This is a genomic window from Nonomuraea sp. GTA35 (genome assembly GCF_041950525.1).
Classification (GTDB): Bacteria; Actinomycetota; Actinomycetes; order Streptosporangiales; family Streptosporangiaceae; genus Nonomuraea.
Map to the genome: position 1 here is coordinate 54919 of NZ_JBGNUV010000020.1, position 55551 is coordinate 110469.

The following is a 55551-nucleotide window of genomic DNA, read 5'->3' on the forward strand; positions in this document are numbered from 1 at the left end:
CGCACGGCAGGCGGCTCGTCATCGGGGAGCGCGGCGGCGGTGGCGGCGGGCATGGTGCCGATCGCGCTCGGCAACGACGGCATGGGCTCGCTGCGCATCCCGGCGGCGTGCTGCGGCGTGCTCGCGATCAAGCCGGGCGCGGGCCTGGTGCCCCCGCCCGCGAACGACTGGGACCGGCTCACCGAGAACGGCCCGCTGGCCCGCACCGCCTCGGACCTGGCGCTGGTGCTGTCGGTGCTGGCGGCGGACCCGGCGCTGGCGGAGTCGTGGCGCGGCGGGCAGCGGGTGGAGCCGCCGCCGCGCATGCTGCGCTCGGTCTGGGCGGACGACGACGAGGTGTGGGAGCCGCAGCCGCCACCTGCCGGCCCGGAGCCGTTCGACCTGCGGGTGGCGTACGCGCCCCAGCCGCTGCCGGCCGGCATGCGGATGGACAAGGAGTTCCAGGCGGCGGTGCGCGGGGCGGCCGAGACGTTGCGCGTGGCCGGGCACACGGTGGTGGAGCACGGGCGCAGGCTGCCCGTGTGGCTCGGCCCGGCCACCGTCGCGACCTGGCTGGTCAGGGCCGCCGAGTCCGCCGAGGCCCCCGACCGGCTCGAACGCCGCACCAGGGCGCTGGCCCGCGCGGGCCGGGTGCTGCGCGCGCTGGGGCTCGACGGCGTGCGCGGCCGGGAGCGCTGGCGCGGATACGGCGCCGACCAGTGGTTCGGCGAGGCCGACGCGCTCATCACGCCCGCCCTGGCCGCCGTCCCGCCGAAGGCCGAGCGCTGGGGCGAGCGCGGCTTCCTGCGCAACGCGTGGACGAACGTCACCTACGCCCCCACCGCCGGCCCCTGGAACATGTGCGGCTGGCCCGCCATCAGCGTCCCCGTGGCGACGCACTCCAGCGCGATGCCCATCGGCGTCCAGATCGTCGCCCCTCCCGGCGGCGAGCCGCACCTGCTGGGCCTGGCCGCCCAGCTCCAGAACGCGCATCCCCCGCTCAGGCCACCTGGTTTCTCCTGAAAACGTCGCTTCTGCCCCGTAGGGTCTCGGGTCATGATCCAACCTTCAGACCTGACCGCCCTGCGCGCCAAGCTGGCGACAGCGTCCCCGGACAACGCCTGGAAGGCCGTCCGGCGGCTCGCGCTGGGCAGCCGGGATCGTGACGCGCTCGCCCTGGCCGCCGACTACGCCGAGATCGCGAAGCCGTCCACGGACAAGCTCCTCAGGCTCTGGCCCGACGCCCTCGACCCCGACGGCTTCGCGGAGCACGTACTGGCCCCGGCCTTCGACGCCGAGGGGCGTACCGAGCTGGTGCTGCGCAGGCAGGGCTCGCTCACGGGGCTGCGTCACCTGACGATGCTGGAGAGCCTGACCCTCGACCACTGCAAGTCGCTGACGGACCTGTCGGAGCTGTCAGCGCTGACCGGCCTGCGCGTGCTGGATCTGGACGGCTGCGCCGCCCTCAGCGACCTGAAGCCGCTGTCCGCGCTCGCCGGGCTGACGACGCTGCTGCTGCCCAACTGCCGCCAGGTGAGCGACGTCACCCCCCTGTTCGCCCTGCACCGCCTGCGCCGGCTCGACCTGCGCGGCACCGCCGTGGCGAGCGTCGAGGGGTTCGGCGACGCCTTCCCCGGCCTCGAAGAGCTCGACCTGGACGGCTGCCGGTTCCTCGACGACGTGCGCGGCCTGTCGGGCCTGAGCCGCCTGAGAACGCTCGACCTGAGCCGCACCAAGATCACGTCGATCGACGGACTGCGCGACCTCGGCTCCGTCACCCAGCTCACCATGCACTGCGCCCGCCTGACGAGCCTCGACGGCATCGCCGCCATGCCGGCGCTGGAAACCCTGTGGGCCACCGGCTGCACGAACCTGAAGAGCCTCGACGGCTTCGGCCACCACCCCCGGCTCACCAAGCTCGGCCTGCCCGACTCCAGGCTGCCCGACCTGCGCCCGCTGTCGCGGCTGCCCGCGCTGACCGGCCTGGTCATCGGCCGGCACCAGCGGCTCACCTCGCTCGACGGGCTCGAAGGGCACCCGTCGATCGAGGAGGTCGAGCTGGTCTACGCGGAGGACCTGCGCGACTTCTCCGCGCTCGCCCGCATGCCGGCCCTGCGCGTGCTGACCCTCCAGGGGCTGGAACAGCTCGCCGACCTCACCCCGTTCTCGGGGCTGCTCCACCTGGAGGAGATCCATGTGGCCTGCACCGAGGACCTGCGGACCCTCGGCGAGGTCGACCGCCTGCCCGCCCTGCGCACGCTCGACCTCTTCAAATGCCCCAGGCTGAGCGACCTCGGCGCGATCACCGGCCTCCCGTCGCTCAAGGAGGTCCGCGTGCACGGCTGCCGGGCGCTGCCGCCCGACCTCGTCGAGGACCTGGAGGCCCGGGGCCTGCTCATCGACTGAGAGGCCCCGGACGGGTCAGATGCCGACCGGATGCCAGACGGTCTTGGTCTCCAGGAAGCGCGTCATGCGGCCGATCCCCGGATCGGCCGCCCAGTCCTCCCGAACGGGCCGCGACACCCGCTTGAGGTTCTCCGCCGCCGCCTGCTCGCAGGTCAACGCCAGGTCGGCGTCCGCGACCCCGGTCAGGTCGAGGCCGTTGACGTCCATGTGCGCCGCCAGCCAGGGCGCCAGCTCGGCCTGCTTGCCGGTGAGCAGGTTGACCACCCCGCCCGGCAGGTCGGACGTGGCCAGCACCTCGGCCAGGGTGATCGCCGCCAGCGGCGCGGGCTCGGAGGCGATCACGACGCTGGTGTTGCCGGTCACGATCACCGGCGCGACCACGGACACGAGTCCGAGCAGCGGGTCGGCGGGCGCCACCACGGCCACCACGCCGGTCGGCTCCGGCGTGGACAGGTTGAAGTAGGGCCCGGCCACCGGGTTCGCCGCCCCGTGCACCGAGGCGATCTTGTCGGACCAGCCCGCGTACCAGACGAGCCGGTCGACGGCCGCGTCCACCTGCTCCAGCGCGGCGCGCTTGCCGCCGCCGAGCTCCTCGGCGAACTGCGCGCGCCGCCCCTCCAGCATCTCGGCGACCCGGTAGAGGATCTGCCCCCTGTTGTACGGGGTCGCCCCCGACCAGCCGGGGAACGCCTTGCGCGCGGCCACCACCGCGTCGCGGGCGTCCTTGCGCGAGGCCCGCGAGGCGTTGGCGAGGAACTCGCCCTTGGCCGAGGTCACGGGGTAGGACCTTCCACTCTCAGAGCGCGGGAACGCCCCTCCGATGTACAGCTTGTAGGTCTTCTTGACGGACAACCTACTCATCGCCCCGCCCCCTCCACGTGGACTCCTGCGACATCTGGACCGGGACGAAGACCTGCCCGCACCGGCTCACGCCGCAGCGGTGGGCGTACCAGCCGGTGCGTACGGGCCGGCCGGCCCTGGCGAAGGCGTGCCCCCTGGTGGCCTCGGCGCGCCGCTGACGGCGGCGGGCCCGGCGGTGCTCACACATCAAGGTAGGCCTCCAGCCCGGCGAGCCCGCCCTCGCGCCCGTAACCCGATTCCTTGTAGCCGCCGAAGGGCGAGGCCGGGTCGAACTTGTTGAACGTGTTGGCCCACACCACCCCGGCCCTGAGCCTGTCGGCCATCCACAGGATGCGCGAACCCTTCTCGGTCCACACCCCCGCCGACAGCCCGTACGGCGTGTTGTTGGCCTTCTCGACTGCCTCGGCGGGGGTGCGGAAGGTCAGCACCGACAGCACGGGGCCGAAGATCTCCTCCCTGGCGATGCTGTGCGACTGCGCCACCCCGGTGAACAGCGTCGGCGGGAACCAGAACCCCTTGCCGGGCAGCTCGCACGCGGGCGACCAGCGCTCGGCCCCCTCGGACTCGCCCAGGTCGCTCAGCTGCCGGATCTTGGCGAGCTGCTCGGCCGAGTTGATCGCGCCGATGTCGGTGTTCTTGTCCAGCGGGTCGCCCAGCCGCAGCGTGCCCAGCCGCCGCTTGAGCGCGGCCAGCAGCTCCTCCTGGATCGACTCCTGGACCAGCAGCCGCGAGCCGGCGCAGCACACGTGACCCTGGTTGAAGAAGATCCCGTTGACGATCCCCTCCACGGCCTGGTCGATGGCGGCGTCGTCGAACACGATGTTCGCGGCCTTGCCGCCCAGCTCCAGGGTGAGCTTCTTGTTCGTGCCGGCCACCGACCTGGCGATGATCCGGCCGACCTCGGTGGAGCCGGTGAAGGCCACCTTGTTCACGTCGGGGTGGGCCACCACGGCGGCGCCGGTCTCGCCCGCGCCGGTGACGATGTTCACCACGCCGGGCGGCAGGTCGGCCTGCCGGCAGATCTCGGCGAACAGCAGCGCGGTCAGCGGGGTCGTCTCGGCCGGCTTGAGCACCACGGTGTTGCCGCAGGCCAGCGCGGGAGCGATCTTCCAGGCCAGCATGAGCAGCGGGAAGTTCCACGGGATGACCTGCCCGGCCACCCCGAGCGGCCTGGTGCCGCCCTGCCCGTCTGCCGTCCTCCGGCCGAACCCGGCGTACTGCAGCTTGTCGGCCCAGCCCGCGTAGTAGAAGAAGTGCGCCGCGACCAGTGGCAGGTCCACGTCGCGCGACTCGCGGATCGGCTTGCCGTTGTCGAGCGACTCCAGCACGGCCAGCTCCCTGGCCCGCTCCTGGATCAGCCGCGCGATGCGGAACAGGTACTTGGCGCGCTCGGCGCCGGGCAGCGCGCTCCAGACGCCGAACGCCTTGCGCGCCGCCTGCACGGCGCGGTCGACGTCGTCGGAGGTGGCGGTGGCCACCTCGGCCAGCGTCTCCTCGGTGGCGGGGTTGACGGTCTTGAACGAGGTGCCGGAGCCCTCGACGAACTCGCCGTTGATGAACAACCCGTAGGACGACCTCAGATCGACGATGTCGCGCGACTCGGGTGCCGGTGCATATTCGAACATCGTCTAGTCCAGGGTGAAGTAGTCGGGACCCGCGTACCGGCCGGTGGCCAGCTTCTGGCGCTGCATCAGCAGGTCGTTCAGCAGCGAGGAGGCGCCGAGCCGGAACCAGTCGGGGGTCAGCCAGTCGTCGCCGGCCGTCTCGTTGACCAGCACGAGGTTCTTGATGGCGTCCTTGGTGGTGCGGATGCCGCCCGCCGGCTTCACGCCGACCTGGCGGCCCGTCGCGTCGCGGAAGTCGCGCACGGCCTCCAGCATGATCAGGGTGACCGGCGGAGTGGCGGCCGGTGACACCTTGCCGGTGGAGGTCTTGATGAAGTCGGCGCCGGCCAGCATCGCCAGCCAGGACGCGCGCCGCACGTTGTCGTAGGTCGACAGCTCGCCGGTCTCCAGGATCACCTTCAGGTGGGCCGCCCCGCAGGCCGCCTTCACCGCGACGATCTCCTCGTAGACCTTCATGTACTGCCCGGACAGGAACGCGCCCCGATCGATCACCATGTCGATCTCGTCGGCCCCGGCCGACACCGCCAGCGCGGTGTCGCTCACCTTGACCTCCAGCGAGGTGCGTCCGCTGGGGAACGCGGTGGCCACCGAGGCGACCTTGATCCCCGTGCCCCCGAGCGCCTCGACGGCGACGGGGACGAGGTCGGGATAGACGCAGACGGCCGCCACGGAGGGCGCGCCGCCGCCGGGCCGCACGGCCTTGGCGCACATCGCGCGCACCTTGCCGGCCGTGTCGGCTCCCTCCAGCGTGGTCAGGTCGACCATCGAGATGGCCAGGTCAATGGCCTGCGCCTTGGCCGTGGTCTTGATCGAACGGGTGCCCAGCATCGCCGCCCGCTGGTCCGCGCCGACCCGGTCGACCCCGGGCAGGCCCTGCAGGAATGCTCGCAACGCCGCGTCGGACGAGGCGACGTCCGCGAGCGAGGTAGTCACAGTTGACACCTAGACAGCATCGCCGACCAGGGCCACTACCTCCAAACCGGACCACCTTAGGGCACCCGGGGCCCGGTCCTAGGTATGCCGGAGCCCTACGCACACCAGAGATAAGGCATCCACCCGATGTGGCGGGGTGGGCCTTAGACCGAGCATTAAAGGTGTCAGGAAGACGCACGAAACATCAGGAGAAACACCATGAACCCCGAGATCGAATTCGAGCTCATGAAGAGTCAGGCCAGCGAGCTGCGCCGGGCGGCCGCACACCACCGCCGCGTACTCGAGGCGGAGCGCGGCAACAAGAGCGAGCGCCGCTCGTTCTTCGGCAAGCGCCGTTCCTCATGATCACCCCACGAGAGCCCGGCCGCATCCTCGCTCGCGGCCGGGCCTCACAACCGCCATAAAACCGTCGAAAGCACCGGAAGTGGCATGACATGCTGGACGACATGCGGGGACGATCTGTCAGTCCCGTCTTCGTCGGGCGGGCAGAGGAGCTGGCGGCTCTGTCGGAGAGCTTCCTCGAGGCCAAACGCGGCACCGTGACGGCCGTCCTGCTGGGAGGCGAGGCCGGTGTCGGCAAGACCAGGCTCGTCCAGCGGTTCGCCGAGCAGCGCGCCGCCGGCGGCGCCCACGTGCTCTTCGGGGGCTGCGTGGAGCTGTCCACCGAGGGTCTGGCGTACGCGCCGTTCACCGCCGCGCTGCGGCAGCTCGTCCGCGAGCAGGGCCCGGCGGCTGTGGCGGGGCTGCTGCCCGACGGCGCCGAGCGCGACCTGGCCAGGCTGCTGCCCGAGTTCGGGGAGCCCAACGGCGACGGCGAGACCGACACGGGCCGCGCGCGCCTGTTCGAGCAGTTCCTCACCCTCCTCGAACGCCTGGCCGACAGCCGCCCCACCATCCTCGTCATCGAGGACATCCACTGGGCCGACCGCTCCAGCCGCGACCTCATCGCCTTCCTCAGCCGCAACCTGCACGCGCCGCAGGTGCTGATGGTCATGACGTACCGGTCCGACGACCTGCACCGCCAGCACCCGCTCAGGCCGGTCCTGGCCGAGCTGGGCCGCGTCAACGGCGTGCACCGGCTCGACCTGCCCCGCCTGTCGCGCGACGAGGTCGCGCAGCAGATGACCGCGATCCTCGGCAAGGTCTCCGAGTACGGCGCGGTCGATCAGGTCTACGAGCGCAGCGAGGGCATCCCGCTGTTCGTCGAGGCCCTGCTGGAGTGCGGCGTCGACTGCACGTTCCCCGAGTCCATGCAGGACCTCATCCTCGGCACCGTCGAGCGGCTGCCCGAGGAGACCCAGCGCGTGCTGCGCGTGGCCGCAGCCGGTGGCAACCGCGTCGGCCACGCGCTGCTGGCGGCCGTGAGCGGCCTGTCCGACGTCGAGCTGGAGAGCGCGCTGCGCCCGGCCATCGCCCGCAACGTGCTGCAGATCGCCGACAACCGCGCCTACGTCTTCCGCCACTCCCTCATCCGCGAGGCCGTCCACGACGAGCTGCTGCCGGGCGAGCACCAGCGCCTGCACGCCAGGTTCGCCGAGGAGATCTCCAAGGACCGCAGGCTCGTCCCGCCCGGCCGCGCCGCCGTCGAGCTGGCACACCACTGGTACGGCGCCCGCGACGACCGCGGGGCCCTGATCTCGGCCTGGGAGGCGGCGCAGAAGTCGTTCAAGGCGTACGCGTACACCGAGGCCGTCCAGCTGCTGGAGCGCGTGCTCATGCTCTGGGTCCGGGTGCCCGACGCCGCCGACCTCATCGGCGCCGACCACACCGCCGTGCTGGAGCGCGCCTCCGAGGCCGCCAGCGCCGGCGGCGACGTGGACAGGGGCCTGAAGTTCGTGAAGGCGGCGCTGTCGCAGCTCGACGAGGCCACGGAGCCGGAGCGGGTGGCCCAGGTCATCAAGCGCAGGGCCGCGTTCAAGAACTCCAAGAACCAGACCGGCGTCATCGACGACCTCAGGCACGCGCTCCAGCTCGTCCCCGAGGACAGCCCCGACCGGGCCGAGGTCGTCATGAACCTGAGCCGCCACCTGATGCTGCGCGGCCAGGTCGAGGAGGCCCGCGGGCTCGTCGCCGAGGGCCTGCGCCTGGCCAGGCAGTACGGCGACCGCTGCCTCGAAGGCGACCTGCTGATGAACCAGGCGCTCGGCCACTCGCTCAACGGCGAGACGGAGAAGACGATCGCGCTCAACGAGCAGGCGCTGCGGATCGGCCGCGAGGAGCGCTCGCCGCGCCTGATCACCCGGGCGCTCGGCAACAACGTCGACGCGCTGCTCGACATGGGCCGCGAGGAAGAGGCGCTGCGCCTGGCCGAGGACGGCTACGGCATCGCCAAGAAGTACGGCCGGCTGCGCGGCAGCGGCCTGTTCATCGCCAACAACTGGGCCGAGGCGATGGAGGTGCTCGGCCGCTGGGACGAGGCCATCGAGATCGTCGAGAGCGCGCTCAGCCACGGCCCCGTCCTGCGCCACCGGCTCGCCCTGCTGCGCGTGCGCGCCGACATCGCCATGGCCAGGGGCGAGGTGCAGCTCGTCGAGGCCCTGCTGGCGGAGATCGGCGTGTTCAAGGACCACCAGGAGGAGTTCGTCCAGGACCTGGTCAACAACGCCCGCCTGCGCATCCGCTGGCGGCTGGCCACGGGCGATCCCGCCGCCGCGCTGGACGAGGCGGAGCGGGTGCTCGCCCGCCCCCGGCAGCCGAGCAAGGCCATGCTCGGCTGGCGGCTGCTCGCCCTGCTCCGCCTCGTCTGCGACGCCGCCCAGGACACCGAGCCCGCGCGGACCGAGGCGGTACGCAAGCACGCCGCCGAGGTGGCCGCCGAGCTGACCGTCATCGGGCCGGTCGTGGAGGCCTACCGGCTGTCGTACTCCGGCGACTTCGACGCCGCGGCGGCGGCCTGGGAGCGGCTCAGGCGCCCGCACAACCAGGCCAAGGCCCTGCTGCGGGCGGCCGGCAGCGCCGCGGCCGGGGGCGACAGGGAGGGCGCGGCCACCCGGCTCAAGACGGCGCTCCCGCTGGCCCAGGCGCTGCGCGCGACCCCGCTCGTGGCCGACATCGAGGCGCTGTCGCGCCGGGTGGGCGGGCTCCAGCCGGCGCAGGAGCCGTCCGAGCTGCTCACGCCGCGCGAGCTGGAGGTGCTGCGCCTGGTGACCCAGGGGCGGACCAACCGCGACATCGCGGCCGAGCTGTTCATCTCGGCGAAGACGGTGAGCGTGCACGTGTCGAACATCCTGGCCAAGCTCGGCGTCACCACGCGCGGCGAGGCGGCCGCGGCCGCCCACCGGCTCTCGCTGCTGTCCTAGAAGATCGCCTCGGCGATCAGGATCACGCCGAAGACGGCGAACGCGGCGGCGGCGCCGTACTTGATGGCCTTCTCCGGCAGGTGCTTGCCCAGCAGGCGTCCCACGAGGATCGCCAGCGCGTCGGCCGCCACCATGCCCACCGTCGAGCCGATCCACGTGCCGACCCAGTCGTCGTAGCGCGTCGCCAGCGTGATGGTGGCCAGCATGGTCTTGTCGCCCAGCTCGCTCAGGAAGAACGCCACGGTCACCGCGATCAGGGCGTTCCTGGTGGTGCGCTGGGCCTTCTTGGACTCCTCCTCGGTCAGCTCGTCACCGCGCAGTGTCCACAGGGCGAAGCCGAGGAAGGCCAGGCCGGCCACGATCGAGATCGCCGTGGTCGGCAGCCAGTCGCCGACCAGCCCGCCCAGCGCCACGCTGAGCAGGTGCACCACGGCCGTGGCGACGGTGATGCCGAGGATCACGGTCCAGGCCTTGAAACGGGTGGCGAACGTCATCGCCATGAGCTGGCTCTTGTCACCGAGCTCGGCCACGAAGATGGCGACGGTGCTGATCCAGAACGCTTCCAACGGTCCTCTTCCGCGCGACCAGGCCGGAAGCAGGCACCCGGGGAGAGGTTTTCGGGCACGACTTCGGCCCGGCAGCGTCTTTGTCATGACTGCCAGGCCGAAGGTCTCGTCCGCCCGTCTGAGGCCCGCGCGACCGGGCGCCCGGAGGCGCCAGTATGTCGATCACGCGATTGGGACTACTCCCCTTCGGTAATTCCAACCCACCATAACAGCCCCGGCAGGCCGCCTATTCCCCCAGGCCGCAGCCCACCAGCACCGGCTCGTTGACCAGCGTGACCCCGAACTTCTCGCGCACCCCGTCGCGCACCTCCCTGGCCAGGGCCAGCAGGTCGGCCGCGGTGGCGTTCCCTGTCGGGTTGGTGAGGGCCAGCGTGTGCTTGGTGGAGATGCGCACGAGGCCGCGCTCGTACCCCTTCGGGTAGCCCGCCTGCTCGATCAGCCACGCCGCCGGCACCTTGATCAGCCCGCCGGGCAGCTCCCAGTGCGGATGCCCCGGCGCGCGCACGGCCAGCTCCGCCGCCTGCTCCGGCGTGAGCACCGGGTTGGTGAAGAACGAGCCCGCGCTGCGCGTGTCGGGATCGGCGGGGTCGAGCACCATGCCCTTGCCCCTGCGCAGCTCCAGGACGGCCGCACGGGCCCGGTCGAGCGGCACCCGGCCGCCCGCCTCGGCGCCCAGCCTGCGGGCCAGCTCCTCGTACGCGAGCGGGCCGGACAGCTCCGACAGGTCCAGCGCGTACGTCACCGCCAGCACCACGTACCGGCTCAGGTCACGCTTGAAGAGGCTGTCGCGGTAGGAGAACCCGCACTGCCGCGCCTCCAGGTCCACCACCTGCCGGGTACGCCGGTCGTAGGCCCGCACGCACCTGATGGTCTGGGCGACCTCCTGCCCATACGCCCCGACGTTCTGGATGGGCGTCGAGCCCACCAGGCCGGGCACGCCGGACATGCACTCGATGCCCGACCAGCCCTCGGCCACCGCGCGGGACACCAGCCGGTCCCAGTCCTCGCCCGCCTCGACCACCAGCACGACCTGCTCGCCGTCACGCGAGACGGCCACGCCCTCGGTGGCGACCTTGACGACCAGCCCGTCGAAGCCCTCGTCGGACACCACGACGTTGCTGCCCCCGCCGAGCAGCAGCGTGGGGACGCCGTTCATGTCGGCCTCGGCGATCAGGGACACGAGCTGCTCCGCCGAGGTCGCCTCGGCGAAGTCACGGGCGGGCCCGCCCATGCGCAGCGTGGTGTACGGCGCGAGCATCTCCATGAGCACCTAGCTTAGGAGGCGCTCGGCATGCGCAGGCACCCCGTCGTGCCTCAGGAGAGCCTCAGGAGGCGCTCAGCATGCGCAGCACCCCGTCGTAGTTGCGCCGGGACTCCCGGTCGAGGTAGTCGGGCGGCACGTCGTGCCGGCCCAGCCGCTCCACCGGCGGCGGCTCGACGGGGACGACCAGGTCGCCGGGCAGGGCCAGCGAGAGCTCCAGATCGGCGTACGCGCCGTAGCAGGCTTCCTCGGGCAGCGCGCCGATCGCCTGCGCCCTGCGCACGGCCAGGAGCCCTCCGGTGAGCGCCCGCACCTTCCCCGGCCCGGCCTCCCGCCACTCGGGCCCCTCGCCGCCCGGCCCCTGCCGCCACTGCGGCACGACGCCGATGCTCGTCCGGGTGGTGGCGCCGTCCGACGGCTCCAGGCCGCGCCAGCCCGCCGCCACCGCGCCCGTCACGACCGCCGCGACCAGCGGGGTGAGCGCGTCGCCCCGCAGCACCACGTCCGTGTCCATCAGCACGTGCACCTCGGACTCGTCCAACTGCAGCAGCTTCGCCCGGCCCTCGCCCCAGGTCGCGGTGCCGCCGCGCCAGTGCGGCCGCTCGGCCACGTGCCAGGCGGCGATCCGCTCCGGGTGCAGCTCGGCCAGCTCGCGCAGCACGTCGCCGGCGCCGTCCACGTTCCCCAGGTCGAGGGCGAGCACGCGGGCGTCGGTGTGGTCCACGACCGACTGCAGGCACCTGCGTACGTCCTCGGGCCAGCCGTCCACGAGCAGCCCCACGCCGACCGTCACGTCCTTGGTCTCCATGCGCTGCCGCTCGCTGTTGACGCCCTGGTCGTCGAGGCGGTTGGTGGCCAGCGTGCCGTCCCAGACGCGCTGGGCGTGCAACATCTCGTCGCCCGGATCGCCGTGCTGCCCCGGATCCCCGGAGAAGCCCAGCTCGGCGGCGGGGTTCAGCCTGGCGTGCTCCCCCCTGGCCCGGGTGCCCGCCGTGCCGACCCCGGGCGCCCGCCCGCCACCGCCGAGGGTCGCGCCGCCTGCCGTGTCGCGGCCGGTGCCGGTGCCGCCCGCCACCTCTTCGAGCCGCGCGGGCCGCAGGTGGCCGGGCGGCTTGGCATCGGTCACCGCGGACACGGGGATGGATCGAACCGTCGGCCAGACCTGTCGCGCAGCATCATTCATACGGACACGCGCTACCCGGAAGCCGCCCGCCCTATCACGAGAGCTGGACCACGGCCCGCGCCTTCGACAGGACCTTCGCGTCCCCCGATCTGGCGGTGAGCCCGACGACCACCCTCTTGTCCTCGAGCTTCTCCTCCACCACCCCGCTCACCGAGATCGTCGCCCCCCGATCGTCGTCGGGCACGACCACCATCGACGAGAACCGCACCCCGAAGTCCACCACCGCCCCCGGGTCCCCCACCCAGTCCGTGACGAACCGCCCGGCCTGCGCCATCGTGTACATGCCGTGCGCGATCACGTCGGGCAGCCCGACCATCCTGGCGAAGCGCTCGTTCCAGTGGATCTGGTTGAAGTCCCCCGACGCGCCCGCGTACATCACCAGGTTGACCCGCCGCACGTGGTACTCCGCCGCCGGCAGCTCCTGCCCGACCTCGACCTCGTCGTACCTCACCGTGGCAGTCATCTCAGCCCGCCCCTCCGCGCTCGACGATCGTGTTGTACGTCACACACACCGGCTCGCCCTGCACCGTCCGGATGTCGCTCCTGACCGTCAGCACCTCGTTGCGGCCGGCGGTGCGGATGTCGGTGATCGTGGAGGTCATGACCAGCTCGTCGCCGGCGTGGACGGGCCGCACGTACTCGAAACGCTGCTCGCCGTGGACCACCATGGCCAGGTTCAGCCCCAGGTCGGGATCCACCAGCGCCTCTCCGCCGCTCTGCAGGCTGAAGACGATGGGGAACGTGGGCGGCGCGATCACGTCGGGGTACCCGGCGGCCTGGGCGGCCTGCCTGTCGCGGTAGAGCGGGTTGTTGTCGCCGATCGCGGCCGCGAACTCCTTGATCTTCACCCTGCTGACCTCGTACGGGGCACTCGGCGGATAGGTCCTGCCCACGAAGTCACGATTCAAGGCCATCGCTGCTCCCTCGCATGTCTCCGTCGTCCCAGCGCTGATGGGGCCGACGCTAACAGAACAAGGTTCGGCTGTCGCTGGGGATGGGCTGCTTTTTGCCCGGGACATGCACGGGGGCACCCGCGGGGCCGAGAACCCCGGAAAACACGACAAACCGGCGCCCTGCTAGGGGACGCCGGCTGTGCGATATGTCAGGAGGAGGACAGAAGCCCTGCCCGGAGGCCCTATCGGGTCTCGCGGTGCGCGCGATGGCAGCGGCAGTTGGGGCAGTACTTCTTCAGCTCAAGCCGATCCGGGTCGTTGCGCCGGTTCTTCCGCGTGATGTAGTTGCGGTGCTTGCACTCCTGGCAGGCCAGCGTGATCTTCGGCCTAACGTCGGTGGCAGCCACTTGGGAGTGCCTTTCTACGTTCGGGACATGGACACGCCCGTACCCAGGCCTGGCGACCTGGGCTGGGGCAGTAGCGGAGGCCGGACTTGAACCGGCGACACAACGATTATGAGCCGTTTGCTCTGCCTGACTGAGCTACTCCGCCTTTGAGCCGGAAAGACCCGGCCCGTAGAGGATACCCGACACGGCGAGCACATTCGTAACTCACCCGGTCAGGTGGGGTGCTCCCAGTATGCCTCAGGAACCCCCGACAACCGAAATCAAATACCCGGCAGCCCCGTCTGCCGTCCCACCCCGAGGGGTGATCAGCGTAGCAGCGGACGCGAACTCCCGCACACCGGCCGCCGCCCGCCCGCTCAGGTCGTGGCGCCGAGCCGCGCGCGGACCTTGGCCAGGAGGTCGTCGGGAAGCATGGCGTAGCCGTACAGGGGGAGGTAGGTCTGGCCGGCGTCGCTGGCGGTGTAGTTCAGGAAGGTACGCACCAGCGGGTCGTTCCGGTTCGCGCAGATGATCTCGTAGGTGGCGAGGATGAGCGGGTAGGCGCCGGGAACCTCGGTCAGGTAGTCGAGCCGCACCACGAGATCGTCCTTGCGGCCGGCGCTCCTGGCGCCCTTCAACGCCTTGCTGGCGCTCTCGGGCGTGAGCGCGACGAACTGCCCCGCGGCGTTGCGGATCTGCGCGACCTCCAGCCGGGCGCTGCTGGCGAAGGCGTACTCCACGTACCCGATCGAATGCCGGCGGTGCTCGACGGCCTGCGCCATGCCGCTGGAGCTCACCACGCCCTCCCCGGAGCCGTTCCACCTCCTGGACGGCTGGTGCGGCCAGTTGCCGGCCGCCTTGAGGTAGGACAGGAAGTTGTGGGTGGTGCCGGAGTCGTCGGAGCGGTGGAAGACGCGGATCCGGGTGGGCGGCAGGCGGCTGCCACGGTTGTCGGCGGCGATCTGCGGCGCGTCCCACCTGGTGATGCGCCCGCTGAAGATGCCGGTCAGCGTGGCGGGCGAGAGCTTCAGGTCCGGCACGGTCGGCAGGTTGTAGGCCAGCGCGATGGCACCGACCACCATGGGCAGATGCATGGCGCGGCCCCCGCAGCGCTGATCGGCCAGCGCCTGCTCCTGCGGGTTCATCGGGACGTCCGAGCCGGCGAACGCGCTGCGGCCGGCGATGAAGTCCCTGATGCCCGCTCCCGACCCGGTGGCCTCGTAGATCACGCGCAGCCCCGGGTGCGTGCGCTCGAAGTCGGCGCGCCAGGCGTCCATCGCGCCCTTCTGCGCCGTCGAGCCGGAGCCGCGGATGGACGCGGCGATCTGCGGGCTCTGACGCCCGTGCCGAGTGGTCAGCAACAGGATCCCGATCGCCAGCGCGGCGCCGGCCGTCACGGCGATGGCGACGATCACGGCCACTGCAGCGATCCAGGTTGACCTTGCCATTTCTCCAAGGCTATGGATCCGACGCGACGCGGCCCATCAGCCACATCCCAAATCTCGGACTTGAACGCACAAGCTGCTCCATACGTCGCGGCGCTCTTCCGGTGGTGGAGGAGCCGGAGGAAGAGCCAGCCGCCGCCCGGGTAGCGGGTGGGCGCACCCCGTACAACGCGAAACGCCCGACCCCGTGAACTCCCGGGTCGGGCGTGAAGTGCGAGCCCCCAAACGGAATCGAACCGTTGACCTTCTCCTTACCATGGAGACGCTCTGCCGACTGAGCTATAGGGGCCTGTCCGGCGCTGCGGACAGGTGTAACCATACACGGCACTCAGCGATGATGCGAACTCGTTCCGGCCGCCGCCGGGGTCCGCGCCCGCCGCCGCACGGGAAGTTCGATCACCTCGCACAGATCCGCCAGATCGACGTGCCTGGCCACCTCCGCCACGGAGGTGCAGTCAGCGACCAGCCAACCGTTCTTGCGCACCCGGAGCACCTGCCGCCCCGCCCGCACCGCGCCGACCACCTCGTAGCCGTCGAGCCCGACCCATCGCCTGTCCATAGCGGCACAGATTAGCCGTGGGGTCTCTCATTTTTGCCCTGTCCCACGCGTTACCAGGCATACCGAATCGGTACGAATCCCAACTCAGTACCGGTAGAACCCGGCGAAGTCCTTCTTCCGCCTGATCTCGTCGACCCGCACCACGGCCCCGGTCTCCGGCGCGTTCATCATCTTCCCGCCGCCCAGGTAGACGCCCACGTGGTGGGTCCTGACCGACCGCTTGCCGACCTTCCCGAAGAACACGAGGTCCCCCGGCCGGGGAGAGGACACCCGGCGCATCTTGCGCACGTGGTCGTCGGTGTTCCCCGGCCCCAGCACGTCCTCGCCGTGCGCCAGCGCGTACACCCACCGCGCGAACCCCGAGCAGTCGAGCCCGCGCGTCCTGGCCGCCGGGCAGGGTCTGATGCGGCCCTGGTAACCCCTGCAGGTGCCCTTGGAGGGCCCGGGGGACGCCGCGTGGCCGCCGCCCCAGGAGTACACGATCCCGCGCTGCTCGATCTCGTACGCGATGCGCACGATCAGCGGCGGCATGGACAGCCCCAGCGGCACGGAGGCCGTGGCGGTCAGCAGGAGCAGCGCCGCTGCCACGACTAACCGCCGCCTCATCCCCGAAACCTCCCAAAAGTCACGCTCTTGGGATTGATACTGCCTCTTATCGGGCCCTGAGGGTGAGCTTCACCGAGCCGACCGTCACGTACATGCCCACGGTGCCCTTCGACTTCCTGGGCCTGGTGGTGAACGTGAACGTCTTCTTCTGCCCGCGCGGCAGCTCGGCGAGGGTGCAGCGCACCGCCGTGCCGCTGAAGTCGCATCCGGGCGCCTTGACCACGGTCTGCCCGCCGAACGCCCTCCCCGACAGCTTGACGTCCTTGACCGGGTGCGGCCCGGTGTTCTTGATCGTGACCGTGTAGGTCTTCCTGTTCCTGGCCTGGCCCGACACCGTCACCGAGGCCGGCGGGTTGGCCAGCGTGGCGAGCTGCGACTCCGAGCCGTTGAACGTGTTCCCGCCGCCGACCAGCGGCCCCTTGTCCGACGACTGCCAGAACGTGTGCTTCTTCCAGCTCTTCGGCAGCTCGCCCGGATCGCTGCCCCAGCGGGCCAGCCAGAGGGGGTTCGACCGGAACTTGTCGGAGTTCCCCGTGCACGTCTGCCACCAGCTCGTGGTGGTGTAGATGATCGCGTGCCGGCCGGTGGCCTCGTGGTACTTCTTCGTGAACGCCTTGAGCCAGGCGACCATGTCCTCTACGGACAGGTCGTAACAGTTGTTCTTGCCGTTCGTGTCCTTGTACGGATTGTCCTCGATATCGAGCACTCCCGGCAGGGTCCGGCCGTCACTGACCCAGTTGCCGCCGTGCTGCAGGAAATAGTCGGCCTGAGCCGTCCCGTCGGTTTCGTGCGGCTGCGCAAAGTGATAGGCGCCGCGGATGAGCCCGGCCGCCGCGGCTCCGTCGTACTGGGCGGCGAAACGCGGATTGGTGTAGTCAGTCCCCTCGGTGGCCTGCACGAACGCAAATTTCCCGCCTCCGGCGGCAACGCTTGCCCAGTCGATGTCGCCCGTCCAGTTGCTGACGTCCACACCGGGCACTCCGTCGGCCGCCTGCGCGACGCCGGTCATGCCGACCGTTGCAATTACCGCGAATAACAAGAGACGTTTCACGCCGGAGATCATTGCGGAGCCGTACACAATTCCGCAAGTCCGGGAATATCAATTTCCTGCGACGTCGCGACCCGAAAGACGGGGCCGAGCCCCAGGGGTCGCGCCCCGGCCGCCCACTCCCGCCACCGCTCGTCGCCGACCTCGCCGTCGAGGTGGATCTCGTGCCGTACGCGCCGCTCGTACCGGCGCCTGGCCAGCTCGGGCGGCACGTCGCACCAGACCTCGCGCACGCGCGGGCCCGCCTCGACGCCCGCCCGCCGCAGCCCGGCGAGCACCACCGGCCGCAGCGGCGCCAGCCAGGGGCTTTCCAGCACCGCGCCGCGAGCGGCAGGGTCCACATGCTCTCCCGCGGCGGCCACCGTGGTCTTGCCGGACCCGGGCAGGCCGTTGACGAGCACGACGAGATCGCACATGCGCGAGATGTTCGCAGAAATCGGTCCGGCAACGGGGAGAAACCGCACTTCGGAGGGCCTGAATTGATGACGTCACCGGTGCCGCTCCTGACGGTGTTTCCGCAGGTAGGAGCCCGATATGAACGTGACATTCGCGTTTGCCAAACCTCCCGGAAGCTGCACAGACTGGGACTCGATCCCGATCCTGCAAACGCCCCCGACCAGGGGTTTCTTCGCCATGCCCGGAGGAGGGCGACCATGATCCGTGCCCGGGGACTTACCCGAGTGTTCAAGATGAAGAAACAGAGCGTGGAGGCCGTCCGCGGCATCGACCTCGACGTGGAGGCCGGCCAGCTCGTCGCGTTCCTGGGGCCGAACGGCGCCGGCAAGTCCACGACCCTGCGCATGCTCACCACCCTCCTGCCACCCACCTCGGGCGCCGCCACGGTGGCCGGCCACGACGTGGCCGCCGACCCGGCGGGGGTGCGGGCCCGCATCGGGTACGTGGGCCAGCGCAACAGCGCGGGCGAGGACTTCCTCGTCCGGGACGAGCTCGTCACCCAGGGCCGCTGCTACGGCCTGCGCCCGAGGGAGGCCGCCGCCCGCGCCGGCGAGCTGCTCGACCTGCTCGACCTGGCGCCGCTCGCCAAGCGCGTGCCCGGCACCCTGTCAGGCGGCCAGCGCCGCCGCCTCGACATCGCCCTGGGCCTCATCCACCGCCCGGCCCTGCTGTTCCTCGACGAGCCCTCGACCGGTCTCGACCCCAAGAGCCGCGCGGAGATCTGGGAGCACATCCTGCGCCTGCGCGAGACGTACGGGACCACGCTGTTCCTGACCACCCACTACCTGGAGGAGGCCGACAGCATGGCCGAGCGGGTGGTGATCATCGACGGCGGCCGGATCATCGCGGACGGCACCGCGGAGCAGCTCAAGAACGACCTGGCAGGCGACCACATCGTCATCACCACCAGCACCGAGCGCGAGGCGGAGACGGCCGCGCGGATCGGCGGCGGCACCGCCGACGGCCTCACGGTGCGCCGGCGGATCGCCAAGGCCACCGCCGCGCTGCCCGGCTACCTGCGGACGCTGGACGCCGCCGGCATCAAGGTCGCCACCGCCGAGACCATCCGCCCGACCCTCGACGACGTGTTCCTCACCCTGACCGGGAGAAGCCTCACCGATGACGACATTCCTGCGTGACACCACCACCGTCTTCTCCCGCGAGATCAAGCCCAGCCTGCGTAACCCGGTCGGGCTGCTGTTCGACATGGGGCAGCCGCTGCTGTTCCTGTTCCTGTTCGGGTCGCTGCTGGACGGGGCGGTCGGCTCGTCGTGGCAGTGGTTCGTGCCCGGCATCCTGGTCATGATGTGCCTGACCGGGCCCATGAGCGCCGGCTACACGCTGCTGGTCGAGCTGATCGGGGGCGCGATGGAGCGCCTGATGGTCACGCCGCTGAACCGGACGGCGATGCTGGTCGGCAAGAGCGTGAAGGCCGTGCTGACGCTGCTCGTGCAGGCGGTGCTGATCATCGCCCTGGCCCTGCCGCTGGGCTTCGAGCTGCACCTGGCAGGCGTCCTGGGGGCGCTGCTGCAGCTCGTGGTCTTCAGCGTGGGGCTGGGGGCGCTCTCGTTCGTCCTGGCGATCAAGTCCGCGCCTGGCGGCACCCTGTTCTACGTCGTCAGCCAGTCGATCACGTTCCCGCTGCTGCTGCTCTCGGGGGTGCTGCTCCCGCTGGAGACCGCTCCCGGCTGGTTGCGGGCGCTCGGCCAGGTCAACCCGGTCACCTACATCGTGGACGCCCAGCGGGCCCTGTTCGCGGGCGACCTGGCCCACCCCTCGGTCCTGTACGGCACCGCCACCGCCTGCGCCATCGCCGCGATCGGCCTCTACCTGGGCAACCGGGCACTGCGCCAAGGCGTATGAGCCGTTTTGACATCCGTTTCCCGCCGCCACCAAAGTGAGCTGATGACTCTTGTGCTGGCGACGCGGACGGTGCCCTGGATCCCGGTGGCGCACCGCCTCGACGTGATCCTGTCCCAGACCCTCCCACCGGTCGAGCGGACCACGTCGGCGTTCGCGTTCGTGTCCGACACCGCCGGCCGGACGCTGATGACCTGCGTGGACCGCGTGGGCCGGGGCTGGGACATCCCGGGCGGCCACGTGGAGCCGGGCGAGAGCCTGGCCGGGGCGGCGGCCAGGGAGCTGCACGAGGAGACCGGCCTGCGCCTGCCGCCCTCCGCCCTGTCGATCTTCGCCTGGCAGCGCATCGAGCTGCTGGAGCCGCCGCCCGCGGACTACCGTTACCCGGCGCTGGCGTACATGGCGATGTTCCGCGCCGTGCTGCCCGGGCCCGGCGCGCCGACGCGGCCGCCCGCGGGCTCCGAGAGCACCCGTGCCGATTGGCTCTCCCGCGCGGAGATCGAGCGGGTCTGCCCGGACCACACCTGGCTGGCGCTGCTGGAGGCCTGATGGAGCCATGGCCTGGCGCTCGCCGGAGATCTCGCGGCTCAACGGCCAGCTGACCTGCGTCGAGCCGTCGGACCTGTCGCTGCTCGGGCTGCTGCGCCACATGGCCGAGGTGGAGCGCGACCGGTGATCCAGGAGTACGCCCGCCACAACGGCCACGCCGACCTGCTCCGCGAACGCCTCGACGGCGCCACCGGCCACTGACACCGCTCCCTTTCGACGGCCGGACCGATCACCTGCATCATGGCCATCGGCCGGATTTGATCTACGTCGCGAGGAGTGTGCGGTGCTGAACCCCAGGGAGCCCGACTGGGCGCACGTGGCCAGGTCCCTAGGCAAGGTGCTCGCGGTCACCGTGGTGCTCCATCTGGCCCTGGGCGCCGCCGATCGGCTGCTGTGGTTGTTCTCCCCTCCGGCGGCCAGCGCATGGCCACGGTGCACGCCACTGCCGCCCGCGTCGCCAACCCGGACAAGCGCCTGTTCGACGGTTTCGACTCCGGCGAGCGGTTACTGCAGTCGGCCTACACGCTGTGGGGAGAGCCTCGCCTGGCCGGCCGCAGCGAGCCCGAGCGGTACGAGATCGTGGAGAGCCTGTTCGGCACCATCGAGGCCCCCTCGCTCGACGGACCGTCGGGCAGCCTGGCCGACGCGATCAACGGCGTGGAGACGGGCCCTGACGAGGGACAGAAGGAAACTGCCAGGAAGACCATGGACGGGCTGCCCCAGACGCTCGTCGCCACCGCGGTCGTGGAGTTCACGCAGCCGATGACCACCGAGCAGCTCATCGCCTTCAACCGGAGGCACATCCTGCGCGGCGGACCTGACGTCTCCTACATCTACTCCCCGCCCACCCCCTACGACGACTCCGACCCGAATCCGCCCCTCAACGCGGTCGTGTGGAACCGCGACATGATCGAGGAGAACACCGGATCGGATTTCATCTACCAGCACGAGACCGAACCCGAGACGGCGCTGCGGGAGTTCCGCAACTGGGTCGGGCTGCTCGACGAGGGGGACGATCTCAGCGAGTTCGGCCTGAGCTACCCCTGGCTCGCCCAGGCCGCCGAGGAGGGCGCCGTGCACGGGCTCGTCATCGACCGCTGGAAACTGGCCGACCTGCGTGAGCTGCTGCCCGACCAGGACGTGAAGACGATCCGGCTCGCCGACGTCGCCTTCGACCTCGGCTGACCATGGGCAAGGAGGACGACACACCCCCTGCCACTCTCAACGTATAGCGCAACAGGGGGCTTGCGGCAAGACCCCGGTCGTGCCGCACAATCGACGACCTACCCCCCGCCGCAAGCAACGGATCGGAGCCGACCACCCGTGACCCCGCTGACCACCAGCGCGTTCGACCTCCCCGACCGCCTCGTCTCCAAGGCCGACCCGGCGCTGATCGCCCGCGACGAGCAGCACTTCGCGGCCATCGCGCGGAGCCTCGAAGAGGCGATCGCCGAGCTGTCGGCCCGGCTCGACGCCGAGCGCAAGGCGCCCGGCGGCGCGGGCCGGCAGGCGCTGGACCGGGACCTGGAGATCCACCGGCTGACCGCTCGCCTGCGCGCGCTGCGCCGCTTCGGGCTGGACCTGTGCCTCGGCCACATGGTCGGCGCGGACGACCCCGAGCCCGTCTACATCGGACGCCTCGGCCTCACCGACAGCGAGGGCCGCCGCCTGCTGCTCGACTGGCGCTCCCCCGCGGCCGAGCCGTTCTTCGGAGCCACCCACGGCAACCCCATGGGCCTGGCCAGCCGCCGCAGGTACCGCTGGACCCGCGGCCGGATCAGCGACTACTGGGACGAAATCTTCACCGCGGACGCGGCCGAGGGGCACGCCGCCCTCGACGACCAGTCCGCCTTCATCGCCAGCCTGGGCAGCAGCCGCTCGCCCCGGATGCGCGACGTGCTCGCCACCATCCAGGCCGACCAGGACGCCATCATCCGCGCGGGGTCCCGCGGCGCCCTCGTCGTCGACGGCGGCCCCGGCACGGGCAAGACCGTCGTCGCCCTGCACCGCTCCGCCTACCTCCTCTACTCCGACCCACGCCTCGGCCACCGCCAGGGCGGCGTGCTGTTCGTCGGCCCGCACCAGCCCTACCTGGCCTACGTCGCCGACGTCCTGCCCAGCCTCGGCGAGGAGGGCGTGCAGACCTGCACCCTGCGGGACCTCGTCGCCGAGGGAGCCGCGGCGGCGATCGAGAGCGACCCGGAGGTGGCGCGCCTCAAGGCGTCCGCGGACCTGGTCAAGGCGATCGAGCCGGCCGTCAGGTTCTACGAGAACCCGCCCACCAAGGGGATGACGGTCACGACCCACTGGTCCGACATCTGGCTGGGCGCCGACGACTGGGCCGAGGCGTTCGCGGCGCCGGATCCCGGCACCCCGCACAACGAGGCGCGCGACCAGATCTGGGAGGAGCTGCTCACGATCCTCACGGACAAGCACGACGACGAGGACATCTCGCCCGTCCTGCTCCGCAAGTCCCTGCTGCAGAACAGGGAGCTCCTCCAGACGTTCAACCGCGCGTGGCCACTGATCGAGGCGGCCGACCTCGTCGGCGACCTCTGGTCCGTACCCGCCTACCTGCGGATGTGCGCACCCTGGCTCAGCCCCGACGACATCCGCCGGCTCCAGCGCGCGGACGCCCACGCCTGGACGGTCTCCGACCTGCCGCTCCTGGACGCCGCCCGCCAGCGGCTCGGCGACCCTGAGGCGTCCCGGCGCAGGCGCCGGCAGGAGGCCGCCCTCGCCGCCGAACGCGAGCGCATGTCGCACGTCGTCGACAACCTGCTCGAGGCCGACGACGACGGCGAGGGCCTGGTGACGATGCTGCGCGGCGAGGACCTGCGCAGCAGCCTGGTCGACGAGAGCGCCCTGCCCGCCGCCGACCCGGACCTGCTCGCCGGCCCGTTCGCGCACGTCGTCGTGGACGAGGCCCAGGAGCTCACCGACGCGGAGTGGCAGATGCTGCTGCAGCGCTGCCCGTCCAGGAGCTTCACCATCGTCGGCGACCGCGCGCAGGCCAGGCACGGGTTCACCGAGTCGTGGCAGGAACGGCTGGAGCGGATCGGGCTCGACCGGATCACCCTGGCCTCGCTCAGCGTCAACTACCGCACGCCGGAAGAGATCATGACGGAGGCCGAGCCGGTCATCCGGGCCGCGCTCCCCGACGCCAACGTCCCGACCTCCATCCGCGGCACCGGCGTCCCCGTCACCCACGGATCCACCTCGGACCTGAGCTCGATCCTCGACACCTGGCTCGCCGCACACGCCGACGGGACCGCCTGCGTCATCGGCGATCCCGCGTTCGAGGAGACGGCCCGCGTGCGGTCGCTGACGCCGGAGCTGTCCAAGGGCCTCGAGTTCGACCTGGTCGTCCTCATCGACCCGGACTCCTTCGGCGAAGGCATCGAGGGGGCGGTGGACCGGTACGTCGCGATGACGCGAGCGACCCAGCAGCTCGTCATCCTCACGAGCTGACGATCAGCCGTACACTCGGCCTTCCCCGCGACCGAGAGGAGCGTGGCCGGGCTCAGTGGCTGCCGGACAGCTCTCCGGACAGGGCTCCGTGCATGCGGGCGCTGGCTTGGTTGAGCCCGACGATCCGGACGGTCTTGCCGCGGGCGGCGTACTTGGCCTCGACGGCGTCCAGGGCGGCGACGGAGGAGGCGTCCCAGATGTGGGCGCCGGTCAGGTCGATGACCACGTCGCCGGGGTCTCCCGCGTAGTCGAACCGGGAGACCAGGTCGTTGCTGGAGGCGAAGAAGAGCTCGCCGGTGACCGCGTAGACGACCTGCTTGCCGTCCGGATCGAGGCAGGAGGTCACCTGGGCGAGGTGGGCGACGCGGCGGGCGAAGACGACCAGGCCGGTCAGGGAGCCGACGACGACGCCGATGGCCAAATTGTGCGTGGCGACCACCACGGCGACGGTGATCACCATGACGCCGATCTCGCCGGCGGGCATGCGCCTGAGCGTGGCCGGCGCGACGGAGTGCCGGTCGAAGGTCCCGAACGACACCAGGATCATGACGGCGACCAGGGCGGCCATCGGGATCTGGGACACCAGCGGGCCGAAGACGATGCACAGCACCATGAGCAGCACGCCGGCGGTGAAGGTGGACAGGCGGGTGCGGCCCCGTCCATCAGCCCCACCAGGGCGAAGCCGAACGCGTACGGGGCGATGAGGGTGAGGGTGCCGAGCGTGAAGGGCACGTCCGGCAGCCCTGGCACGGGCAGCGAGGAGGGCAGCACGCCGCGGTCGCCGACGGTCGGCACGGCCAGGTGAGCTCCGATGGTCAGCGCGGTGAGCGCGACGATGGAGCGCGGGCCTCGCCGGGCCGGGCCACCGTTTCTGTCGGCGGACGCTGCCAAACTGGCCGGCGATGCCGACAGAACGAGGACCGAACATGGTGGACGCGACCGTACGACCGATCGTCGAGGCCATCGTCGCGAAGGCGCCGCCCGGCTGGACGCGGGCGGTGCTGAACAGCGTGGCGGGCGCGGGCGGCGCCTTGGTGGCAGGCGGTTACGCCGTTCGCGGCGCGTCCCGGTTGAGCGGCCACGTGCCCGCGCCCTTCACCGAGCTCATGAGGCTGGCGGAGGCGGTGCGTGAGCTGCGCGGCTGGAGGCGCACCAACCTGGAGATCGAGTGCCTGCCCACCGGGGAGTACGAGCTCGTCGCGTTCGCCGACACGGTGACGAGCCTGCGCGGGAGAGCCGGCGGGTTCCAGGTCGTCCTCGACCACGGCTATCGGCTGCCCCAGCCCGGCTTCACGCAGGAGGAGGGCACGGCGGCCCCGGCCGGGGATCCGGACCTGGCGGTGGCGCGATTTCGCGCGTACCTGGAGCGGCGGGCGGCGATCCTCGGGCGGCCCGAGCCGCTCCCGCCGCCCGCCTCGGCCGCCGCCCTGGAGGAGGCCGAACGCCGCCTCGGCCGTCCCCTGCCCGCCGACCTCCGGGCCCTGTACGAGCTCGCGAACCCCCGCGGCTTCCACGATGACCTCTGCCTGTTCGGCAACGCCGTCTGGCTGGGGCTGGACAGCCTGGTCGCCGTGCACGAGGACGTGCGCGAGCCGATGCCACCCTTCTGGGAGCTGGGCTGGAACTGGGTCGTCTTCGACACCGACCCGCCCGGCGCCGTCCGGCGCTGCGGCGGCCACCCCGCCTGGCTGCCGTTCGCCACCAGCGAGGACGGCAACTTCCTGGCGGTGGACATGTCACCCGCCCCGAACGGCCGGCCGGGCCAGGTCATCCGCGTCGGCCGCGACCACGACGACGGCCCCGCCTACCTCGCCGACTCGGTGACCTCGCTCCTCGGCCACTATCTGGACCTGCTGGAACGCGGCGCGTACGAGCCCGAGGACGAGGAGGAGGACGGCATCTACCTCCCGCAGCCCGACTACCGCCTCGGCCCCGAGGAGATCATCGGCGAGCTGCCCCACGACCTCCCGCCCGGCCTCCAGGCCGTGCACATCAACGACGCCCCGAGTCCCGTCGACCTGACCCCGCTCACCGCCGCCCCGCAGGTCAGGCAGCTGAACCTGAACCGCTGCGCCACCCGCGACCTGACGCCTGTCCGTGCCCTGCCGATCGAGTCGCTGCGCGTCACCCTGGCGGGCGGCGACCTGACCCCGCTGGCAGGCCACCACCACCTCGCCGCCCTGGACCTGGGAACCGCCACGGATCATCACGCACCGGTCGACCTCGCACCGCTGCGTTCCCTCCCCAACCTGCGGTGCCTGGACCTCTCCCGCGCCGAGGTGGCCGATCTCACCGTCCTGGCGGACCTGCCTGACCTGCGCTACCTGGCGCTCACCACGCGGCAGTGGAACGTCCTGCTGGAGAAGGGCGGGGCGCCCGCCACGCTCGCGGCCGCCCGGCTGGCGGACGACACCGCCACCCTCCACGACGCCCTGGCCTGGGCGTCCCGCCTCGGCGTGGACACCGGCGACAGCGTCCGCGTGACCGGCGGCTGACGGCGCCATGGGGGTGTGGGTCCACGTCCGAGGGTGGCTGGAGTTCCAGGATCGCGGCCAGAGGAGCTCGTTCGAGCGCATCATCGGCGACGCGCCGGACCCCGGCTGGGCCTTCCCCCAGGGCGGCTGGCTCGACGCCGTCTGCTACGCGCGTGCGGTCCGTGAGCAGCACGTCCACGAGTTGCTCGACGTGATCCGGCAGGCCGCCGCGCTGCCGGCCGCCGACGCGGACGGCGACCGCGTGGTCGGGCTCTTCCTCGTGTCCCACGAAGTGGACGGCCGGGCCGAGTGGCAGGTGCGCGACGGCCGGGTGCACCTCGGCCCCGCCGACGAGCGCCACGACTACCTCGACCGATGAGCCGTCCATCAGCGAGGGCCGGCCCTTCCTCAGCGGCGCGCGAACAGCACTGCGGCGTGGAGGCGGCCGGCGACATGCCACCCCTCGACCCGCTCTCTCGAACTGCCGCGCGCCGCCTCCACAGAAAAGGAGGGGTCCTACCAGTTACGGGTCCAGCCGACCCACACGTTGCGTGCCTGGAAGGTGGTGTTGCCGGAAGGACCGGGCTGCTGGCTCCAGAGCGGGTCGTTCTTGTCGATCTGTGAAGCCCAGGAGCCCATCTGCAAGTTGATGATCAGGTACTGCGGGCACGCCGGCGATCCCCTCGGCCGGCGAGATCATCGGCCGTCCGGTGTCCTGGCCGTGGCGTTCTCGTGAGGGAACGGCTCGTCGGGGATCGGGAGGCCGAGCGCGGCGCACAGCGGCTGCCAGCCGTCGGCCGGCTGCCATTCCAGCAGCCGGTGCGCCGGCACGGTGGCGCGGACCTCGGCGAGGTGCCGTTCGTAGGCCGCGATGACCCTGTCACGGTCATGGGGGTCGCCGAACGCGCCGCCGAACAAGGCCCGCATCATCTCCTCCAAGGCACCGCCCTGCTCGGGACCGGCAGTGGCGAGCAACGGCGGCCGCCTGCCCGCGGGACCCCCGCCCATCAGGTGGCGCGCCCCGTCCAGCACCGTCCGGTCCACGCTCTGATACCAGCGCTCGGCGCTTTCCCGCCGGGACAGCACCACCAGCGCGTCCGGGAACGCGGCGGACAGTTCCCGCCAGAACCACGACACCGGCCAGTCGACGCCGGCGGCGTACCCTGCGAGAAACCGGCGCCAGTCCGGCACCGCTCCCGCGCAGGCGTCACGCCAGACCGCGGCGTCGTCCGGCCGCCCGAACAATTCCTCCATGTGGTAGCAGGGCTTCCCGAGCAGCCGCTCCAGCGCCACCTTCAGCGACGTCGTCCCCGTACGCGGAAACCCCGCCCCCACAACGCGCCAACCCATACCGGCCCACCCTCTCCCGATCACGACGATCCGAGCCGCCGACCCGCATGCCCGACAGGCTGCGCATCGAGAACACCGATCCCGGCCCCAGCTACCGAACTGTGCAGGCATGTGTGGCAGACGGTGCGAACGTTGGGACACGTGTAACGCACGCCTCACCACCACGGCATATCACTACGAGTAATTGAAAAGCTACGGTCGGCTAGCAACACGGTGGTGATCACCGCGCCGCCCGGGCCACCCGTTCCGGACGCACCGGCAAGGAGATCATCTCTCGGCCGAACAGCGGACGGCGATGTGGTCGCAGGCCGGTCATGCCGGGCGATCCGCGTCGTCGGCAGGCCTCCGGGGATGACACCTCGGGGCAGAGCGAAGGCGAGGTGGCGGGGTGCATCTGACTCCGCATGAACAAGAGCGCCTGCTGATCCATGTGGCTGCGGACGTGGCTCGCAGGCGCAAGGAGCGGGGAGTCCTGCTCAACCACCCGGAGGCGGTCGCGCTGATCACGGCGCACGTGCTGGAGGCCGCCCGGGACGGCAAGTCGGTCCACGAACTCATGTCCGCCGAAGAGAAGATCCTCTCCCGTGACGACGTCATGGCGGGCGTACCTGAGATGATCTCCGACATTCAGATCGAGGCCACCTTCCCCGACGGCACCAAGCTGGTCACCATTCGCGACCCCTTCGCCGAACCGGAAGCCGAAACAGAAGTGGAGGTGGAAGCGGACCTGCTGGTTCATCCGGGGAAGATCGACCATCCCGAGGGCGCCACGCACGTGGCCTTCAACGAGGGCCGCGAGATCTCCATCGTGACGGTCACCAACAGTGATGACCGTCCCATCCAGGTGGGCTCGCACTACCACTTCTACGAGGCCAATCCTCGCCTCGACTTCGACCGCGCCGCCGCCTACGGCAAGCGCCTGCACATTCCCGCCGGCAGTTCCATCCGGTTCGAGCCCCGATGCACCCGGACGGTGACGCTCGTGCCCATCGAGGGCAGGCGCATCGTCGCCGGCCTGCGCGGCGAGGTCGGGGGGCAGCTCGATGGATGAGTCCCTGGCAGACGCATCGACGGACGCCTCCGCCGAGCCGGCGATCGCCCCGCCCGCTGAGCCCGCGGCAGGAACATCAGGGCAGGAGGGTGTGCCAGGTCCGGAGATCCTGCCGATCGAGCAGCCCCTGACCCGCGTGGAGTACGCCGACAGGTACGGCCCGACGCTCGGCGACCGCATTCGGCTGGCCGACACGAACCTGCGGATCGAGATCACCGAGGACTGGGCCGGCGGGCCGGGACGCAGCGGCAACGAGGTCATCTTCGGCGGCGGCAAGGTGATCCGCGAGTCGATGGGCCAGTCCTGCGCACCGCGCGACCCGGCCAGGTTCGGCGCCCCGCAGCCGCCCGACACGGTCATCACCGGCGTGGTGATCCTGGACCATTGGGGCGTGGTCAAGGCGGACGTGGGCATCCGTGACGGCCGGATCGTCGCGCTGGGCAAGGCCTACAACGACGAGACCATGGACCGGCTGCACGACGGCCACGAGAGGGCCACCGACTTCCTGATCGGCCCGGAGACCGAGGTCATCGCGGGCAACGGCAAGATCATGACCGCCGGCGGCATCGACACGCACGTGCACTTCATCTGCCCCGAGCAGGTGCACGAGGCGCTCGCCGCCGGGGTGACCACCCTGATCGGCGGCGGCACCGGCCCCGCCGAAGGCAGCACCGCCACCACCGTCACGCCCGGCGCCTGGCATCTGACCCGGCTGTTCGAGGCGCTGGACGCCTTCCCGGTCAACATCGGGCTGCTCGGCAAGGGCAGCACCATGTCCACCGAATCCCTCTACAACCAGGTGGAGGCGGGCGTTCTCGGTTTCAAGATCCACGAGGACTGGGGGGCCACCCCGGCCGTACTGCGGCGCTGCCTGGAGGTGTGCCGCGCGACCGGCGTGCAGCTGGCCCTGCACGCCGACTCACTCAACGAGGCGGGCACGGTCGCCGACACCATCGAGGCCATCGGCGACCACCCGATCCACGTCTTCCACGTGGAAGGCGCCGGCGGCGGCCACGCCCCCGACATGCTCACCATGGCGGGCCTGCCGAACGTGCTGCCCGCCTCCACCAACCCCACCCGGCCCTTCACCGTCAACACGGTCAAGGAGCACATCGACATGGTGATGGTCTGCCACCACCTCAACCCTCTGGTGGCCGAGGACCTGGCCTTCGCCGAGTCGCGAATCCGGCCCTCCACGATGGCCGCCGAGGACGTCCTGCACGACCTCGGCGCCATCTCGATCATGTCGTCGGACGCCCAGGCCATGGGACGCATCGGTGAGATGATCATACGGACGTGGCAGACCGCGCACGTGATGAAGGCCCGGCGCGGCCCGCTGGAGGGTGACCAGGCCGGCGACCGCAACGGCGATGGCGGGGCCGACAACCATCGCGCCCGCCGCTACGTCGCCAAGTACACCATCAACCCGGCCATCGCGCACGGCATCGATCACGAGGTCGGCTCGGTCGAGGTGGGCAAGCTGGCGGACCTGGTGCTGTGGGAGCCGAAGTTCTTCGGCGTCAAGCCGCACCGGGTGATCAAGGGCGGCCAGATCGCCTACGCGCAGGTCGGCGACGCCAACGCCTCCATCACCACCCCGCAGCCGGTCCTGCCCCGGCCGGTATGGGGAGCGACCGGCAGGGCGCCGGGCGCCAACTCGGTCAACTTCGTCACCGAACACGCCATCCAGGCCGGCTTGGCCGATCGGGTCACGGTGCGCAAGCAGTTCCGGGCCATCCGCGACACCCGCAAGGTGTTCAAGGCCGACATGCGCGAGAACGACGCCTGCCCCGACATCCGCATCGACCCCGACACCTTCGAGGTGGAGATCGGCGGCGCGAAGGCCAGGGACGTCAAGACGGACATCGACGACCAGCTCGTCGACGGCAGCCAGTACGCCGACACCCTGCCCATGGCCCAGCGCTACTTCCTGTTCTGACCGCCGGATTCCGAGCGCATGAGAGGTGAGCCGCCCGCGATGACCCGTGCCACCCCCGCGATGACCCGCGCCGCCCTGCTGATCCTGGCCGACGGCCGATTCCCCGCCGGAGGGCACGCCCACTCCGGCGGGGCCGAGGAGGCCGTCACCGCGGGCCGCGTACGGGACGTGGCGGACCTGGAGGAGTTCTGCCGCGGCCGGCTGCACACCGCCGGCCTGGCCGCGGCCGGGCTCGCGGCCGCGGCCGCCGCCGGGTACGACCCGCTGATGCTGGAGGAGGCCGCCGACGCCCGTACCGCCAGCCCCGCCCTGCGCCGCACCTCACGCAGGCTCGGCCGGCAACTGCTGCGCGCCGCCCGGGCCACCTGGCCCTGCACCGACCTCGACGCCTTGGCCGCGGCCCTGCCGCGCGGCGCCCATCAGAGCGTGGTGCTCGGCCTGACCGCCCGCTGCGCAGGACTGACCCCACTGGACGCCGCCTACGCGGCGGCGTACGAGAGCATCGGCGGCCCGGTCACCGCGACCGTCCGCCTGCTCAGGCTCGACCCCTTCGCCGCCACCGCCGTCCTGGCCCGCCTGGCCGCCGACATCGACCGCATCGCAGCCACCGCGGCCGAGGCCGCGCAACGCGTCCACACCGACGGACCCACCGCGCTGCCGGCCGCCTCGGCGCCGCTGCTCGACATCGCCGCCGAACAGCACGCCACCCGCCCGGCCCGCCTGTTCGCCTCCTGACCACCCCGTCGAACCCTCCCGGGAGCAACCATGCACCTCCATCACAGCGATGCCTTCCCCGACGGCACCCCTCACGGCTCCGGCGGCTCTTCCGGTGGACGTCCGCGCGCCCTGCGCATCGGCCTGGGCGGGCCGGTCGGCTCGGGCAAGACCGCCACCGTCGCCGCCCTGTGCCGGGCGCTGCGCGAAGAACTGTCCATCGCCGTCGTCACCAACGACATCTACACCCGCGAAGACGCCGAGTTCCTGCTGCGCGAGGCCGTTCTGCCCGCCGAACGCATCACCGCCGTACAGACCGGCGCCTGCCCGCACACCGCCATCCGCGACGACATCTCCGCCAACCTCGAAGCCGTCGAGGAGCTGGAGGATCAGCTCGGCCCCCTGGATGTGATCCTCATCGAGTCCGGCGGCGACAACCTCACCGCGACCTTCTCCAAGGGCCTCGTCGACGCGCAGATCTTCGTCATCGACGTCGCCGGCGGCGACGACATCCCCCGCAAGGGCGGCCCCGGCGTCACCACCAGCGACCTGCTCGTCATCAACAAGACCGACCTCGCCCCGCACGTAGGCGCCGACCTGCAGGCCATGGCCCGCGACGCCAAGGCCCAGCGCGACGACCTGCCCACCGTACTGACCGCGGTCAAAGCCCCGGGCGGCATCACGCCCGTGGCCGGCTGGATCCGCGCCCGGCTCGCCGCCTGGACCGCACGCGCCGCATGACCCCCGTACCTTCCCCGTCCACCTCGGCCGAGCCCGTGCGCGGAGTGCGCGCCACAGCCCGCATCCGCGCCACGGCGGCGGGCGACGCCACCGCCCTGCCCGTACTCGCCGGCGACGGCCCCTTCGACCTGCGCCGCGCCCGCCCCCACGGAAACCAGGCACGGGTATGCATCCTCGGCACCATGAGCGCCCCGCTCGGCGGTGACCGGCTACGCATCGAGGCCGCCGCCGAACCCGGCGCGCACCTGCACGTCACCACCGCCGCCGCGACCATCGCCCTGCGCGGCCCCACCACCGCCCACGCCACCTACGACGTGCACCTGACCGTGGCCGAGAACGCCGGCCTGCACTGGCTGCCCCAGCCGCTCATCTCGGCCGCCCGCAGCAACCTGCGCCAAACCTGCGCCATCGACCTCGCACCCACCGCCCGGCTCCTGCTGCGCGAACAGATCGTCCTCGGCCGCGCCGGCGAGCCGCCAGGCCGGCTGACCACCCGCCTCACCGTCCACCGCGACGGACGCCCCCTGCTGGACCAGCAGACGATGTACGGGCCCGGCACGCCTGGCTGGGCCGGCCCCGCCGTCGCGGCCGGCCACCGTGCCATCGGCCAGACCCTCCTCGTCGACCCGGCCCTGGACCGGCACCCGCACCACGCCCGCCTGTTCGGCGACGACCCGGCAACCGGCCAGGCCGTGCTGACCCCACTGGCGGGTCCCGCCATCCTGATCACGGCCCTGGCCCCGGACACCCTGCACCTGCACCGTCTCCTGGAAGCGGCGCACTCCACCCTGTGGTTGAGCCTGGGCTCTGGCTCATGCTGCTGACCCCGTCGCGGAGCCGGCGCCGAGGAGATTGGGCCGCTGCACGCAGTGGGCCTTCAGACGGCGATCATGGCCCGGCCGGCTCTGATCGTTGGGAGCGTACGGGAACGACCAACCGTAGGCGGCCGGACACAAAGCAAGAGGCCTGTCACCGCGTTTCCGCTGGTGACGGGCCTCTTCCCGCTGGTGCGGCAGGTGCAAGGCCCGAACTTGCGTGGGCTGAGCCGACGGTTTCAGCGCGTGACCGTCGCGGCTGGCAGATGGCCTTTCACCTGCCGCATGACCGAGGTCAGCCGCCATGCAGTCATCGCACGTATATGGCACGTCGGCCCGCTGGAGCAGAATGCGTAGGGCAAATGGTCGTCAGTCATACCTCAGACTGTCGGACCACAAGTGTCTGGCCATACCATCACGCAGTGGCGAAAAGACCAACAGATACCTGGCGTGAGCACGTTGCTGAGGAGATCGCCGAGCGTGCCGCCGGCCTCAGGCGCGTCGAGGACACAAACTTCGCCGCGCTGTATCCAGAGCCCTTCGTACTGGCGACCGAGCAGGTCCTCACATCCTTCGAGAATGAGGTACGGGGCTTCGATGCGCCCTCCGACGAAGAGGTCTTCGCAGCGATCCGACGGGGGGTCGAAGGGCTCAACAACGTCGACGGCACCCATGACGATCACGACTACGACACGATCGAGAGGGAGGAGTTGTGCGAGTTCATCGACGGCGTGCTCAGCGAGGCCGGCATAGATCTTGATGGACTCGCTGCTCGTCGCGGAATCGAGCGATGCGAGATCACAGACGAATGGCGTGAGTGGTGATGCACTCCACGAGCCACCCTGCTTGATCATCCCGTCTGCCGCCGTGCTTCCACCTCCACCACCTGCGGCCCCAAGACCTGGCGAGGCGATCATCCCGGAGGGGGAGCGCCCCCTGCCGAAGGCATTGGCGTTGTTACCTTGTGCGCCATGAGTTCGAAGGCGCGGGCGTTCAATGAACGCGGCGATACTGTCGAAGACCCGACCTGCATGGTTTGTTGCGCGGGTTGACTGCGTCCAACCGTTTCCTCGTGGTCGAGCGCCTGGACGCAGAAATCCTGCCGTACCCTCCAGGTTTTGGTGCAACGGCGGCGCGCCGCGCCGCCGCTCGACGAACTCGGCGGCGTCTCGCGCCCACCTGGAGTCCGGGTGGATCCTCTCCGTCGTGAAAGACCCACTCACGGCACCTGCCTCCGGGTGGTGCTGCTCGGGGACGCCGGTTACTGCGCGGCGCCGGCCTCGGGCCGCGGCGCCTCCCAGGCGTTGATCGGCGCCTACATCCTGGCCGGCGAGCTGGCCGCCGGCGGCGGCCACGCGGAGGCGTTCGCCGCCTACGAGTGGGAAATGCGCGGCTTCGTCGCTGAGCACCAGCACATGGCGTGCGAAGGCGCCGACCAGTTTTTCCTGGGCGCGCCTTCGCAGGAGGGACTCGACCGCACAGCGACGGCCCGCCCGCAACTCGTGCGGCTCGAGGACTACGTTCCCGGCTTCGCCGTCGAGCGGCCTTCACCCGGCCGCGCCGCCCGCTGACCTGGCGCTGCCATGTCAACGGCGGCGTCAGGGCGCCGACGGCCTGGTGTCAGGTCCCTTCGCAAGGGTGAACGAGCGAACGCCGGATCGGAACGGAACCGGCGGCCCCATCATGACGACAAGGAGATGAGGATCATGGCAATCGGCAGGGCCCCGCCCACCTGATGAACGACTTCTGGACCACCGTCTACCAGGCCATCGAGGACTGATGCAAGGAGTGAGTGTCATGCGTGTCTGGTTCATCACGGGCGCGTCCAGGGGCTGGGCAGAGCGTTCGCAGAGGCTGCGCTGAGCAGAGGAGATCGCGTCGTGGCCGCGGCCCGCGACGTGGCGCCGCTGGCGGGCCTGCAGGCCCGCCACCCCGACACCCTGGCGTGCGTCCCGCTCGACGTCTCCGACCGCGCCGCGGTGCACGAGGGCGTCGACCGGGCGGTGGCCGCGTTCGGCAGGCTCGACGTCGTGGGCAACAACGCCGGTGCGATGCTGTACGGCATGGTCGAAGAAGCCACGGAGACCCAGATCCGAGCCCACTTCGACGTCAACGTCCTGGGCCAGATCTGGGTCACCCAGTCCGTGCTGCCCCACCTGCGGGCCCAGGGCTCGGGCCACATCCTCCTGGTGACGACGATGGGCACGGGCGGCGGGATGGCCTCGGCCGGTTTGTACGCGGCCGGCAAATCGGCCATCGACTCCCTCGGCCAGGCGCTGGCCATGGAGGTCGAGCCCTTCGGCATCAAGGTCACCATCGTCCAGCCGGGCGGCTACGACACCGGCCTGTTCACGACCGGCACGACGGCCACCACGCCCCACCCGGCGTATGACCCGCTGCGAGCGAAGCTGACCGAGATGTGGGGCGACGAAGCGGGGCCCGACCCGAGCACGGCCGCACCGGTCCTCATGCAACTCGTGGACCTGCCCCACCCGCCCCCGCGGCTGATCGTCGGCAGCCAGTCCTTCGACCTGGTCCACCAGATGAACCAGGCCAGGACCGAGGAGTACCGCGCCTGGGAACACCTCAGCCGCCTGGCTCCCGACTGACAGCTCCGTCCCGGTTCGCGCGCGTCACAACCCGACGTACGACACGATCGAAAGGTCATTGATGATGAAACAGCACGATGCCACCCAGCCCGCGGAAGAAGACCTGCGAGAAGAGCGGCCGGCGGGGAATGCTGACGTGATCATTGTGGGGGCCGGCCCGACCGGTCTCATGCTGGCCGCCGAACTGCGCCTGGCCGGAGTGCGACCGCTGGTGCTGGAACGGCAGCCGCGGCCCCGCGACACCCCCAAGGCCGGTGGTCTCGGCGGGCAGATCCTGGAACTGCTGCGCTACCGCGGCCTGCTGGAACGCTTCGAAGCCGCCTGCCCCGGCCCCATGCCGGCGCCCCGGTTCCCCTTCGGCGGCGTGCACCTGGACTTCACCCGGCTCCCTGATCCCCCGATGCACGCCCTGCCGCTCCCGCAGCAACTGCTTGAGCGACTGCTCGACGAACGCGCCGGCGAGCTCGACGTCGAGATCCGCCGCGGGCACGAGGTGGCCGGAGTGAGCCAGGACGAGGCCGCGGTGCGGGTGGACGTGCGGGGCCCTGACGGGCCGTACCAGGTGAGCGCCCGCTACCTCGTGGGATGCGACGGCGCCCGCAGCCGCATCCGCGACTGGGCCGGCATCCCGTTCCCCGGCACCACCTATCCCGAGGTCAACCGGCTGGCCCAGGCCACCCTGCCCGACACGGTCACCGTGCTCGGCAACGGCGATCTCGACGTCCCCGGCTCCGGCACCATCCGCGCCGGATTCACCCGCACCGACCACGGCCTGCTCGGCATCGGCTCCTCACCCGGCGCCCGGTCCGTCTCCCTCTACACCATCGAGGACGAGACCACCGAATACGACGACGACGTCCCCATGACCCTCACCGAACTGCAGGACAGCATCCACCGCGTGCTCGGCGCCCACCTGCCCCTGGCCGGATCGACCCGGCTGTCCCGCTTCACCTTCAAGGCCCGCCAGGCCGAACGCTACCGCCACGGGCGCATCCTGCTGGCCGGCGACGCGGCGCACCTGTTCCCGGCCACCGGAGTGGCACTCAACGCCGGCATGCTGGACGCCGTCAACCTGGCCTGGAAGCTGGCCACCGACCTCCACGGCACGGCCCCGGCCGGCCTGCTGGACACCTACCACGCCGAACGCCACCACGCCGGCGCCCGCACCCTGCTGCACACCCGCGCCCAAGTCGCCCTGCGCCGCGGACACGACCCGGCCGCCGAAGCGCTCCGCGAAGTGTTCACCGAACTGCTCACCGACGAACAACCACTGCGCCGCATGGGAGCACTCCTCGCCGGAACCGACATCCGCTACCCGATGCCCGGCACCCACCCCCACCCGCTGGCCGGCACCTTCGCCCCCGACCTCACCCTGCACACCGACCAGGGCATCACCAGCATCGCCCACCTCATGCACCCCGCCCGGCCCGTCCTGCTCAACCTCACCGCCCGCCCGGACCTGAGCGAGACCGCCCGGGACTGGCAGCCTCGCGTCGACGTCCACACCGCCAAGACCGACGACCGACCGGCCGACGCCCTGCTGATCCGCCCGGACGCCCACATCGCCTGGGCCGCCGGCCTCGACGAACCCGCCGACACCGCCGCGCCCGCACTGCGAGAAGCACTCACCGGCTGGTTCGGAACGCCTTGAAACACAGGGAGAGACATGACAAGTAGATTCACCGAGTTGTCCGTCGACTGCCACGATCCGGAGAGGCTCGCGGCCTTCTGGTGCGAGGTGCTGGGCTTCGAGGTGATCGACCGGAGCGAGGGCAAGGTCGAGATCGGCTCCTGGGTGCCGACCGTCGAGGAGGTCCGGGCCCGCCAGATGCCGCCCACCCTGGTGTTCATCCAGGTGCCCGAGGGCAAGACCGTGAAGAACCGGCTCCACCTCGACGTCAGCCCGATCGACGGCAGTACCGGCGACGAGGTGGCCAGGCTGCTCGGCCTCGGCGCCGCCAAGGTGGACGTGGGCCAGGGCCCCGGCCGGAGCTGGGTGGTCATGGCCAATCCCGAGGGCAACGAGTTCTGCGTCCTGCGCACCCTGGCGGTGACGCGCCACAGTTAGCATCGCCGTTCCTGCCACACCTGCGTCGTGCTGAGATGCCCGGGCCTCCGATAGTCCAGAAACCCACGAACTGAGTGGATCATTGCATGCATATTGCACGCCATGGCAGGCGTTGTCGGAGATCCAGCTAGGGATCAATCTGCGCCGTCGCCGGCCGACCGCCCCGGCTGGAAGGCGTGACCAGGCGACGTTGCCCCGATGGGATAATGGCCATCGTGGCGGAAGACATCGAGTTGATAGGTGGACAGGAGAAGCGCGACATCAAAGTCGTCCCGTACGACGAGGCGTGGCCAAGGCGCTTTGCGCAGGAGCGAGCGCGCATCATCGCCGCTCTGGGCCCGCTGGCCCACCGTGTAGACCACATCGGCTCAACCGCAGTTCCCGGACTCGCGGCCAAACCGATCGTCGACATCGACCTGAGTGTGCCCAACGCCGATGACGAGGACGCCTACCTTCCGCAGCTCCTCGCCGTCGGCTACCGCCTGCGCGTCCGCCAGTCCGGCCACCGCATGGTGCGCACTCAAGACCTCGCTGTCCATGTGCACATCTGCACCACAGGCAGCGACTGGGAACGCCGCCATCTCCTCTTTCGTGACTGGCTGCGCCACGACACCGTAGACCGCGAACTCTACGGGGAACTCAAACAGCGACTCGCCGCTCGCGACTGGTCAGACATGAACGCCTACGCGGCGACCAAGAGCCCGCTCATCGCTGAAATCACGGAACACGCAGAAGCCTGGGCTCACTCCACTCGGTGGACTCCGTAACCGGCCCAAGAACTGTAAGACCTCGGCGAATGAGATTGGAGAGAATCGGTTGGCTGGCAGGGCACCACGGGGGTCGAACCCAGAACCAACGGATTAAAAGATCCAGTTCGGTCGGCTCCAGATCGTTCAATGCAGGTCAGTGGCAGTGTTCGCTCTTGTTTGAACGTTCCTGGACGGGACAGAACTGCAACTGAAACTTCAACTGGGACCCTGTGATCACGGCACCCCGGGGCTTGAACACCGACAGGCACCCCTCCCGACCCCTGCTTGCAGAATGGTCTGATCTGACTACCACGACCTCCACTTGGGCGACCGGCAACCGTGACTGACCTCTGTTGACCACCCTTAATAGCACGCTAATGACACGGCGATCACGTGTGTGGTCACGGGGTCTGTTCTGCCGGACCCCTGTTCTACGGTGTGCGGTTACCGTATTTTTCGATGATCGAGCTGAGAGTGTGGGGGGCTGATGGCATCTCCTGCCCTAGTGGATCCGGTGAGGTGACGCCAGTGTGTACGGACCGCATCCATTCGTCGTCGACCACAGCCTGGCATAGCGCTTCGGCGGTGATGAGCGTGGCGAGATAGCAACTGTTCTCCCAGGTCTCCCGACCTGCTGGGCTTGCGGCGATCCATTGCTTTACGCTGGCGAGATCAGGAACTGGATACCAGCTCCAATCCATCATGTCGAATTTGACCACCAGGCCGCTTTCCGTGCGATAAGAGATCAACGCTGGGGCGTCATCGATCCATGTAGCGCTCAGGCAGGGGCCGTACTGCGCCAGAATGGGAAGAGCTCCATTGGTGACAGAATCGACGCGGTAGTCCATGATGACGATGCCCTTGCCGAGGCGCCCGATGAACATGTCGACGTCGTCTGCGTTGAAGCGTGCCGGCTGAGTGCTCTCGGGTGAGATGCCATACGCAGCCAGAACGTCGTCAATCTTGGTGGCAGAGCACCACGTCAAGTCGACGACCAGCCGGGTTCGCAGGCGAAACCACTCGCGGTAAGTTGAGTCGATCAGGGACGTTCCTCTCAGCTGACAGTATCCGCCATGGGCCAGCTCACTGATCTTCGCGTATCCGCGTGCCCGTCCGCCGCCGAACCGCGATCAGCCACGTTGCTCGCTGAGCCAGGGTGAGGAACGAACCCTGAATCGTCGATCGTCCCCGGCCACGTACGGTGACCAGCCATGCCGTGGCGATCGTAAGGGCTCTACTTGTGCGGCGGCGTGGCAACCCCGGCAGATGCGTTCGGTCAGTACGGCGAGGCCGGCGTACGGTGCACGGCCCGCTGTCCCGCCGCCGTCCGGGACCGGCCCCGGCCGTCCGGACGCCGAGACCCTGCGCACGGCTCTGCGCAAGTACGCCCTCCTGCCCGAAGCCAAGCGTCCGGATGTACCGCTGGAGAGCAAGAAGGCGCTGCGGTGGCTGGAAGGTGCCTCGCTCGACCTGGCCGACCTGAACGAGACCAAGACCGTCCGCCTCGCTCTCGATGCCCTCGCGCTCCGCCTCGACGGTAAGGCAGCGAGCGCCAACACGATCCGCCGCAAGCGGGCAGTCCTTCACGCTGTCCTGGAGTACGCGGTAGAGCTGGAGGAACTGCCCGCCGACCCCGTGCACAAGGTCAAGTGGAAGCCGCCCAAGACCACGGAGACGGTGGATCCGCGGGTGGTGGTGAATCCCCCCGCCAGGCCGAAGCACTGCTGACCGCAGTGGCCTCTGTAGGCGGGCGGGGTCGTGGGCGTCGGCTCCAGGCCATGTTCGCCTGTATGTACTACGCCGCCCTCCGTCCCGGCGAGACCGTTGCGCTCAGGAAGCAGGACTGCCATCTTCCGGCAACTGGCTGGGGCCGCATCCTCGTAGATGTCTCCCGCCCCGAGGTCAACGTTCAGTGGACCGACACGGGCGACGCTCACGAGGAACCCGGCCTCAAGCACCGAGGACACGACGACGTCCGCCCAGTCCCCATCCCACCCAAGCTGGTCCAGATCCTTCGGCAACACATCGAAGAGTTCGGCGTCGCCGAGGATGGCCGGCTGTTCCGCAGCGAGCGCGGTGGAGTCGTCGCCTCGACGGCCTACACGGAGGTCTGGCAGGACGCCCGGAAGCTGGTCCTGACGCCCGCCCAGTTCGCCTCACCGCTCGCTCGTCGTCCGTACGACCTGAGGCACGGGCCGGTGTCCCTCTGGCTGAACGCAGGCGTACCAGCCCCGGATATAGCCGAGCGGGCCGGGCACGGCGTGGACGTGCTCCTCAGGGTCTACGCCAAATGCCTCGACGGCCACCAGGAGATCGCCAACAAGCGGATTGAGGACGCCCTCGCCGCATGATCGTCCAGTACAACACCGAAGGGTCCCGGAACCTCGCCTGGGGCCCTTCCGGGCTTGCCGCGCCATGCAGAGACGACGAAGGGCTACAACAAGGTTCCCCTGAGCGCGGGACTACAGCCCGCCTCCTCACGCCGAATCAACGCCAAGAACGTAACCAGCACTGCGCCCCCCACATAGTGCAGGATCGGGCCATACATGACGATGTCCCAACCACCGAATTGGATCGTGTCCGTGCAGCCGTCCGAGATGATCTGAACGGCGTAGGGGATGGTGAACACCCCGGCGATGACCACGAACAGCGCCGCTGTCAGCCACGTGGCGACTATGCCCCACCTGCCCCGAAGAGCGAGAGTCGCACACAAACCGAGCGCCATCACCGCGGTGGGCCAGCCGTTCAACTCCGCAGAGAAGATCTGCCAGTTGATCTCTACAAGCCACCCGACATCCGCAAGGACAAGCGGCTCGGAACTCAAGGGGCAGTAGGAGCCTCGCGTTGAGTAGGTCGGCCCTTCGGGAAAGTACAACGAGAAGGTACGCAAAGCGGGAGCCGCCAGAGCCGCCAAGGTCAGCATGGGCACTCCCCAGCGCGGGGGAATCGCCGATAACGGAAGCAAGATCGCCGCCACGTGGTCGTAGATGGGGGCGCCCAGCCTAGATCATCTCTCGCACGTACGTCAGGCTCGCCACATGATCACCTAGCCCCAAAGGGTCCCAGAACGCCACCGGGACCCTCACCGTTCCCGATGCGTTCCCACAAGCGCGCGATCCGCAGATGTTCCGGATCAAGGCCCGCGACCAGGGGAAACGCCCCAGGATCCATTCCGGGCATATTCCGGGACCTGCGACAACAGCCCGCTCACGGCGGCGTCCGGCTGAATGACCCCTGAAACGCAGAAGAGGCCCCGAAGGGCCTCTGACCTGCAGCTACTGCTGGTGGCAGGTGCAAGGTTCGAACTTGCGTAGGCTGAGCCGACGGTTTTACAGACCGCTCCCTTTGGCCACTCGGGCAACCTGCCGTGTCTTCCGCTCTCGCGGCGACAGACAGAAGAATAGCGGACTTCGGAGGTGCACGTGACACCGGTTTGTCCCGAGGCGAGTCCGAGTCGTCCCCATCGCCCTCGCCTCCACCCCGGGTGCTGCTGTAAGGCCGGCAGTGAGGAGGTTGGGGTGGATTGGGGAGAAGGCGATGAAGAGGACGCACCGCGTACGGGGCGAGCAAGGGGACGTGGTCCTGCACGGAGGGCCGATGCTGGCTAGGCTCGTTCGCTGGGTCCGGGCGTTTCGTGGGCCGGGCCGATTTCGCCGCAGCTGAGAGGATGGGTGCTTTGGCCGATTCATCTTTCGACATCGTTAGCAAGATCGACCGCCAGGAGGTCGACAACGCGCTCAATCAGACGGTCAAGGAGATCGGACACCGCTTCGACTTCAAGGGTACCGGGGCGAGCATCAGCTGGTCCGGGCAGAACAACATCGAGATCAAGGCGAACAGCGAGGAGCGGGCGGGTGCCGCGCTCGACGTGTTCAAGGAGAAGGTGATCAAGCGGGGGCTCTCGCTGAAGATTCTCGATGCGGGCGAGCCCAAGCTGTCGGGCAAGGAGTACCGGATGCTGGTCAGCCTGAAGGAGGGCATCGACCAGGAGAACGCCAAGAAGATCTCCAAGTTGATCCGGGATGAGGGGCCGAAGGGGGTCAAGGCGCAGATTCAGGGCGAGGAACTGCGGGTCAGCTCCAAGAAGAAGGACGATCTGCAGGACGTCATCACCCTGCTGAAGGGCAAGGATCTGGACATCGCCCTGCAGTTCGTGAACTACCGCTAGCCCGAGGCATGCCGTACGGCTTCGAGCTGGCACACGACGATCGCGGAGAGCGTATCCGGGACACAAGGGTCTGTTCTGTGTCCCGGGCCGCTCCGCGGCGCGAGGGCGGCGTGAGGGCGGCGCGAGGGCGGCTTCGGCGTGGACGCGGCGCTCGCGGGCGGCCTTGACCTTATGCTCGGTTGGCATGACGAAGATCCCCCTGCGCCGGTTCACGGCACGTGTGCTGCCCATTGACGAGCAAGGCCGGGTTCTCCTGCTCCACGGCTTCGATCCGGCTCAGCCGGATCTGCGGTTCTGGTTCACGATCGGCGGGGCCGTGGAGGACGGTGAGACGCTGCAGGAGGCGGCGGCGCGCGAGCTGTACGAGGAGGTCGGGATCCGGGCGCAGGTGGAGGAGTTCACCGGGCCGCATGCCGAGGCGTTGATCGAGTTCGAGTGGGGCGAGTACGCGTTCACCCAGGATCAGTCGTTCTTCGCGATCCGGGTGGACGACGCGGTCGTGTCGTTCGACCACATGGAGCAGATCGAGAAGGACACGACGACCGAGTACCGGTGGTGGACCTCGGAGGAGCTCGAGAGCACCGCGGAGGTCGTGCATCCCGCGGATCTCGTGACCATCCTGCGGAAGATCGCCGAGGAGGACGAGACCCGGAGCTGACCGGCGGCTCGGGGTGCGGACGGTCAGCGGCGGTAGCCGGCCATGCGCTCGAGGCGGGCGACCCGCTCCGAGGTGGGCGGGTGGGTCGAGAAGAGGCGGCCGAAGCCGGAGCCGCTGAACGGGTTCGCGATCATCATGTGCGAGGCCGAGGTGAGGCGGCTGTTCTCCGGGAGCGGCAGCCTGCGGGCGCCCATCTCGATCTTGCGGAGGGCCGAGGCCAGTGCCAGCGGGTCGCCCGTGAGCCTGGCGCCCGACTCGTCGGCCTGGAACTCTCGCGTACGGGAGATCGCCATCTGCACCATCGTGGCCGCCACCGGGCCGAGCACCATCATGAGCAGCGCTCCGACGAAGCCGGGGCCCTCGTCGTCGTCCGAGCCGCCGAAGAACACGGCCACGTAGCTGAGCCAGGTGATCATGGTGGCGAACGCGCCCGCCACGGAGGAGATGAGGATGTCCCGGTTGTAGACATGGGACAGCTCGTGGCCGATGACGCCGCGCAGCTCGTCCTCGTTGAGCAGCTTGGTCAGGCCGTACGTCACGCACACCGCGGCCTGCCTGGGGCTTCTGCCCGTCGCGAAGGCGTTCGGCTGCACCGTCGGCGAGATGTACAGGCGGGGCATCGGCTGCCGGGCCTGCGTGGAGAGCTCGCGGACGATCCGGTAGAGGGTGGGCTGCTCGACCTCGCTGACCGGTCTGGCGCGCATGGCGGACAGCGCGATGCGGTCGGAGAAGAAGTAGGCGACGCCGTTGCTCACCAGGGCGAGCACGAACGCGATCCGCGCACCGGTGCCGCCGCCCAACCACGCGCCCACCGTGATGATCAGCGCCGATAGCCCGCCGAGCAGGATGGCTGTGCGCAGACCGTTGTGGTGCAAGGTTCCCCCCTCTCGTGGTCTGGGTTCACCACGTCCAACGATGAAGACCCGGTGCTTCGTTCCCCGGTGTGCTCAGCTGAGGGCGGAGCGCGACTTCCCGAGTCGAGCGGCTGCGCGATACGTCCCGTCATATGGGGTGTGTCGGGTTATGTCGGAGGCCGGCCGTGCGTCCTGCTGTACGGCGGTTCGCGAGCCGCCGCTGGTTCAGTATTCGCACCCCGCCGACACGGCGTCTCGCGACCGGTGAAGCGACCGCGTGAGGCGGTCGTCCCGCGGCGTCCGGCTCTCAGCCGGAGGCGGACAGCGAGGTCATGTCCAGGACGAGCTGGGGCGCGATCGAGAACAGCACTGCCGCCGCCAGGGCGAGCCCGACGGCCAGCCAGGCCGTAACGGGCGGCCGGTACAGGGACGGCTCCGCACGGCCGGCCGGGGTGAAGAGGCGGGCCGTCCAGACGGCGTAGTAGTACAGGCCGATCACCGTGTTGACGGCCATGACCACCGCCAGCCAGCCCGATCCGCCCGCCACGATCTCCCGGAACACGAAGACCTTGGCGAACAGCCCGGCCAGGCCCGGTGGCAGGCCTGCCAGGCAGACCAGGCAGAACGCGAGCGTGACGCCTGCCGCCGGTCGGCGCAGCGCCAGGCCGCGGTAGTCATCGAGGTCGTTGCGGGTCGTGGTTCTGGACACGAGCATGACGACGGCGAACGCGCCGAGGTTCATGGCGGCGTAGATGACCAGGTAGGCGGTGGACGTGCCGACCGCCCCCGGTGTCGTGGCCGCCACCGCGAGCGGCGCCAGGATGTAGCCGGACTGTGCCACCGACGACCAGGCCAGCAGGCGTACGGCGGAGCGCTGGCGCATGGCCAGCAGGTTGCCCACGGTCATGGTCAGCGCAGACAAGATCGCCACGATGGGGGCCCAGGTGCCGGCCTGCCCGTACAGGGCGCTCACCAGGACGAGGATCAGCCCGGCGAACCCGGCCGCCTTCGAGATGACCGAGAGCAGGGCCGCCACGGGGATCGGCGCGCCCTGGTAGACGTCGGCCGCCCACGAGTGGAACGGCACCGCGGCGATCTTGAAGGCGAACCCTGCCGCGACGAGGACCACGCCCACCGTGACGACCGCGGGCAGATCCGCGCCGGCCGTCCCCTGCGGGCTGAAAACCTCTCCCAGGCGCGACAGGTAGACCGAGCCCGCGATGCCGTACAGGAGGGACACGCCGAACAGCATGATCGCCGTGGACACCACCGACACGACGAAGAGCTTCACGGCGGCCTCGGAGGAGCGGCCGTCGTAGCGTTTCAGCGCGGTGAGGGCGAAGACCGGGAGCGAGACCAGCTCCAGGGCCACCACCAGCATGATCAGGTCGCGGGAGGCGGGCAGGGTCACCGCGCCGACGAGGGTGCACAGGAGCAGGAAGTACCACTCGCCCACGGGGATGGCGCCGCCCGCGAGTTCGGTCATCGACATCAGGACGATCACCACGGCGGCCGCCAGCACCATGCCCGCGAACACCAGCGTGAACCCGTCCACCACGAACGAGCACAGCACTTGACCCGCGGCGAGCCCGGGCGGCACGCAGAACGTCGACCGCGGCGAGCCGTTGGCGAACGCCTGGGCGACCACGAAGCCCAGGGAGAGCAGGATGCCCGCCAGCGTGACGAGCCCCAGCCCGGTCCGCGTCCGCGGGCGCAGCGGGAGGAACGCGTCGAGCAGCAGCACCAGCCCTGCCGCCAGGGCGAGCACCAGCGGAGGCGCGATCAGGAAGAAATCGATCTGCTGGATCATGAGATGGCTCCCAGCAGGGTCTGCACGGGCGGCGTGGTCAGCGACAGCAGGAGGCCGGGCCACAGGCCGAACAGCAGGATCAGGACCACCAGAGGCGTCCAGGCCAGCAGCTCGTGGCCGTAGATGTCGCCGGGGTGGAGGGTCGCCGTGGCGGGGCGCCGGGCCGGTGCGCCGAGGGGGGCGACGGGGCGTTCGTCGGGGGGCTCGTGGATCAGGTGGTCGTCCAGCGGCACGAGGTCGTCGGGCGGGTGGGGATCGGCGGCCGCGGGACGTGGCCGGCCATGGGTGACGCGGGACAGCATGACCAGGAAGTAGGCCGCCGTCAGGACCGCGCCCAGCCCCCCGATCACCATGTACGTGAGGAAGAGCCCGCGCGGCAGCCCGTTCGCCGGCTGGAACGCCCCGAACAGCACCAGCATCTCCCCCCAGAAACCGGCCAGGCCGGGCAGCCCCAGCGACGCGATCGAGGCGAACGTGAGCATCGAGCCCAGCCGCGGCATCGTCGCCAGCATGCCGCCGCCCAGCGCCGGCATCTCAGAGGTGTGGTAGCGCTCCTTGACCGCGCCTGCCAGGAAGAACAGCAGACCGGTGATCAGGCCGTGGGCGACGTTGGCGAACAGGGCGCCGTTGATGCCGACGGGGGTCAGCGTGGCGAAGCCGAGCAGGACGAAGCCCATGTGGCCCACCGAGGAGTAGGCGATCATGCGTTTCAGGTCGCGCTGGGCCAGGCAGGCCAAGGAGCCGTACACGATGCCGACCACGGCGAACGCCCCCAGCCATGGCGCCACCGCCGCCGCGCCCTCGGGCAGGACGGGGATGGCGATCCGGGCGAAGCCGTACGTGCCCATCTTCAGCAGCACGCCCGCCAGCAGCACCGAGCCGGTGGTGGGAGCCTCCGTGTGAGCGTCGGGCAGCCAGGTGTGCAGCGGCCACATGGGGGTCTTGACCGCCAAACCGACGCCGATCGCCACGAAGGCCAGGATCTGGATGGATCTGGGCATGCCCGCGCCGTGTGCCGCGCTCAGCGCCTCGATGTCGAGCGTGCCGGTCTGGGCCCAGACCAGGAGCAGGCCGAGCAGCATGACGACCGAGCCGAGCAGCGTGTACAGGATGAACTTGATCGACGCCGCCCTGCGCCCCTGGCCTCCCCAGATGCCGATCAGGAAGTACATCGGGATGAGGACGATCTCGAAGAAGACGAAGAAGAGCAGCAGGTCGAGGGCGAGGAACGTGCCGATCATGCCTACTTCGAGCACGAGCAGCGTGAACACGAGCGCCCTCGGCCTCGCGCTCATGAACCCGCTGGTCCCACGCGCGCCGCCCCAGCACAGGTAGACGAAGCACAGGAACGTCAGCAGCGCCGTCAGCACGATCAGCGGCAGCGAGATGCCGTCCACGCCCAGGTGCAGGCGCAGCCCGAGCCCCGGTATCCACGGCCGGTCGAGCTCGAACTGCATCCGGGCGGGGCGACTGTAGTCGAACGTCGCCAGGAGCACCAGGCTCAGGGCCAGCGTGACGCCCGAGAAGATCAGCCCGTACGCACGGAGCACGTCGCGAAAGGTTCGCGGCGCGAGGAGCAGCAGGAGGGCGCCGAGCAGGGGGACGGCGAGGAGCGTGACCGGGATCCAGCCCATCATGCGACTCCCATCGCTTGTGTCACGTGAACACCACCGCCCCCACCGCGATCAGCAGGACTCCGGCCAGCAAGCCGCCCACGTAGAGCTGGACGTTGCCGTTCTGGGCCAGGCGCAGCACTCCGGACAGGCCGCGGGCCGACTTGCCCGAGCCGCGCACCGCGCCGTCCACGACCACGTCGTCCGTCCTGACGACGAGCCTGGCCAGCGCCAGCACGGGACGGGCGACCAGGGCGGCGTACAGGGTGTCGACGTAGAAGGCGCGCTCGCACGGCGCTCGGAGCGGGCCCAGCAGGCGGGCCGGGTCGGCGATGGGGTCGAGACGCCAGAACGCGTACACCGCTCCCGCGCCCAGCGCCGCGAGCACGACGCTGATGACCGCCACGCCGACGTCGAGATGAGGCTCGCCGGCGATGCCCAGCAGCAGGGCGGGGGCCGCGAGCAGGATGACGGGCACGAGCATCGTGCGCGGGGCTTCCCTGACGTCGACGACGTGGGCGGTGCCGGGCTCCGGCTCCTGGAGTGCCACGGCCCGCGCCTGGCCGAAGAAGGTGCGCAGCCAGGCTCTGGTGGCGTACGCGCCGGTGACGGCCACGGTCGCGAGCGCGCTGCCGTACAGGAGGAGGGCGGCCGCGTCCGTGAGGCCCGTGGCCGACAGCGCGCCGTCCATGGCCAGCAGGACGCCGTCCTTGCTGAAGAAGCCGCTGGCCGGCGGGATGCCCATCAGGGCGGCGAAGCCGATCGTCATCGTGACGAACGTGACCGGCAGCTCGCGGCGCAACCCGCCCATCTGGGTCATCAGGTTGGAGCCGACGTGGTGGATCACCGCGCCTGCGCAGAGGAACAGCAGCGCCTTGAACGCGCCGTGGGTCAGCAGGTGGAAGACGGTCGCGGTGTCGGAGCCCGCGGCGAGGCCGCCTGCCATGTAGGCGAGCTGGCTGACCGTGGAGTAGGCGAGGACGCGTTTGAGATCGTCCTGGGCGAGCGCGGCCAGGGCGGCGCCCAGCATGCCCAGCGCGGCGATGACGGCCAGCACGTCGAGCGTGGGGCGGGCGGCGAGGAACGCGGGGAACAGCCTGGCCACGATGAAGATGCCGGCGGCGACCATGGTGGCGGCGTGGATCAGGGCGCTGATCGGCGTCGGGCCCGCCATGGCGTCGGGGAGCCAGGTGTGCAGCGGCACCTGGGCGCTCTTGCCCGCCACGCCGGCCAGCAGCAACATCGTGGCCGTCACCAGGGTGGCCGCGGACATGTCGGGGACCTTCGCCAGCACGTCGGCGATGCGGAAGCTGCCTGCCGCCAGGCCGAGCACGAAGATGCCGAACAGGAAGCCGACATCGCCGAGGCGGGTGACGAGGAACGCCTTCACCGCGGCGCGTGAATTGCCCCGATCTTCCCACCAGTGGCCGATGAGGAGGTAGGAGCACAGGCCCATGATCTCCCAGCCGACGTAGAGGACCAGGAGGTCGCCCGCGTACACGACCAGCAGCATCGCGCTGGTGAACAGGCTGATGAAGGCGCTGTAGGAGGGGTAGCGGGGGTCGTCTGCGAGGTAGCCGACGGAGTAGACCTGTACGGCGAGGGCCACCAGGGTGACCAGGACGCCGATGACGCTCGACAGGGCGTCGGCCTGGAGGGTGAGCGAGATCGGGATGCCGCCGGTGACGATCGTGCCATAGGTCCGGCCCGTGGGCGGGGTGGTGGTGCCGGCGAAGTAGGCCAGGCCCGGCGTCCAGGCCAGGGAGATGGCCAGGAGCGCCGAGGCGGCCGTGGGGACGATCGCGATCCAGGCGGCCCGGGTGTTCGCCGCCCGCTGACGGGTCGTCGTGCCCTCGGGCCTGCTTCTGGTCAATCCTCGGCGGGAGAGCAGGAGGCCCGCGAAGGCGGCGGCGAAGGGCAGGAGCACGGCCAGCAGCGGGAAGGTCGTCATGGCGTGCCGCCTCCTCGCTTGACGGGGGCGGCCTGGCCGTCGCGGTGGTCGTTGGCCTGGACGGCCTCCGGCCGCGTGGGGGGGCCGGGCTGGAGGCGTACGGGGGCCGGCCTGGCCGGGGTTTCCGCGTGGTCGTCGGCCGGCTCCGCCAGGTCTCGGAGGTGGTCGATGTCCACGCTGCGGCGGTTCCTGTACAGCGCCAGCACGATCGCGAGGCCCAGGCCCACCTCGGCGGCCGCGATGACGATCACGAAGAGGGTGAGCACCTGGCCGCTGTGCAGGCGGTCGCCCAGCCACACGTCGAACGCCACCAGGTTGAGGTTGACGGCGTTGAGCATCAGCTCGACCGACATGAGCACGAGGATCGTGTTGCGCCGGGCGAGCACGCCGTAGACGCCGATGGAGAAAAGGAGCGCGGAGACGACCGCCGGATAGACGATGTGCACTAATGACCCCCGCTCTGGTCGGGTGGTGAGGCGCTCTTCGGCTGGTCGGATGGTGCGTCGCCGTTCGGGCGGGCCGATGGCGGGGTGTTGTCCGGCGGTGGCGGGGCGGTGTCGGGCTGGGTCGGCGCGCCGCCTGGGATGTCCGTACGGGACAGGACGATGGCGCCGATGAGAGCGGCCAGCAGCAGCACGGACAGGGCCTCGAACGGCAGCACCCACGTGGCGAACACGCTGGCGCCGAGCTCCTTGGCGGCCCCCTGGCCGGGGGTGAGCGGGACGTAGGCCGTACGGAAACCGTCGATCACCACCGTGACCAGGATCGCCGCCGTCGCCACCGCCACCAGGGACGCGACCAGCCTGTTGCCGCTGTCGAGGTCGGTGGAGCGGCCTATGGGGGCGCGCGTGAGCATGATGCCGAACAGCAGCAGCACGACCACCGCGCCCACGTAGATGAGCACCTGCACCCAGGCGACGAACTCGGCGGTCAGCACGAGATAGCCGCCCGCCAGGGCGCCGAAGCAGACCACGAGCCAGAGGGCGGCGTGGACCAGTTGCCTGGTCGTGACGACAAGCAGCGCCGATCCAACCGCTACCGCCCCCAGCAGCAAGAAGACGAGCTCTTGCCCGGTGGGTGACAGGTAGGAGGGCACCGCCTCGGTCACGACTCCTCCTCGGACTCCTTCGGGTCGTCAGGGCCGAGCCGCCCTGGCGGTCGGATGGATCGTGGATCGGCCATCCTGCGCCGGCGCGGGCTCGGGGCAGAAGTCTGCTCCTCGTTTCCGGGCTCCGGTCGCGATTCCTCCGCGCCTGTGGACAACTTTTCCGCAGGCGGTTCTGCTGTGGATGACGCCTGGTCTCGGGCCTCGCCGGAAGGCTGCGCGGGGCCGCCCTCTTCTTGCGGACGGGGCTGCTCCGTGGCGCCCGCGTGCTCGGTGGACGGGAGGGCGCCGGGAGGGCGGATGCCTCGTACGTTCGTCATCGGTCTGCGGGCGCGGCGTGACGGCGGTGCGGTGGGGCCGGATTCCGGCGTGTCCGGGGCGGTTTCGCCGGTCGTCGCGTCCTGCGCGGTTCTGCCGGTCGTCGCGTCCTGCGGCGTTGCACCGGTCGTCGCCTTCGGGGCGGCCTCGGTGCTTGCCGCCGGTTCTTGGTCCTCGGCGGCGGCCGGGCGTGTGGGGGCGGCGGGGCGGGGGCGCTGAGCGGCCGAGGTACGGGCCGGGCGGTCGGCGGCCGGGCGACGGGGGGCTGCCGTCAGCTCCTTCGGGGGCTCGGCGCCCGGGTCGTGGGCCGGCGGCGGAGGGACGGCTTCGGCCCAGGTGGCCAGCTTGTCCTTTTCGTGGAGGAGGTTGCGGATGTCGCCTTCCGCGTACTCGAACTCAGGGGCCCAGAAGAGCGCGTCGAAGGGGCAGACCTCGATGCAGATGCCGCAGTACATGCACAGGGCGAAGTCGATGGCGAAGCGGTCGAGGACGTTGCGCTGGCGGGCGCGGCCACCCTCGGGGGCCGGGATCGTCTCCTTGTGGGAGTCGATGTAGATGCACCAGTCGGGGCACTCTCGGGCACAGAGCATGCAAGAGGTGCAGTTTTCCTCGACCAGGGCGATAACGCCTCGGCTGCGGGGCGGCAGATCGGGCTTGACCTCGGGATACTGCTGTGTAACCGATTTGCGCAGCATGTGGCGAAGAGTGATGGACAGCCCTTTCGCCAGTCCGACTCCCGGTATCCGCGCCATGGCTCAACATCATGACGCACTTGGGCGCGCACGTGAATGAGCCAGCGCGTTGTCCCCAGTTTTTCCACAGCTATCCACAGGCTGACGGGAGGTTATCCACAACCTGTGTGCATGCCCGATATGAACCACGGCATGGCGATAGTCTCTCGGCCATGCACCAAAGCCATCCCGTCCGCCCCAGTGGCCTGAGGTGGACGGCCGCCGTCGTGTGGGCCTGCCTGCCCTTGTTCACGTGCGGTCTGGCGACCCCGTTCACCATCGGGATCGCGGCTTTCTGGCTGCGCAACATCTGGCACGGCGTCGCTGCGGCCGTTTATGCGGTGAGCATCGGTTCGTTCCTCATCGCCGTGATGGCGTACGACGATTTCGAGTCCATGCCGGAGGCGTTGTCCCTGGTCATCACGGTCGGGCTCTTCCTCAGCTGGCTCGGCGGGGTCCTTCATTCCGGCGTCCTCGTGCCGTTCATGGCGCGCGCCCGGCTCACCGCGCCCTCGTATCATCCGGTCGACCTGCGGCAGCGCACCACCGCGCCGAGCCAGCAGCGCAGGCCCGGCGATCCGGAGTGGGTCGGCCACTATCGGGTGCTCCAGCAGCTCGGGCGTGGCGGGCAGGGGTCGGTGTATCTCGCCATGGCGCCCAACGGGGTGCGGGTCGCCGTGAAGGTGCTGCACGATCTGGTGGACGAGGTGGCGCGGGCGAGGTTCGCGCGGGAGGTGGAGGCGGCGCGGCGGGTGGCCACGTTTTCCACAGCCCGCGTGCTCGACGTGAACATCACGGGGCAGCACGCGTACATCGTCAGCGAGTACGTGGAGGGGCCGTCGCTGGAGCAGCTCGTCAAGAAGTACGGGCCGCGCGACGAGGACAGCCTGACACGGCTGGCGCTGTCCACGGCGGGAGCGCTGGCGGCGATCCACAAGGCCGGGGTCGTTCATCGCGATTTCAAGCCGAGCAACGTGCTGATCGGGCACGACGGGCCGCGAGTGATCGACTTCGGCATCGCGCGGGCGCTCGACCAGGTGACGATGACGGCGGGGAAGATGGTGGGGACGCCGCCGTACATGTCGCCGGAGCAGCTCACGGGGACGACGGTGGGGCCGGCCTCGGACGTGTTCAGCTGGGCTGTGACGATCATGTTCGCGGCCACGGGGCGGCCGGCGTTCGGGGAGGACACGGTGCCCGCGGTGTTCCACCGGGTGCTCACCTTTCATCCTGACTTGTCGCCGCTGCCGCCCGCGTTACGCGGCATTGTGAAGGCTTGCCTGAACAAGCAGCCGGAGGAACGGCCTTCGGCCTCCGATGTCATGCTGGCGATCGTTCGCTGAGCCGGACGGCCGGATGGGCGGATGGTCCGGACGAGCGAGACAACCAGACGGACGGGCAGACGGACGGGCAGGCGGGCGGGCCGCCGGACGGGGCTGGACGCCGGGCGGCGGGATGGACCGGGCGAGCGGGACAGGCCGGACCAGCGGGACCAGCCAGGCAAGCGGGACCAGTCGAACCGGCGGAACCAGTCGAACGGGCGGGACGAGCCAGATAGCCAAGCGAGCGAAACTGCCAGGCGGCCCACGGGAGGGCAGGCGGGCCGCCGGGCGGGCTGGCCGGCGGGCGGGCTGGCCGGCGGATCGCTGGACCGGTGGGGCGGTTGCACGGGTGTGTCGTAAGGGCGGGCCGTCGGCGGGTGGGCCGTTTGGAGTGCTGGGTCGTGGGCGGGGTGGTCAGGTGATGACTCTGACGATGCCGGTGAGAGCCAGTTGGGCTAGGGAGAGGGGGACCAGGACTGCCCAGGCCAGCTTCTGGAGTTGGTCCTCGCGGAGTCGCGGGTACGTGACGCGGAGCCAGATCACGATGAAGGCGAGGAAGAAGACCTTCAGGAGCGTCCAGAGCCAGCCGGGGAGGAACGGGCCCTGCCAGCCGCCCAGGAACAGGACGGTGGTCAGGAACGACAGGACGACGATGCCGGCGTACTCGGCGAGCATGAAGAGGGCGAAACGCATGCCGGTGTACTCGGTCATCGGGCCCATGATGATTTCCGATTCGGCGATCGGCATGTCGAACGGGGGGCGGCGGAGCTCGGCGAGGCCGGCCAGGAAGAAGACGATGGCGCCGATCGCCTGCCAGGGAAGCCACCACCACTGCCATGCCTCGACGATCCCGGGGAGCGACAGGGTGCCCGCTGCCATGGCCACCGATGAGGCTGACAGAACCAGGGGCAGCTCGTACGACATGAGCTGGGCCGCCGAGCGCATGCCGCCGAGGACGGAGTACTTGTTGCCCGACGCCCAGCCGGCCATGATCGAGCCCAGGACGCCGATGCCCATGACGGCGAGGACGAAGAAGAGGCCCAGGTCGAGGTCCACGGCGACGCGGTCGCGGTCGATGGGGATGGCGATCAGGACGACCAGGTACGGGATCAGGGCCACACCTGGGGCGATCATGAAGATGCGGCGGTCGGCCGCGGCCGGGACGATGTCCTCCTTCTGCGCGAATTTCACCCCGTCGGCGATGAGTTGCGCCCAGCCGTGGAAGCCGCCCGCGTACATGGGGCCGAGCCTCGACTGCATGTGGGCCATGACCTTGTGTTCGGTCTGACCGACGATCAGGGGGAGAACCAGGAACACGGCGAGGATGACGACGAAGCTCAGCACCACTTCAAGCATCAGGTGGCCCCCAGTCGGCTGGTACTCCTGGCGGAAGGGTCTTGCGGCGGCTCGGGGCGCCGTGGCCTGACTCGCCCGGCTCCTTGGCGCCCGGCCAGGGCTTGGCCACCCGGGCGGCCAGGATGAAGTCCTTGCGGAGCGGGTGACCCTCGAAACCGTCCGGGAGGAGGAGCGGGACGAGGTAGGGGTGGCCGTCGAAGACGACGCCGAACATCTCGTACGTCTCGCGCTCGTGCCAGTTCGCGCCGCGGTAGATGTCCACGGCGGTGGGGAGGTGCGGATTCTCCCGAGGGACGTGGGTGCGCAGGAGCAGGCGGCGTCCGGCGGTGGGGTTGTAGACGTGCACCACGATGGCGAACGTGTCCGGCGGGTTGTCCACACCGGTCAGCCAGTCGAAGAAGGTGAAGTCGAGGGTGTCGCGGACGTAGGTGAGCAGGTCGAGCCAGTCGGTGGGAGCGACGTCGATGGTCGTGTCGCCGTAGGACTCGGAGATTTGGGCCCGGTCGCCGAAGTGCTCGGTGATGTGGGTCGAGATGTGCGCCTGGGTCGAGATGTGCCCTTGTGCCGCGACGTGCGTGGTGGTGGCGGGCGTGGTGGTGCCCGGCGTGATGGTGCTCGGCGTGGTGGTGGGCGTGGTGGCCGCCGTGGTGGTGGCGGGCGTGGCGGCGGTGCCCGGCGTGCCGCTGGCGTCCGGGACCTTGGCGGGCGCCCCGCTGGCGGGCGGGGCATCGCTCGATGGGCCACTGGCGGAAGGGGCATCAACTGGCGCGCCGCCGGCGGACGGCGCAGCGGCTGGCGGGCCGCTGGCGAACGGGGCATCGCTCGACGGGCCGCTGACGGACGGAGCGGCGCCCCGCGGGCCGCTGGCGGAAGGGGCATCAGCTGGCGGGCTGCCGGCGGGCGGGGCATGGGCTGGCGCCTCGCTGGCCGACGGAGCATCACCCGGCGGGCCGCCGACGGACGGCGCAGCGCTCGGCGGGCCGCTGGTTGGCGGGGCATGGGCTGGCGCCTCGCTGGCCGACGGAGCATCGCCCGGCGGGCCGCCGGCGGATGGCGCAGCGGCTGGTGGCTCGCTGGTGGGAGGGATGTTGGTGGTGTTCGCGTCAGCAGGTGCGTTGTCGGAGCTGGAGTAGTCGCTGCCGGTGCCGCGGGGGGCGTCCTCGGGGGTGGGGGTGGGGTTCGGGCTTGCGTTGTCGTCGTCGCCGGGGTTGTTGGTGGTCACCTCTGCGACTCCTGGTCCGGGTTGGGGTCTTCAGGGTGCTCCGTGTGGGGGCGGGACAAGGCGTAGCGGTCGCTGAGCTTCTCGGCGGCGATCTTCTCCTGGAGCTTGGTGATGCCGTACAGGAGGGCTTCCGGTCTGGGTGGGCAGCCGGGGACGTAGACGTCGACGGGGATGATCTGGTCCACGCCGTTGGTGACGCAGTACGAGTCCCAGTACGGGCCGCCGGTGTTGGAGCAGGCGCCGAACGAGATCACGTACTTGGGGTCGGGCATCTGCTCGTACAGGCGCTTCACAGCGGGGGCCATCTTGTCGGTGACCGTCCCAGAGACGATCATCAGGTCGGCCTGTCTCGGGCCGTTCGCGAACGGGATCACGCCGAAGCGGATGAAGTCATGACGGCTCGTCGAGGCGGCGATGAACTCGATGGCGCAGCAGGCGAGCCCGAAGTTGAACACCCACAGTGAGTAGCGGCGGCCCCAGTTGAGGACGAAACGCATGGGTTTGGGCGCCAACCGTGAGATCGGGCCCACGGTGGGCATCGGGAGAT

The 55551-nt window shown here is 70.3% G+C and carries 56 protein-coding genes, 3 tRNA genes and 2 pseudogenes (1 of these 61 only partly in view); 28 read left to right on the forward strand and 33 right to left on the reverse strand.

The window, feature by feature from the left end; translation table 11 throughout:
- A protein-coding gene (locus ACBJ32_RS52490) for an amidase (RefSeq protein WP_375133277.1) crosses the window boundary here: on the forward strand, positions 1-1002 show its 3' portion. 459 nt of this gene lie to the left of the window's left edge; 1002 of the gene's 1461 nt are visible here — the last part of the coding sequence; its start codon lies off the left edge, out of view; it ends in the stop codon at positions 1000-1002.
- A gap of 33 nt (positions 1003-1035) precedes the next feature.
- Positions 1036-2385, forward strand: a complete 1350-nt coding sequence (locus ACBJ32_RS52495) for a leucine-rich repeat domain-containing protein (RefSeq protein ID WP_375133278.1) — start codon at positions 1036-1038, stop codon at positions 2383-2385.
- Positions 2386-2400: 15 nt separating this feature from the next.
- Here the strand turns inward: ACBJ32_RS52495 and ACBJ32_RS52500 are convergent, their stop codons facing one another.
- From ACBJ32_RS52500 to deoC, 4 genes are read right to left on the reverse strand one after another with little or no spacing between them, the layout of a single operon-like run.
- Entirely contained in the window at positions 2401-3246 is an 846-nt protein-coding gene (locus ACBJ32_RS52500; RefSeq protein ID WP_357889894.1) for an aldehyde dehydrogenase family protein, read from the reverse strand.
- Positions 3239-3433, reverse strand: coding sequence for a hypothetical protein (locus tag ACBJ32_RS52505; protein WP_148433332.1), 195 nt, complete (start codon positions 3431-3433; stop codon positions 3239-3241). The genes ACBJ32_RS52500 and ACBJ32_RS52505 overlap by 8 nt, the downstream gene beginning before the upstream one ends.
- Positions 3426-4871 (reverse strand): aldehyde dehydrogenase family protein, encoded by a 1446-nt coding sequence (locus ACBJ32_RS52510; RefSeq protein ID WP_375133279.1) that lies wholly within the window; start codon positions 4869-4871, stop codon positions 3426-3428. Before ACBJ32_RS52510 ends, ACBJ32_RS52505 begins: the two co-directional genes overlap by 8 nt.
- 3 nt (positions 4872-4874) lie before the next feature.
- Positions 4875-5804 (reverse strand): deoxyribose-phosphate aldolase, encoded by a 930-nt coding sequence (gene deoC, locus ACBJ32_RS52515; protein WP_375133280.1) that lies wholly within the window; start codon positions 5802-5804, stop codon positions 4875-4877.
- Positions 5805-6002: 198 nt separating this feature from the next.
- Between deoC and ACBJ32_RS52520 the strand changes: the two genes are divergently transcribed.
- On the forward strand, positions 6003-6149 hold the full coding sequence (locus tag ACBJ32_RS52520; RefSeq protein WP_185110566.1) for a hypothetical protein: 147 nt from the start codon (positions 6003-6005) through the stop codon (positions 6147-6149).
- 101 nt (positions 6150-6250) lie between these two features.
- Entirely contained in the window at positions 6251-9103 is a 2853-nt protein-coding gene (locus ACBJ32_RS52525) for an AAA family ATPase (RefSeq protein WP_375133281.1), read from the forward strand.
- On the opposite strand, the gene ACBJ32_RS52530 is transcribed toward ACBJ32_RS52525, so the two are convergent.
- From ACBJ32_RS52530 to ACBJ32_RS52590, 13 genes are all read right to left on the reverse strand, one after another.
- Positions 9100-9669: a TMEM165/GDT1 family protein gene (locus ACBJ32_RS52530; RefSeq protein WP_375133282.1), complete on the reverse strand. Its 570-nt coding sequence runs from the start codon at positions 9667-9669 to the stop codon at positions 9100-9102. The two genes, ACBJ32_RS52525 and ACBJ32_RS52530, sit on opposite strands and share 4 nt — an antisense overlap.
- Before the next feature lie 226 nt (positions 9670-9895).
- Positions 9896-10933: a UDP-N-acetylmuramate dehydrogenase gene (locus ACBJ32_RS52535; RefSeq protein ID WP_375133283.1), complete on the reverse strand. Its 1038-nt coding sequence runs from the start codon at positions 10931-10933 to the stop codon at positions 9896-9898.
- Between the two features lie 61 nt (positions 10934-10994).
- Complete coding sequence (locus tag ACBJ32_RS52540; RefSeq protein ID WP_375133284.1) at positions 10995-12056, reverse strand: glycosyltransferase family 2 protein; 1062 nt, start codon at positions 12054-12056, stop codon at positions 10995-10997.
- Positions 12057-12147: 91 nt separating this feature from the next.
- Complete coding sequence (locus ACBJ32_RS52545; protein WP_357889879.1) at positions 12148-12576, reverse strand: MaoC family dehydratase; 429 nt, start codon at positions 12574-12576, stop codon at positions 12148-12150.
- Between the two features lies 1 nt (position 12577).
- A complete protein-coding gene (locus tag ACBJ32_RS52550; RefSeq protein ID WP_357889876.1) occupies positions 12578-13027 on the reverse strand; it encodes a MaoC family dehydratase N-terminal domain-containing protein in 450 nt (149 codons plus the stop codon).
- Positions 13028-13248: 221 nt separating this feature from the next.
- The gene (rpmG, locus tag ACBJ32_RS52555) at positions 13249-13413 is read right to left on the reverse strand and encodes a 50S ribosomal protein L33 (RefSeq protein WP_019632658.1); all 165 of its coding nucleotides are present in this window, start codon (positions 13411-13413) and stop codon (positions 13249-13251) included.
- Positions 13414-13484: 71 nt separating this feature from the next.
- A tRNA-Met gene (locus tag ACBJ32_RS52560) sits at positions 13485-13558 on the reverse strand.
- A 211-nt stretch (positions 13559-13769) separates the two neighbouring features.
- Positions 13770-14840, reverse strand: coding sequence for a phosphate ABC transporter substrate-binding protein PstS (pstS, locus tag ACBJ32_RS52565; protein ID WP_375133285.1), 1071 nt, complete (start codon positions 14838-14840; stop codon positions 13770-13772).
- 213 nt (positions 14841-15053) lie between these two features.
- A tRNA-Thr gene (locus ACBJ32_RS52570) sits at positions 15054-15126 on the reverse strand.
- Positions 15127-15165: 39 nt separating this feature from the next.
- Positions 15166-15396 (reverse strand): transposase, encoded by a 231-nt coding sequence (locus tag ACBJ32_RS52575; RefSeq protein ID WP_375133286.1) that lies wholly within the window; start codon positions 15394-15396, stop codon positions 15166-15168.
- Between the two features lie 84 nt (positions 15397-15480).
- The gene (locus tag ACBJ32_RS52580; RefSeq protein WP_375133287.1) at positions 15481-16002 is read right to left on the reverse strand and encodes a C40 family peptidase; all 522 of its coding nucleotides are present in this window, start codon (positions 16000-16002) and stop codon (positions 15481-15483) included.
- 46 nt (positions 16003-16048) lie between these two features.
- Positions 16049-17011 (reverse strand): GH25 family lysozyme, encoded by a 963-nt coding sequence (locus tag ACBJ32_RS52585; RefSeq protein ID WP_375133288.1) that lies wholly within the window; start codon positions 17009-17011, stop codon positions 16049-16051.
- 50 nt (positions 17012-17061) lie between these two features.
- Positions 17062-17466 carry a hypothetical protein gene (locus tag ACBJ32_RS52590; protein ID WP_375133289.1) on the reverse strand — a complete coding sequence of 135 codons (405 nt, stop codon included), beginning with the start codon at positions 17464-17466 and terminating at the stop codon, positions 17062-17064.
- Between the two features lie 237 nt (positions 17467-17703).
- On the opposite strand from ACBJ32_RS52590, the gene ACBJ32_RS52595 reads away from it, so the two are divergent.
- From ACBJ32_RS52595 to helR, 6 genes are all read left to right on the forward strand, one after another.
- Entirely contained in the window at positions 17704-18645 is a 942-nt protein-coding gene (locus ACBJ32_RS52595; protein WP_375133290.1) for an ATP-binding cassette domain-containing protein, read from the forward strand.
- Complete coding sequence (locus tag ACBJ32_RS52600) at positions 18626-19369, forward strand: ABC transporter permease (RefSeq protein WP_357889855.1); 744 nt, start codon at positions 18626-18628, stop codon at positions 19367-19369. Before ACBJ32_RS52595 ends, ACBJ32_RS52600 begins: the two co-directional genes overlap by 20 nt.
- Before the next feature lie 42 nt (positions 19370-19411).
- A complete protein-coding gene (locus ACBJ32_RS52605; RefSeq protein WP_375133291.1) occupies positions 19412-19915 on the forward strand; it encodes an NUDIX hydrolase in 504 nt (167 codons plus the stop codon).
- Positions 19916-19969: 54 nt separating this feature from the next.
- The gene (locus ACBJ32_RS52610) at positions 19970-20116 is read left to right on the forward strand and encodes a DUF664 domain-containing protein (protein WP_375133372.1); all 147 of its coding nucleotides are present in this window, start codon (positions 19970-19972) and stop codon (positions 20114-20116) included.
- 192 nt (positions 20117-20308) lie between these two features.
- A complete protein-coding gene (locus tag ACBJ32_RS52615) occupies positions 20309-21100 on the forward strand; it encodes a hypothetical protein (protein ID WP_375133292.1) in 792 nt (263 codons plus the stop codon).
- A gap of 138 nt (positions 21101-21238) precedes the next feature.
- Positions 21239-23386, forward strand: coding sequence for an RNA polymerase recycling motor ATPase HelR (gene helR / locus ACBJ32_RS52620; protein ID WP_375133293.1), 2148 nt, complete (start codon positions 21239-21241; stop codon positions 23384-23386).
- A 52-nt stretch (positions 23387-23438) separates the two neighbouring features.
- Here helR and ACBJ32_RS52625 read toward each other — a convergent pair.
- Positions 23439-24226 (reverse strand): annotated as a pseudogene (locus ACBJ32_RS52625) (STAS domain-containing protein); the annotation flags it as partial.
- Between the two features lie 62 nt (positions 24227-24288).
- On the opposite strand from ACBJ32_RS52625, the gene ACBJ32_RS52630 reads away from it, so the two are divergent.
- Positions 24289-25881, forward strand: coding sequence for an SMI1/KNR4 family protein (locus ACBJ32_RS52630; RefSeq protein WP_375133294.1), 1593 nt, complete (start codon positions 24289-24291; stop codon positions 25879-25881).
- A gap of 7 nt (positions 25882-25888) precedes the next feature.
- Positions 25889-26239, forward strand: a complete 351-nt coding sequence (locus ACBJ32_RS52635; protein WP_375133295.1) for a hypothetical protein — start codon at positions 25889-25891, stop codon at positions 26237-26239.
- Between the two features lie 137 nt (positions 26240-26376).
- Here ACBJ32_RS52635 and ACBJ32_RS52640 read toward each other — a convergent pair whose 3' ends face one another.
- Both ACBJ32_RS52640 and ACBJ32_RS52645 read right to left on the reverse strand, forming a co-directional pair.
- The gene (locus ACBJ32_RS52640; protein WP_375133296.1) at positions 26377-26499 is read right to left on the reverse strand and encodes a hypothetical protein; all 123 of its coding nucleotides are present in this window, start codon (positions 26497-26499) and stop codon (positions 26377-26379) included.
- 57 nt (positions 26500-26556) lie between these two features.
- Positions 26557-27210, reverse strand: coding sequence for a sulfotransferase family protein (locus tag ACBJ32_RS52645; RefSeq protein ID WP_375133297.1), 654 nt, complete (start codon positions 27208-27210; stop codon positions 26557-26559).
- Positions 27211-27598: 388 nt separating this feature from the next.
- Here ACBJ32_RS52645 and ACBJ32_RS52650 point away from each other — a divergent pair, with 388 nt between their 5' ends.
- The 11 genes from ACBJ32_RS52650 (at position 27599) to ACBJ32_RS52700 (ending at position 37914) form a co-directional block, all read left to right on the forward strand.
- A complete protein-coding gene (locus ACBJ32_RS52650; RefSeq protein ID WP_375133298.1) occupies positions 27599-28261 on the forward strand; it encodes an urease subunit gamma in 663 nt (220 codons plus the stop codon).
- A 127-nt stretch (positions 28262-28388) separates the two neighbouring features.
- The gene (locus tag ACBJ32_RS52655; RefSeq protein WP_375133373.1) at positions 28389-30200 is read left to right on the forward strand and encodes an urease subunit alpha; all 1812 of its coding nucleotides are present in this window, start codon (positions 28389-28391) and stop codon (positions 30198-30200) included.
- A 39-nt stretch (positions 30201-30239) separates the two neighbouring features.
- Positions 30240-30935, forward strand: a complete 696-nt coding sequence (locus ACBJ32_RS52660) for an urease accessory protein UreF (protein ID WP_375133299.1) — start codon at positions 30240-30242, stop codon at positions 30933-30935.
- A gap of 30 nt (positions 30936-30965) precedes the next feature.
- Entirely contained in the window at positions 30966-31655 is a 690-nt protein-coding gene (ureG, locus tag ACBJ32_RS52665) for an urease accessory protein UreG (RefSeq protein WP_375133300.1), read from the forward strand.
- Positions 31652-32479, forward strand: coding sequence for an urease accessory protein UreD (locus tag ACBJ32_RS52670; RefSeq protein ID WP_375133301.1), 828 nt, complete (start codon positions 31652-31654; stop codon positions 32477-32479). Before ureG ends, ACBJ32_RS52670 begins: the two co-directional genes overlap by 4 nt.
- 413 nt (positions 32480-32892) lie before the next feature.
- Complete coding sequence (locus ACBJ32_RS52675; protein WP_375133302.1) at positions 32893-33294, forward strand: hypothetical protein; 402 nt, start codon at positions 32893-32895, stop codon at positions 33292-33294.
- A gap of 414 nt (positions 33295-33708) precedes the next feature.
- Positions 33709-34041 carry a hypothetical protein gene (locus ACBJ32_RS52680; protein WP_375133303.1) on the forward strand — a complete coding sequence of 111 codons (333 nt, stop codon included), beginning with the start codon at positions 33709-33711 and terminating at the stop codon, positions 34039-34041.
- Between the two features lie 288 nt (positions 34042-34329).
- Positions 34330-35079, forward strand: coding sequence for an SDR family NAD(P)-dependent oxidoreductase (locus tag ACBJ32_RS52685; RefSeq protein ID WP_375133374.1), 750 nt, complete (start codon positions 34330-34332; stop codon positions 35077-35079).
- Positions 35080-35215: 136 nt separating this feature from the next.
- The gene (locus ACBJ32_RS52690; RefSeq protein ID WP_375133304.1) at positions 35216-36730 is read left to right on the forward strand and encodes an FAD-dependent monooxygenase; all 1515 of its coding nucleotides are present in this window, start codon (positions 35216-35218) and stop codon (positions 36728-36730) included.
- A gap of 15 nt (positions 36731-36745) precedes the next feature.
- The gene (locus ACBJ32_RS52695) at positions 36746-37147 is read left to right on the forward strand and encodes a VOC family protein (protein WP_375133305.1); all 402 of its coding nucleotides are present in this window, start codon (positions 36746-36748) and stop codon (positions 37145-37147) included.
- Between the two features lie 215 nt (positions 37148-37362).
- Complete coding sequence (locus ACBJ32_RS52700; protein ID WP_375133306.1) at positions 37363-37914, forward strand: GrpB family protein; 552 nt, start codon at positions 37363-37365, stop codon at positions 37912-37914.
- 413 nt (positions 37915-38327) lie between these two features.
- Here the strand turns inward: ACBJ32_RS52700 and ACBJ32_RS52705 are convergent, their stop codons facing one another.
- Positions 38328-38780, reverse strand: a complete 453-nt coding sequence (locus ACBJ32_RS52705; RefSeq protein WP_375133307.1) for a hypothetical protein — start codon at positions 38778-38780, stop codon at positions 38328-38330.
- 382 nt (positions 38781-39162) lie between these two features.
- Between ACBJ32_RS52705 and ACBJ32_RS52710 the strand changes: the two genes are divergently transcribed.
- Positions 39163-39624, forward strand: a complete 462-nt coding sequence (locus ACBJ32_RS52710) for a hypothetical protein (protein ID WP_375133308.1) — start codon at positions 39163-39165, stop codon at positions 39622-39624.
- Between the two features lie 62 nt (positions 39625-39686).
- Positions 39687-40247: a hypothetical protein gene (locus ACBJ32_RS52715; RefSeq protein WP_375133309.1), complete on the forward strand. Its 561-nt coding sequence runs from the start codon at positions 39687-39689 to the stop codon at positions 40245-40247.
- An 83-nt stretch (positions 40248-40330) separates the two neighbouring features.
- On the opposite strand, the gene ACBJ32_RS52720 is transcribed toward ACBJ32_RS52715, so the two are convergent.
- Positions 40331-40819: a hypothetical protein gene (locus ACBJ32_RS52720; RefSeq protein WP_375133310.1), complete on the reverse strand. Its 489-nt coding sequence runs from the start codon at positions 40817-40819 to the stop codon at positions 40331-40333.
- A gap of 359 nt (positions 40820-41178) precedes the next feature.
- Positions 41179-41263 (reverse strand) — tRNA-Tyr (locus ACBJ32_RS52725).
- 300 nt (positions 41264-41563) lie between these two features.
- Between ACBJ32_RS52725 and ACBJ32_RS52730 the strand changes: the two genes are divergently transcribed.
- Together ACBJ32_RS52730 and ACBJ32_RS52735 are read left to right on the forward strand one after the other, a co-directional pair.
- Entirely contained in the window at positions 41564-42064 is a 501-nt protein-coding gene (locus ACBJ32_RS52730; protein ID WP_357888764.1) for a YajQ family cyclic di-GMP-binding protein, read from the forward strand.
- A gap of 184 nt (positions 42065-42248) precedes the next feature.
- Complete coding sequence (locus tag ACBJ32_RS52735) at positions 42249-42722, forward strand: NUDIX domain-containing protein (RefSeq protein ID WP_357888672.1); 474 nt, start codon at positions 42249-42251, stop codon at positions 42720-42722.
- 23 nt (positions 42723-42745) lie between these two features.
- On the opposite strand, the gene htpX is transcribed toward ACBJ32_RS52735, so the two are convergent.
- The 7 genes and pseudogenes from htpX to ACBJ32_RS52770 form a co-directional block, all read right to left on the reverse strand.
- On the reverse strand, positions 42746-43597 hold the full coding sequence (gene htpX / locus ACBJ32_RS52740) for a zinc metalloprotease HtpX (RefSeq protein WP_357888669.1): 852 nt from the start codon (positions 43595-43597) through the stop codon (positions 42746-42748).
- 286 nt (positions 43598-43883) lie between these two features.
- Positions 43884-45386, reverse strand: coding sequence for an NADH-quinone oxidoreductase subunit N (locus tag ACBJ32_RS52745; protein ID WP_375133311.1), 1503 nt, complete (start codon positions 45384-45386; stop codon positions 43884-43886).
- Positions 45383-47020, reverse strand: a complete 1638-nt coding sequence (locus tag ACBJ32_RS52750; RefSeq protein WP_375133375.1) for a NuoM family protein — start codon at positions 47018-47020, stop codon at positions 45383-45385. The genes ACBJ32_RS52745 and ACBJ32_RS52750 overlap by 4 nt, the downstream gene beginning before the upstream one ends.
- A gap of 22 nt (positions 47021-47042) precedes the next feature.
- Positions 47043-48950 (reverse strand): NADH-quinone oxidoreductase subunit L, encoded by a 1908-nt coding sequence (locus ACBJ32_RS52755; protein ID WP_375133312.1) that lies wholly within the window; start codon positions 48948-48950, stop codon positions 47043-47045.
- Between the two features lie 164 nt (positions 48951-49114).
- Positions 49115-49396: pseudogene (gene nuoK / locus ACBJ32_RS52760) on the reverse strand (NADH-quinone oxidoreductase subunit NuoK); the annotation flags it as partial.
- Positions 49396-50058 (reverse strand): NADH-quinone oxidoreductase subunit J, encoded by a 663-nt coding sequence (locus ACBJ32_RS52765; protein WP_375133313.1) that lies wholly within the window; start codon positions 50056-50058, stop codon positions 49396-49398. The gene ACBJ32_RS52765 and the pseudogene nuoK, both read right to left, overlap by 1 nt.
- Complete coding sequence (locus ACBJ32_RS52770; RefSeq protein ID WP_375133314.1) at positions 50055-51068, reverse strand: 4Fe-4S binding protein; 1014 nt, start codon at positions 51066-51068, stop codon at positions 50055-50057. The genes ACBJ32_RS52765 and ACBJ32_RS52770 overlap by 4 nt, the downstream gene beginning before the upstream one ends.
- A 77-nt stretch (positions 51069-51145) precedes the next feature.
- On the opposite strand from ACBJ32_RS52770, the gene ACBJ32_RS52775 reads away from it, so the two are divergent.
- The gene (locus tag ACBJ32_RS52775) at positions 51146-52447 is read left to right on the forward strand and encodes a serine/threonine-protein kinase (RefSeq protein ID WP_375133315.1); all 1302 of its coding nucleotides are present in this window, start codon (positions 51146-51148) and stop codon (positions 52445-52447) included.
- Between the two features lie 393 nt (positions 52448-52840).
- Here ACBJ32_RS52775 and nuoH read toward each other — a convergent pair whose 3' ends face one another.
- The 3 genes from nuoH to ACBJ32_RS52790 are packed head-to-tail and all read right to left on the reverse strand — an operon-like array spanning position 52841 to position 55543.
- Positions 52841-53782 carry an NADH-quinone oxidoreductase subunit NuoH gene (nuoH, locus tag ACBJ32_RS52780; protein WP_375133316.1) on the reverse strand — a complete coding sequence of 314 codons (942 nt, stop codon included), beginning with the start codon at positions 53780-53782 and terminating at the stop codon, positions 52841-52843.
- Complete coding sequence (locus tag ACBJ32_RS52785; RefSeq protein WP_375133317.1) at positions 53775-55004, reverse strand: NADH-quinone oxidoreductase subunit C; 1230 nt, start codon at positions 55002-55004, stop codon at positions 53775-53777. The genes nuoH and ACBJ32_RS52785 overlap by 8 nt, the downstream gene beginning before the upstream one ends.
- A complete protein-coding gene (locus tag ACBJ32_RS52790; RefSeq protein WP_375133376.1) occupies positions 55001-55543 on the reverse strand; it encodes an NADH-quinone oxidoreductase subunit B in 543 nt (180 codons plus the stop codon). Before ACBJ32_RS52790 ends, ACBJ32_RS52785 begins: the two co-directional genes overlap by 4 nt.
- Positions 55544-55551 lie beyond the last annotated feature (8 nt).

Coding starts and splice junctions, on each gene's coding strand:
- ACBJ32_RS52495 (WP_375133278.1), top strand. CDS start 1,036: ATGATCCAACCTTCAGACCTGACCGCCCTGCGCGCCAAGCTGGCGACA.
- ACBJ32_RS52500 (WP_357889894.1), bottom strand. CDS start 3,246: ATGAGTAGGTTGTCCGTCAAGAAGACCTACAAGCTGTACATCGGAGGG.
- ACBJ32_RS52505 (WP_148433332.1), bottom strand. CDS start 3,433: ATGTGTGAGCACCGCCGGGCCCGCCGCCGTCAGCGGCGCGCCGAGGCC.
- ACBJ32_RS52510 (WP_375133279.1), bottom strand. CDS start 4,871: ATGTTCGAATATGCACCGGCACCCGAGTCGCGCGACATCGTCGATCTG.
- ACBJ32_RS52520 (WP_185110566.1), top strand. CDS start 6,003: ATGAACCCCGAGATCGAATTCGAGCTCATGAAGAGTCAGGCCAGCGAG.
- ACBJ32_RS52525 (WP_375133281.1), top strand. CDS start 6,251: ATGCGGGGACGATCTGTCAGTCCCGTCTTCGTCGGGCGGGCAGAGGAG.
- ACBJ32_RS52535 (WP_375133283.1), bottom strand. CDS start 10,933: ATGGAGATGCTCGCGCCGTACACCACGCTGCGCATGGGCGGGCCCGCC.
- ACBJ32_RS52545 (WP_357889879.1), bottom strand. CDS start 12,576: ATGACTGCCACGGTGAGGTACGACGAGGTCGAGGTCGGGCAGGAGCTG.
- ACBJ32_RS52550 (WP_357889876.1), bottom strand. CDS start 13,027: ATGGCCTTGAATCGTGACTTCGTGGGCAGGACCTATCCGCCGAGTGCC.
- pstS (WP_375133285.1), bottom strand. CDS start 14,840: ATGGCAAGGTCAACCTGGATCGCTGCAGTGGCCGTGATCGTCGCCATC.
- ACBJ32_RS52575 (WP_375133286.1), bottom strand. CDS start 15,396: ATGGACAGGCGATGGGTCGGGCTCGACGGCTACGAGGTGGTCGGCGCG.
- ACBJ32_RS52580 (WP_375133287.1), bottom strand. CDS start 16,002: ATGAGGCGGCGGTTAGTCGTGGCAGCGGCGCTGCTCCTGCTGACCGCC.
- ACBJ32_RS52585 (WP_375133288.1), bottom strand. CDS start 17,011: ATGACCGGCGTCGCGCAGGCGGCCGACGGAGTGCCCGGTGTGGACGTC.
- ACBJ32_RS52590 (WP_375133289.1), bottom strand. CDS start 17,466: ATGTGCGATCTCGTCGTGCTCGTCAACGGCCTGCCCGGGTCCGGCAAG.
- ACBJ32_RS52595 (WP_375133290.1), top strand. CDS start 17,704: ATGATCCGTGCCCGGGGACTTACCCGAGTGTTCAAGATGAAGAAACAG.
- ACBJ32_RS52600 (WP_357889855.1), top strand. CDS start 18,626: ATGACGACATTCCTGCGTGACACCACCACCGTCTTCTCCCGCGAGATC.
- ACBJ32_RS52605 (WP_375133291.1), top strand. CDS start 19,412: ATGACTCTTGTGCTGGCGACGCGGACGGTGCCCTGGATCCCGGTGGCG.
- ACBJ32_RS52630 (WP_375133294.1), top strand. CDS start 24,289: ATGCCGACAGAACGAGGACCGAACATGGTGGACGCGACCGTACGACCG.
- ACBJ32_RS52635 (WP_375133295.1), top strand. CDS start 25,889: ATGGGGGTGTGGGTCCACGTCCGAGGGTGGCTGGAGTTCCAGGATCGC.
- ACBJ32_RS52640 (WP_375133296.1), bottom strand. CDS start 26,499: ATGGGCTCCTGGGCTTCACAGATCGACAAGAACGACCCGCTCTGGAGC.
- ACBJ32_RS52645 (WP_375133297.1), bottom strand. CDS start 27,210: ATGGGTTGGCGCGTTGTGGGGGCGGGGTTTCCGCGTACGGGGACGACG.
- ACBJ32_RS52660 (WP_375133299.1), top strand. CDS start 30,240: ATGACCCGTGCCACCCCCGCGATGACCCGCGCCGCCCTGCTGATCCTG.
- ureG (WP_375133300.1), top strand. CDS start 30,966: ATGCACCTCCATCACAGCGATGCCTTCCCCGACGGCACCCCTCACGGC.
- ACBJ32_RS52670 (WP_375133301.1), top strand. CDS start 31,652: ATGACCCCCGTACCTTCCCCGTCCACCTCGGCCGAGCCCGTGCGCGGA.
- ACBJ32_RS52695 (WP_375133305.1), top strand. CDS start 36,746: ATGACAAGTAGATTCACCGAGTTGTCCGTCGACTGCCACGATCCGGAG.
- ACBJ32_RS52705 (WP_375133307.1), bottom strand. CDS start 38,780: ATGTTCATCGGGCGCCTCGGCAAGGGCATCGTCATCATGGACTACCGC.
- ACBJ32_RS52710 (WP_375133308.1), top strand. CDS start 39,163: ATGCGTTCGGTCAGTACGGCGAGGCCGGCGTACGGTGCACGGCCCGCT.
- ACBJ32_RS52715 (WP_375133309.1), top strand. CDS start 39,687: ATGTACTACGCCGCCCTCCGTCCCGGCGAGACCGTTGCGCTCAGGAAG.
- ACBJ32_RS52720 (WP_375133310.1), bottom strand. CDS start 40,819: ATGCTGACCTTGGCGGCTCTGGCGGCTCCCGCTTTGCGTACCTTCTCG.
- ACBJ32_RS52730 (WP_357888764.1), top strand. CDS start 41,564: ATGGGTGCTTTGGCCGATTCATCTTTCGACATCGTTAGCAAGATCGAC.
- ACBJ32_RS52735 (WP_357888672.1), top strand. CDS start 42,249: ATGACGAAGATCCCCCTGCGCCGGTTCACGGCACGTGTGCTGCCCATT.
- ACBJ32_RS52745 (WP_375133311.1), bottom strand. CDS start 45,386: ATGATCCAGCAGATCGATTTCTTCCTGATCGCGCCTCCGCTGGTGCTC.
- ACBJ32_RS52750 (WP_375133375.1), bottom strand. CDS start 47,020: ATGGGCTGGATCCCGGTCACGCTCCTCGCCGTCCCCCTGCTCGGCGCC.
- ACBJ32_RS52755 (WP_375133312.1), bottom strand. CDS start 48,950: ATGACGACCTTCCCGCTGCTGGCCGTGCTCCTGCCCTTCGCCGCCGCC.
- ACBJ32_RS52770 (WP_375133314.1), bottom strand. CDS start 51,068: ATGCTGCGCAAATCGGTTACACAGCAGTATCCCGAGGTCAAGCCCGAT.
- nuoH (WP_375133316.1), bottom strand. CDS start 53,782: ATGCTTGAAGTGGTGCTGAGCTTCGTCGTCATCCTCGCCGTGTTCCTG.
- ACBJ32_RS52790 (WP_375133376.1), bottom strand. CDS start 55,543: ATGCCCACCGTGGGCCCGATCTCACGGTTGGCGCCCAAACCCATGCGT.